52 protein-coding genes and 1 tRNA gene (1 of these 53 only partly in view) are annotated in these 49,034 nt (G+C 40.5%); 45 read left to right on the plus strand and 8 right to left on the minus strand.

The genetic code is table 11. From position 1 onward, the window contains the following. Positions 1 to 787, minus strand: partial view of a GH92 family glycosyl hydrolase gene (locus tag AC0N32_RS04255; protein WP_476392605.1) — the beginning only. Its footprint begins 1,511 nt before the window's first position; only the first 787 of its 2,298 coding nucleotides appear in the window; it begins with the start codon at positions 785 to 787; its stop codon lies off the left edge, out of view. Positions 788 to 938: 151 nt separating this feature from the next. On the opposite strand from AC0N32_RS04255, the gene AC0N32_RS04260 reads away from it, so the two are divergent. Further along, positions 939 to 1,820 carry an SDR family oxidoreductase gene (locus AC0N32_RS04260; RefSeq protein ID WP_476392606.1) on the plus strand — a complete coding sequence of 294 codons (882 nt, stop codon included), beginning with the start codon at positions 939 to 941 and terminating at the stop codon, positions 1,818 to 1,820. Here AC0N32_RS04260 and AC0N32_RS04265 read toward each other — a convergent pair. Beyond that, positions 1,798 to 2,079 carry a hypothetical protein gene (locus AC0N32_RS04265; protein ID WP_476392607.1) on the minus strand — a complete coding sequence of 94 codons (282 nt, stop codon included), beginning with the start codon at positions 2,077 to 2,079 and terminating at the stop codon, positions 1,798 to 1,800. The genes AC0N32_RS04260 and AC0N32_RS04265 overlap by 23 nt on opposite strands. A gap of 91 nt (positions 2,080 to 2,170) precedes the next feature. On the opposite strand from AC0N32_RS04265, the gene AC0N32_RS04270 reads away from it, so the two are divergent. Continuing rightward, positions 2,171 to 2,524, plus strand: coding sequence for a hypothetical protein (locus AC0N32_RS04270; protein ID WP_476392608.1), 354 nt, complete (start codon positions 2,171 to 2,173; stop codon positions 2,522 to 2,524). 416 nt (positions 2,525 to 2,940) lie between these two features. Here the strand turns inward: AC0N32_RS04270 and AC0N32_RS04275 are convergent, their stop codons facing one another. Next, on the minus strand, positions 2,941 to 4,191 hold the full coding sequence (locus AC0N32_RS04275; protein ID WP_476392609.1) for a hypothetical protein: 1,251 nt from the start codon (positions 4,189 to 4,191) through the stop codon (positions 2,941 to 2,943). Between the two features lie 709 nt (positions 4,192 to 4,900). Between AC0N32_RS04275 and AC0N32_RS04280 the strand changes: the two genes are divergently transcribed. Then, positions 4,901 to 6,850, plus strand: a complete 1,950-nt coding sequence (locus AC0N32_RS04280; RefSeq protein WP_476392610.1) for a M1 family metallopeptidase — start codon at positions 4,901 to 4,903, stop codon at positions 6,848 to 6,850. 128 nt (positions 6,851 to 6,978) lie between these two features. Continuing rightward, positions 6,979 to 7,809 carry an endonuclease/exonuclease/phosphatase family protein gene (locus AC0N32_RS04285; RefSeq protein WP_476392611.1) on the plus strand — a complete coding sequence of 277 codons (831 nt, stop codon included), beginning with the start codon at positions 6,979 to 6,981 and terminating at the stop codon, positions 7,807 to 7,809. 5 nt (positions 7,810 to 7,814) lie between these two features. On the opposite strand, the gene AC0N32_RS04290 is transcribed toward AC0N32_RS04285, so the two are convergent. Next, positions 7,815 to 8,396, minus strand: coding sequence for a TetR/AcrR family transcriptional regulator (locus AC0N32_RS04290; RefSeq protein WP_476392612.1), 582 nt, complete (start codon positions 8,394 to 8,396; stop codon positions 7,815 to 7,817). Between the two features lie 468 nt (positions 8,397 to 8,864). Between AC0N32_RS04290 and clpB the strand changes: the two genes are divergently transcribed. The 6 genes from clpB to AC0N32_RS04320 all read left to right on the plus strand — a co-directional run bounded on the left by clpB (position 8,865) and on the right by AC0N32_RS04320 (position 15,513). Continuing rightward, entirely contained in the window at positions 8,865 to 11,459 is a 2,595-nt protein-coding gene (gene clpB, locus AC0N32_RS04295; protein ID WP_476392613.1) for an ATP-dependent chaperone ClpB, read from the plus strand. Positions 11,460 to 11,707: 248 nt separating this feature from the next. Further along, entirely contained in the window at positions 11,708 to 12,256 is a 549-nt protein-coding gene (locus AC0N32_RS04300; protein ID WP_476392614.1) for a hypothetical protein, read from the plus strand. A gap of 25 nt (positions 12,257 to 12,281) precedes the next feature. Next, positions 12,282 to 12,929 (plus strand): hypothetical protein, encoded by a 648-nt coding sequence (locus AC0N32_RS04305; RefSeq protein WP_476392615.1) that lies wholly within the window; start codon positions 12,282 to 12,284, stop codon positions 12,927 to 12,929. Further along, the gene (locus AC0N32_RS04310) at positions 12,908 to 13,693 is read left to right on the plus strand and encodes a sensor histidine kinase (RefSeq protein ID WP_476392616.1); all 786 of its coding nucleotides are present in this window, start codon (positions 12,908 to 12,910) and stop codon (positions 13,691 to 13,693) included. The genes AC0N32_RS04305 and AC0N32_RS04310 overlap by 22 nt, the downstream gene beginning before the upstream one ends. Then, positions 13,690 to 14,328, plus strand: coding sequence for a response regulator transcription factor (locus AC0N32_RS04315; protein WP_476392617.1), 639 nt, complete (start codon positions 13,690 to 13,692; stop codon positions 14,326 to 14,328). Before AC0N32_RS04310 ends, AC0N32_RS04315 begins: the two co-directional genes overlap by 4 nt. A 189-nt stretch (positions 14,329 to 14,517) precedes the next feature. Beyond that, positions 14,518 to 15,513 (plus strand): zinc metalloprotease, encoded by a 996-nt coding sequence (locus tag AC0N32_RS04320; RefSeq protein WP_476392618.1) that lies wholly within the window; start codon positions 14,518 to 14,520, stop codon positions 15,511 to 15,513. Positions 15,514 to 15,577: 64 nt separating this feature from the next. On the opposite strand, the gene AC0N32_RS04325 is transcribed toward AC0N32_RS04320, so the two are convergent. Continuing rightward, positions 15,578 to 17,440 (minus strand): M1 family metallopeptidase, encoded by a 1,863-nt coding sequence (locus AC0N32_RS04325; RefSeq protein WP_476392619.1) that lies wholly within the window; start codon positions 17,438 to 17,440, stop codon positions 15,578 to 15,580. A gap of 365 nt (positions 17,441 to 17,805) precedes the next feature. Here AC0N32_RS04325 and AC0N32_RS04330 point away from each other — a divergent pair, with 365 nt between their 5' ends. The 28 genes from AC0N32_RS04330 to AC0N32_RS04465 all read left to right on the plus strand — a co-directional run bounded on the left by AC0N32_RS04330 (position 17,806) and on the right by AC0N32_RS04465 (position 41,113). Next, the gene (locus tag AC0N32_RS04330; protein ID WP_476392667.1) at positions 17,806 to 19,125 is read left to right on the plus strand and encodes a phenylacetate--CoA ligase family protein; all 1,320 of its coding nucleotides are present in this window, start codon (positions 17,806 to 17,808) and stop codon (positions 19,123 to 19,125) included. Continuing rightward, entirely contained in the window at positions 19,122 to 20,207 is a 1,086-nt protein-coding gene (locus tag AC0N32_RS04335) for a 2Fe-2S iron-sulfur cluster-binding protein (protein ID WP_476392620.1), read from the plus strand. Before AC0N32_RS04330 ends, AC0N32_RS04335 begins: the two co-directional genes overlap by 4 nt. 112 nt (positions 20,208 to 20,319) lie before the next feature. Continuing rightward, positions 20,320 to 21,258, plus strand: coding sequence for a 1,2-phenylacetyl-CoA epoxidase subunit PaaA (paaA, locus tag AC0N32_RS04340; RefSeq protein WP_476392621.1), 939 nt, complete (start codon positions 20,320 to 20,322; stop codon positions 21,256 to 21,258). Positions 21,259 to 21,380: 122 nt separating this feature from the next. Further along, complete coding sequence (paaB, locus tag AC0N32_RS04345; protein WP_002981782.1) at positions 21,381 to 21,662, plus strand: 1,2-phenylacetyl-CoA epoxidase subunit PaaB; 282 nt, start codon at positions 21,381 to 21,383, stop codon at positions 21,660 to 21,662. A 135-nt stretch (positions 21,663 to 21,797) separates the two neighbouring features. After that, on the plus strand, positions 21,798 to 22,547 hold the full coding sequence (gene paaC / locus AC0N32_RS04350) for a 1,2-phenylacetyl-CoA epoxidase subunit PaaC (protein ID WP_476392622.1): 750 nt from the start codon (positions 21,798 to 21,800) through the stop codon (positions 22,545 to 22,547). Between the two features lie 96 nt (positions 22,548 to 22,643). Beyond that, a complete protein-coding gene (gene paaD, locus AC0N32_RS04355; protein WP_476392623.1) occupies positions 22,644 to 23,108 on the plus strand; it encodes a 1,2-phenylacetyl-CoA epoxidase subunit PaaD in 465 nt (154 codons plus the stop codon). A 191-nt stretch (positions 23,109 to 23,299) separates the two neighbouring features. Next, a complete protein-coding gene (locus AC0N32_RS04360; RefSeq protein WP_476392624.1) occupies positions 23,300 to 24,100 on the plus strand; it encodes an enoyl-CoA hydratase/isomerase family protein in 801 nt (266 codons plus the stop codon). 36 nt (positions 24,101 to 24,136) lie between these two features. Beyond that, positions 24,137 to 24,490, plus strand: a complete 354-nt coding sequence (locus tag AC0N32_RS04365) for a four helix bundle protein (RefSeq protein WP_476392625.1) — start codon at positions 24,137 to 24,139, stop codon at positions 24,488 to 24,490. Positions 24,491 to 24,530: 40 nt separating this feature from the next. Continuing rightward, entirely contained in the window at positions 24,531 to 25,661 is a 1,131-nt protein-coding gene (locus tag AC0N32_RS04370) for a 3-hydroxyacyl-CoA dehydrogenase NAD-binding domain-containing protein (RefSeq protein WP_476392626.1), read from the plus strand. A 275-nt stretch (positions 25,662 to 25,936) separates the two neighbouring features. Next, positions 25,937 to 26,248 carry a hypothetical protein gene (locus AC0N32_RS04375; RefSeq protein WP_476392627.1) on the plus strand — a complete coding sequence of 104 codons (312 nt, stop codon included), beginning with the start codon at positions 25,937 to 25,939 and terminating at the stop codon, positions 26,246 to 26,248. Positions 26,249 to 26,273: 25 nt separating this feature from the next. Next, on the plus strand, positions 26,274 to 26,519 hold the full coding sequence (locus AC0N32_RS04380; RefSeq protein WP_476392628.1) for a hypothetical protein: 246 nt from the start codon (positions 26,274 to 26,276) through the stop codon (positions 26,517 to 26,519). Beyond that, entirely contained in the window at positions 26,520 to 26,933 is a 414-nt protein-coding gene (locus tag AC0N32_RS04385; protein WP_476392629.1) for a PaaI family thioesterase, read from the plus strand. Between the two features lie 89 nt (positions 26,934 to 27,022). Further along, on the plus strand, positions 27,023 to 28,231 hold the full coding sequence (gene pcaF, locus AC0N32_RS04390; protein WP_476392630.1) for a 3-oxoadipyl-CoA thiolase: 1,209 nt from the start codon (positions 27,023 to 27,025) through the stop codon (positions 28,229 to 28,231). 115 nt (positions 28,232 to 28,346) lie between these two features. Continuing rightward, complete coding sequence (locus tag AC0N32_RS04395) at positions 28,347 to 28,940, plus strand: acyltransferase (protein ID WP_476392631.1); 594 nt, start codon at positions 28,347 to 28,349, stop codon at positions 28,938 to 28,940. 53 nt (positions 28,941 to 28,993) lie between these two features. Beyond that, on the plus strand, positions 28,994 to 29,824 hold the full coding sequence (locus AC0N32_RS04400; protein ID WP_476392632.1) for an alpha/beta hydrolase: 831 nt from the start codon (positions 28,994 to 28,996) through the stop codon (positions 29,822 to 29,824). Between the two features lie 78 nt (positions 29,825 to 29,902). Then, positions 29,903 to 32,398 (plus strand): phenylacetic acid degradation bifunctional protein PaaZ, encoded by a 2,496-nt coding sequence (paaZ, locus tag AC0N32_RS04405; protein ID WP_476392633.1) that lies wholly within the window; start codon positions 29,903 to 29,905, stop codon positions 32,396 to 32,398. Between the two features lie 227 nt (positions 32,399 to 32,625). Then, positions 32,626 to 33,396, plus strand: a complete 771-nt coding sequence (locus AC0N32_RS04410) for a DUF4241 domain-containing protein (RefSeq protein ID WP_476392634.1) — start codon at positions 32,626 to 32,628, stop codon at positions 33,394 to 33,396. Then, entirely contained in the window at positions 33,396 to 34,082 is a 687-nt protein-coding gene (locus AC0N32_RS04415) for an SMUG2 DNA glycosylase family protein (protein WP_476392635.1), read from the plus strand. Before AC0N32_RS04410 ends, AC0N32_RS04415 begins: the two co-directional genes overlap by 1 nt. A gap of 433 nt (positions 34,083 to 34,515) precedes the next feature. Then, positions 34,516 to 35,280 carry an enoyl-CoA hydratase/isomerase family protein gene (locus AC0N32_RS04420; RefSeq protein ID WP_476392636.1) on the plus strand — a complete coding sequence of 255 codons (765 nt, stop codon included), beginning with the start codon at positions 34,516 to 34,518 and terminating at the stop codon, positions 35,278 to 35,280. Between the two features lie 176 nt (positions 35,281 to 35,456). Continuing rightward, complete coding sequence (locus tag AC0N32_RS04425; RefSeq protein ID WP_476392637.1) at positions 35,457 to 36,074, plus strand: hypothetical protein; 618 nt, start codon at positions 35,457 to 35,459, stop codon at positions 36,072 to 36,074. 2 nt (positions 36,075 to 36,076) lie between these two features. Further along, positions 36,077 to 36,691, plus strand: coding sequence for a hypothetical protein (locus tag AC0N32_RS04430; protein ID WP_476392638.1), 615 nt, complete (start codon positions 36,077 to 36,079; stop codon positions 36,689 to 36,691). A 1-nt stretch (position 36,692) separates the two neighbouring features. Next, positions 36,693 to 36,983 (plus strand): winged helix-turn-helix domain-containing protein, encoded by a 291-nt coding sequence (locus AC0N32_RS04435; protein WP_476392639.1) that lies wholly within the window; start codon positions 36,693 to 36,695, stop codon positions 36,981 to 36,983. Between the two features lie 66 nt (positions 36,984 to 37,049). Next, positions 37,050 to 37,340: a hypothetical protein gene (locus tag AC0N32_RS04440; protein ID WP_476392640.1), complete on the plus strand. Its 291-nt coding sequence runs from the start codon at positions 37,050 to 37,052 to the stop codon at positions 37,338 to 37,340. Between the two features lie 356 nt (positions 37,341 to 37,696). Further along, a complete protein-coding gene (locus AC0N32_RS04445) occupies positions 37,697 to 38,182 on the plus strand; it encodes a Coq4 family protein (RefSeq protein WP_476392641.1) in 486 nt (161 codons plus the stop codon). A 3-nt stretch (positions 38,183 to 38,185) separates the two neighbouring features. Continuing rightward, positions 38,186 to 38,359 carry a hypothetical protein gene (locus AC0N32_RS04450; RefSeq protein ID WP_476392642.1) on the plus strand — a complete coding sequence of 58 codons (174 nt, stop codon included), beginning with the start codon at positions 38,186 to 38,188 and terminating at the stop codon, positions 38,357 to 38,359. Positions 38,360 to 38,503: 144 nt separating this feature from the next. After that, positions 38,504 to 39,874 carry a DUF4153 domain-containing protein gene (locus AC0N32_RS04455; RefSeq protein WP_476392643.1) on the plus strand — a complete coding sequence of 457 codons (1,371 nt, stop codon included), beginning with the start codon at positions 38,504 to 38,506 and terminating at the stop codon, positions 39,872 to 39,874. A gap of 134 nt (positions 39,875 to 40,008) precedes the next feature. Continuing rightward, entirely contained in the window at positions 40,009 to 40,548 is a 540-nt protein-coding gene (locus AC0N32_RS04460; RefSeq protein WP_476392644.1) for a hypothetical protein, read from the plus strand. A gap of 52 nt (positions 40,549 to 40,600) precedes the next feature. Beyond that, positions 40,601 to 41,113, plus strand: coding sequence for a hypothetical protein (locus AC0N32_RS04465; protein ID WP_476392645.1), 513 nt, complete (start codon positions 40,601 to 40,603; stop codon positions 41,111 to 41,113). Positions 41,114 to 41,185: 72 nt separating this feature from the next. Here AC0N32_RS04465 and AC0N32_RS04470 read toward each other — a convergent pair whose 3' ends face one another. Genes AC0N32_RS04470 through AC0N32_RS04480 form a run of 3 tightly spaced genes read right to left on the minus strand, consistent with a single transcriptional unit; the run spans position 41,186 to position 42,801 of the window. After that, positions 41,186 to 41,869 (minus strand): FKBP-type peptidyl-prolyl cis-trans isomerase N-terminal domain-containing protein, encoded by a 684-nt coding sequence (locus AC0N32_RS04470; RefSeq protein ID WP_476392646.1) that lies wholly within the window; start codon positions 41,867 to 41,869, stop codon positions 41,186 to 41,188. A gap of 29 nt (positions 41,870 to 41,898) precedes the next feature. Continuing rightward, on the minus strand, positions 41,899 to 42,348 hold the full coding sequence (dtd, locus tag AC0N32_RS04475; protein WP_476392647.1) for a D-aminoacyl-tRNA deacylase: 450 nt from the start codon (positions 42,346 to 42,348) through the stop codon (positions 41,899 to 41,901). Beyond that, on the minus strand, positions 42,349 to 42,801 hold the full coding sequence (locus tag AC0N32_RS04480) for a hypothetical protein (protein ID WP_476392648.1): 453 nt from the start codon (positions 42,799 to 42,801) through the stop codon (positions 42,349 to 42,351). 109 nt (positions 42,802 to 42,910) lie between these two features. Here AC0N32_RS04480 and greA point away from each other — a divergent pair, with 109 nt between their 5' ends. The 7 genes from greA to AC0N32_RS04515 all read left to right on the plus strand — a co-directional run bounded on the left by greA (position 42,911) and on the right by AC0N32_RS04515 (position 48,806). After that, positions 42,911 to 43,381, plus strand: a complete 471-nt coding sequence (gene greA, locus AC0N32_RS04485; RefSeq protein ID WP_476392649.1) for a transcription elongation factor GreA — start codon at positions 42,911 to 42,913, stop codon at positions 43,379 to 43,381. 33 nt (positions 43,382 to 43,414) lie between these two features. Continuing rightward, positions 43,415 to 43,804 carry an HIT family protein gene (locus tag AC0N32_RS04490; RefSeq protein ID WP_476392650.1) on the plus strand — a complete coding sequence of 130 codons (390 nt, stop codon included), beginning with the start codon at positions 43,415 to 43,417 and terminating at the stop codon, positions 43,802 to 43,804. Positions 43,805 to 43,865: 61 nt separating this feature from the next. Next, positions 43,866 to 45,053 (plus strand): ATP-dependent Clp protease ATP-binding subunit ClpX, encoded by a 1,188-nt coding sequence (gene clpX / locus AC0N32_RS04495; protein WP_476392651.1) that lies wholly within the window; start codon positions 43,866 to 43,868, stop codon positions 45,051 to 45,053. A 75-nt stretch (positions 45,054 to 45,128) separates the two neighbouring features. After that, a complete protein-coding gene (locus tag AC0N32_RS04500; RefSeq protein WP_476392652.1) occupies positions 45,129 to 47,108 on the plus strand; it encodes a T9SS type A sorting domain-containing protein in 1,980 nt (659 codons plus the stop codon). Between the two features lie 5 nt (positions 47,109 to 47,113). Then, on the plus strand, positions 47,114 to 47,341 hold the full coding sequence (locus AC0N32_RS04505; protein ID WP_476392653.1) for a signal peptidase: 228 nt from the start codon (positions 47,114 to 47,116) through the stop codon (positions 47,339 to 47,341). Between the two features lie 60 nt (positions 47,342 to 47,401). Then, entirely contained in the window at positions 47,402 to 48,688 is a 1,287-nt protein-coding gene (locus AC0N32_RS04510; RefSeq protein ID WP_476392654.1) for a peroxiredoxin family protein, read from the plus strand. Between the two features lie 44 nt (positions 48,689 to 48,732). Next, positions 48,733 to 48,806: transfer RNA gene (locus AC0N32_RS04515), tRNA-Met, on the plus strand. Positions 48,807 to 49,034 lie beyond the last annotated feature (228 nt).

Here is a 49,034-nt window from a genome sequence, read left to right on the forward strand (position 1 = left end):
CGGGGAAGTTTTTCGTCTGGTCAAACTTTCTCCAGAATCCGTTGTACACCTGTTTACCGTCATAATTTTTCTGTCCGTATGATTTGAAGGGCTTTGAAAATGTCATGGCGAAATATACCGTTCTCGTTCTCGCCCAGCCGTTGGTCTGGCGGTAGCCTGTTATGGTATTGCTGTTTTCCACGCGAACGTAGGTCCATATATTTTTGCCGTCGTAGTTGTAGATTCCGGCCATGAGATCCAGGATAATATGCGCCTGGTCAGACTTTGGAAAAGTATAGCGGTGAACCCCCACTCTTGTTGTTGCCGTCAGCTCTGCCATGATGTTATCATCTTCCAGTTTTACTTTGTAGTATCCCGCTTCCGCTTTTTCATTCTCGTGGGAAAACCGGCTTCGGTAGCCCCTTTCGGGATTTGTTGCGGTCCCCGGGTTCAGCTGTAGCTTGCCTACGGTCGGCATCACCAGGAAGTCACCCAGGTCAGAATGTCCTGTTCCGCTGAAGTGGGTCGAGCTGAAGCCGACGATGGTCTTATCTTCGTAACGGTACCCTGCACAGTACTTATATACCTCACCGTTGTATTTCCCATTCAGGGCATAAGAAACCGTATCGGTTTCCGGGCTGAGCTGTACAGCCCCAAACGGTGCCGTCGCTCCGGGATAGGTATGTCCCATTTTCTCTGTGCCGATCAGGGGATTCACATACCGGATCAGCCTTTCAAACTTTTGGGCTTTACCATATACGCTGAAAAACAAAAGAAATAGAAAAATAAAAGCTTGCGGCTTTTTCATGGATAAATATTTTTTATGGAAACGTAAATTTAGTTAAATTTAAATAGTGGCAGCAGAACCTGGCGCAGGAAACAAAAGCTCCTATTGCTAGCATATGATTTATCACCTGCCGAATAACTTAAAATCTTAAATTTACGGAAACAATAAAATTATGAATCTATATACACAGCCGATGTTAAGGGAAGATGCCCTGAAAGACAAAGTAGCCATTGTAACCGGAGGAGGAAGCGGTCTCGGAAAAGCCATGACCCGGTATTTCCTTCAGCTGGGGGCTAAAGTGGTTATTACTTCCAGGAATCTTGAGAAATTACAGGGGACAGCTAAAGAACTTGAGGAAGAGACCGGAGGTAAAGTGCTTTGCGTGGCATGCGATGTGCGAAACTGGGATGAGGTGGAAGCCATGAAAGAAGCTACCTTAAAAGAATTCGGAAGAATAGATATCTTACTGAACAATGCAGCAGGGAATTTCATTTCGCCAACGGAAAGATTAACGCATTCCGCGTTCGATTCTATTCTGGATATTGTGTTGAAAGGCACTAAAAACTGTACCCTTTCCATCGGGAAACACTGGATCGATACCAAAACGCCGGGGACGGTTTTAAATATTGTTACCACTTATTCATGGACGGGCTCTGCCTACGTGGTACCGTCGGCCTGTGCCAAAGCAGGCGTGCTGGCCATGACCAGATCTCTGGCGGTAGAGTGGGCTAAATATGGAATCCGCTTCAATGCGATTGCGCCGGGACCATTTCCGACCAAGGGTGCCTGGGACCGATTGCTTCCTGGGGACCTGCAGGAGAAATTCGATATGAGAAAAAAAGTTCCGTTGAGAAGAGTAGGGGAACATCAGGAGCTGGCCAATCTTGCCGCTTATCTGGTATCGGATTATTCAGCCTATATGAACGGTGAAGTAGTCACGATAGACGGAGGCGAATGGCTTCAGGGCGCCGGAGAATTCAACATGCTGGAAGATATTCCGCAGGAGATGTGGGATGCTTTGGAAGCAATGATCAAAGCAAAGAAATCAAATTAATTTTAGATAAAAACTCTTTAAATGGCGGCCGGGGAAATCGAAGCCGCCATTTTTCTTTCTGCACTCCGCCAAACTCTACCTCAAGGTGGTCGTCATCTACACCGACCCCTTCCAATTCCACTCCTGTGGAGGGGTGGCGGAAATTCCAAAGGAATTTGCGACGGGGTGGTTTTACCCGAGCTGCTCGTAAGCCATACGATTTAACCAAGGTTTCTTTGGTTCTATAGGTTTTTATGGCGATGAAAATAAAGCCTTCCATTCAATGGTGGCTGGTGGAATCGAAGCTGCCAGTCCCGAAATCTTCTTGAACCACCCCACCAAAAATTCAGAGAATTTTTGTCGCCCCTCCAATGGAGGGGAATTTTTCCTACTCTGTTCTTACGGTGGACTTTGGGGTTACTGTTGCAGGGAAAATGGTGGATTCTTTTGAATGGTGGCTGAGGCGACTCGAAGCCACCAGTCCTGCCTGTGTATGTACCCCTTCGTTATCTTACACCGACCACTTCCAATTCCACTCCTGTGGAGGGGTGGCGGAAATTCCAACGGAATTTTTGACCGGGTGGTTCTATTACGATGCCACACTCAACCATCACTCCCCCCGAAAAAAACTCCGGCCGGGAAGGGTTTCCCAGGCCGGAGCTAACACAATGATGAAAATTTCCATCTCTCATGATGAAATGCTTCTGCGATTATATATACCTTAATTTCAGTATCGGATAGGTTTGTTTTAGAACAAGACGGTTGCTTGCTACCTTGCAAGCCTCTTGCAAGCCTCGAAGTAAGACCCTTGCTTGCTCCCTCACAATCACCTTGCTTGCACCGAAGCAATCCTCTTGTTCTTATGCTACCGTCAGTTGCTTTACGGAATACCCTTCACACAGCTGGTACGCCATTTCTTTCAGGAAAAGCTCTGTAGCATGCTCCATAGAGGAAGCAGAAATATCTGCCCCGCCACGGGATACTGCTGCCTAGCAGATCTTTTGAACAGTGAGGCTTCGCTCGCTGGTCGTGCGCGCTGTAAAATCGTTGGGATTGTCTTCCGTTAAAACGGTATGATATAGATATGCGTTAATTCGGTGGAAATTTTAGACATCGTTGTTGGTTTTTGATTAATTTGATCTTATTTATACCTTGTAATGGTAAATAATCCATACGTATTATTATGTCCCAGCCCGTCATTGGCAGACATTAAGGACCAGGTCCCAATATAGAATTGCACACTGCCATCAGTCGTATTATGAATTAGAATATTAGCATTAACATATTCACTGGCATCGTTGGTAGAGTAAGAAAAGCCATCATTACCGTCGATTTGTTTACATACTGCTCCTGCCTTTAACCACATACCTGTTCCCGAGTATATATTGGCGTCATATGTTGATAAACCGTTGATACTGTAAAAAATAGCAGAAGAGGATGTGTTTACCATTTTAGGAGCCGGATACTGTGATCCCGCATATCCCCCTGAAGCAAAATCCATTCTCAATGCTCCATCAGGACCAAAATTGACAAATCCACTGGTGCTTCCGGCGGCATCTGACAAAAGTTTATAATTAACACTTTGTGTATTATTAATAGCTCTTCCGTTCATCCAGGTACGGCTAGCTCCGGTAGATCCTGCTGTGAATGAAGAGGTAGGGACTGTAATCACTGCTGTTCTGGTCTCCCCAACATTGAGGTCGGTGGGGGAAGATGTTCCGCCATCACCTTTCAGGCTTGTCCATTGTGACCCGTCCCAATAATACATTCCGGTACTTTTAAGAAGTCCTGTACCTGTGTTATATACCATTAATCCGGCAGCTGGAGAAGTAATAGTACTAACATCGGTTTTACTGTTAAGGGCTACCCTTGGAGGAAGGAATCCTTTATTGGTAGAAGTGAGGTCCAGAGCCGCACTGGCATCCGGGCTGCTTGTTCCTATTCCCACTTGTCCATTATCTTTTGCCACGAAGTCAGTTCCTGCTGCTCTGGCTGTTCCATCTGCTTTGCTTCCCAGTTTTACCAGGCCGTTGGTGGCATCTTTCATCCAGGCGTCATTGGTAGTGTCTCCTGCAGAAGCCCCAGTCATTTTCTGCCAGACACTGCCATCAAAATAGTAATACCCTTCCTCGGTAACATTCAAGGTTTTAGTGTCGGTAGGGCTAGCCGCTGACTTCGCGTAGACAATCACTCCTTTTTGGGAGATACTGTATGCTGCAGTTTTGAGCGAATTACCATCCAATTGCGGGATAAGAAGTCCCTCCGGTTTACTGCCGTCGGTTGTTTTAGGAGTGATGTCGAGGGTAGCCTTCGGGGAAGTATTGTTAATCCCCACCTGAGCGAAAATGCTTAGGCTCATGAACAGGGCAGCCAGTGTAATAATGTTTTTCATTGCTTGTTGTATTTAAAAATTGTTTTAAAAGGTTTAACTTATATTTCGTGTTTGTGAACACGAAGAGCGCTAAGATTTCTTTTTTATGCATTGCGCTTTAAGTTTCACAAAGCCGTTCCACTTATAAGAGCTCACCGAGTGACAACCTTATTTTACTAAAATATTAGTGTCATTAGTGTATATCATTAGTGCCATTGGTGTTTAAATCCTAGGTGGCGGGCGGCTGAAGTGGCTTGCGTTAATCTTTAAAGGATAAGATTCATTATTTGGATACTGATGTTTTTGCTTTGAAAACGAAGTTTTTATGGACACTGCATCGTAAAACAGGATGAAGTACAATATCCTTAAGCATAAACGCAGTAACAGAGGCGGCTGTAGAAGATTCATCATTTGTTTTTTTTATCAAGTGTGTAAAAAAGTAGTCCTTCCCAGACTATATTTCGGCAGCAAATGTAAATATTTTATAGTTATATGAAGCAATAATATGTTGTTTTTTTTAATATATTAAATCGCAAATCTCGCTAAAGCCAACACTTTCTAAATATCCCATTATATTGAACTCAGGCCTTAAAAAGATCAGCCTTACCGATTTTTACTTCGGACAAAAGGGATAAAGCATTCGTACAGAGATCTTACCTGAGAATATTTATCATTCTTTTTCCTCTTTGTGGGGTGTTTATTTTTGTTATCTTACCGGCAAAAAAATAATATGAAAATGAAATTTCGAAATCTTGCTTCAGCCCTTGCTGTCATGTCGTTTTTGAATTTTGCCCATGCCCAGGAATCTCCTAAATATGATTACGTAGAAGCTTTCAAGCCATTCTTTTACACCCAGACCGGTACGGAAACAAGATCGGCCAGCGGGCAGCCCGGCCATGCCTACTGGCAGAATTCGGCAGATTATCACCTCCGGGTAAGTCTTGATGAAACCAAAAATGAAATAACTGGTACAGCTGATATTACCTATACCAACAACAGCCCGGATAAACTTGGCTTTCTTTGGCTTCAGCTCGATCAGAACCTGTTTGCAAAAGATTCCAGGGGAAATGCCGTCGTTCCGATGACCGGGAGCAGAAACGGAGCCCATGGTGAAGAGCTGGACGGAGGCTACAGGATAAAATCGGTAAAGCTTGCCGGAAAGGAGGTGCACTATACCATTACCGATACGAGAATGCAGATCGATCTTCCGTCTGAATTAAAGGCCCGTGGCGGTGTTGCCAGGATTACCATAGAGTATTCTTTCGTATCTCCCCAATACGGATCCGACCGGATGGGAATCCAGGATACCAAAAACGGGAAAGTCTTTACCGTGGCACAATGGTACCCGAGAATGTGCGTCTATGATGACGTTATGGGGTGGAATACCCTTCCTTATCTCGGGGCTTCAGAGTTTTACCTGGAATATGGAAATATAACAGCGGATATTACCGTTCCGGCCAGTCATTATGTCGTGGCCTCCGGAGAGCTTCTGAATGCGAAACAGGTATACTCCAGGGAAGAAAACAGCAGGTGGCAACAAGCCAGGAACAGTGATAAGACCGTCATGATCCGTCCCGAATCGGAGATCGGAAAAAATACAGCAGCCGGAACAAAAACCTGGAAGTTTAAAATGAGCCGGACAAGGGATTTTGCCTGGGCATCTTCTGCTGCCTTTATCCTGGATGCCGCAAGGATCAACCTTCCGGAAGGGAAAAAATCACTGGCCATATCTGCCTATCCCGCAGAAAGTGCCGGAGACAAAGCCTGGGGAAGATCTACGGAATACACCAAGGCGGCTATCGAACATTATTCTGCAAAATGGTACAGCTATACATATCCTGCAGCCACCAATGTAGCCGGAAACGAAGGCGGAATGGAATATCCCGGAATTGTTTTCTGTGACATGAATTCTAAAGGCGCGGAACTGTGGGGCGTCACCGATCATGAGTTCGGGCACAACTGGTTTCCGATGATTGTAGGCTCCAACGAAAGATTGTTTGCCTGGATGGATGAAGGCTTCGATTCCTTTATCAACGAGCTTTCCACAGAAGCATTCAACAAAGGGGAATATTACCAAAAGAAAAACGTTACGCAAATGGCCCCTTTCCTGATGAACGACCGTTTCGAGCCCATCATGACCGGAGCAGATAATATGAAGGAAGGAAGCATCGGTGTTTTGGCTTACTTTAAACCGGAACTGGGATTAGGGATCCTCCGTGAATCTATCCTGGGACCCGAAAAGTTTGATAAAGCTTTCAGGACCTATATCGACCGGTGGGCATTCAAACATCCTACACCATGGGATTTTTTCCACACCATGGAAAATGTTTCCGGAGAAGAGCTGAACTGGTTCTGGAGAGGGTGGTTTTTCAATAAATGGAAGATCGACCAGGCCGTAAAAGAGGTGAAGTATGTAAACGGTGACTTTAAAAACGGCGCCCTGATCACGGTGGAGAATATCGGCCAGCTGCCTATGCCGACGACTGTTCAGATCAGATTCAAAGATGGAACCGAACAGACCGCAACCCTCCCGATCGAAGTCTGGAAAAGAAATAAGGAATGGACCCTCAAAACCGATACGAATAAAGAAATCGACCAGGTGAAGCTTGACCCGAAATCGCAGATTCCGGATGTCAACATCACAAACAATACCTGGACTTCAGCCGACGCAAAGCCGTAAAATAATAGAATGACTTTATCATCAGACTCAGGAAGATACCGGAGTTTTTTATTTTAAATTATGTTTAAATTAAGTGCAGTCTTCATGATAAGCCTTACTTTTGCTTAAGCTAATTAAAATATATGATTATGAATTTAAGATTTTCAATCGTAAGTCTTATGATGTTTGCTTTGGGATTTTCTCAGGATCTTAAGGTGATGAGCTTCAACATCCGCCTGAATGTTGATTCTGATAAAGAGAATTCATGGACGAACAGAAAACAGGATGTTGCGGATCTGCTGACATATTATCACCCGGATTATTTCGGCGTTCAGGAAGCACTGCCTGAACAGATGAAAGATATTAAAACCGGATTGAAAAACTATGATTATGTAGGAGTAGGAAGAGACGACGGGAAAGAAAAAGGTGAATTCTCCGCTATATTTTATGATACGAAAAGGCTTCAGGTGATTAAATCGGGTACCTTCTGGCTTTCCGAAACACCCGAACAGCCATCCAAAGGCTGGGATGCGGCCCTGAACAGAATCTGTACCTACGCACTTTTCAAAGACAAGGCATCAAATAAGGAATTTATGGCTCTTAATCTGCATTTTGATCATGTAGGAAATGTAGCCAGAGTAAAATCTTCAGAACTGATCCTGAAGAAAATCAAAGAGCTGAATCCTAAAAACCTGCCGGTAACCGTGAGCGGCGATTTTAATTTGACGGAAGATTCGGAACCTATTAAGATCATGTCACAGAACATGGAAGACAGCTTCTATCATTCTGAAACGAAACATTACGGTCCAAAAGGTACTTTCACAGGTTTCAATGTGAATGAAGTTCCCAAAGAAAGAATTGATTATATTTTCGTGAAAGGATTTAAGATTAAATCTCACAGACATATCAACGACAGAAGGGAAAACCTACTGTATCCGTCGGATCATTTTCCGGTGCTTGCAGAACTTCAGTTCAAGTAGGGAACTTACAGCTGCGTATTATTCCCCAAAAGGCCATACAGAATCTTATCCCTGATTTCATCCGTAATATCCGAGGTAGATTCTGTATTTCTTTTAAACCAGAAATAAGAATTATTCAGGGTATGAAGAATGAATCTTGTCGTAAAGGCAGGTGATTTCAGTTCCCATTTTTCAGCCCGGAAGATCTTTGAAATCAATTCTTCCACTTCCTGCTGGTAGTTTTTTCTCAGGGCAATAAATTCTGGAAGCCGCTCCTCGAGGTGTTTCCATTCGTTGGAGTAAATGTGGGTGACATCACGGTTTTTAAGGACAACCGATAGATGCTTGTCCAGGAAAAGATTTAATTTTTCCTTCGGCGGAACATCCGTATTTTTTACTTCCTGAAGCTCATCGAAAAATTCCTGGGCGATCCCGAAACAGATCCATTCTAAAATCTCTTCCTTGGAACGGATGTGGGCATACAACGAAGCCGCCCTGATATTGAGCTTTGTGGCCAAATCCCGCACAGAACTGCCCATATACCCCTTTTCCTTGAAAAGTTCAACGGCAACATCCAATATTTTCTTTTGTTTTTCTTTAAGCTCCATCTGGTAAAAGGCAAAAGTAATTATTTTGATTTTAATATGCTGACTTTAGCATTATGATTTTTGATATCCTGATTGTCAATATCATTATCTAAAGCGAAGTTCGTCTTCATTTTATTAAATTTTTAATCAAAAAAATCTTAATGGTTTAATTCCTATCATTTCAAAATTCTAATCTATGACTGTTCTTCCGATTATTTTCATTTAATTTAAGCATAACCGGAAAATTTGTCTTTCATAATTTATTCTAAAATGTATATTTCGGAAATTTTGTCTCTGTTTTTTGAAAAATCAATAATTGAACACTTTTTGCGATATAGCTTTCGAATTAAATGATTGAATCAGATAAAGGACATCAGACTTTAGATATCAGTTTTAATTTGATTTTAATATAAAGTCTCATATAATGGTCTGGAATCTGATGTCTGAATCTGAAATAAAAGAAGTAACAAATCAAAAATAAATATATATATGAATCTTAATCAATATACCGTAAAATCACAGGAAGCCATCCAGGCCGCACAACAGGTAGCCATGGAGTTTGGCAACCAGAGTATTGAGCCTCAGCATCTTCTTGAAGGTATTTTTCAGGTGGATGAAAATATTTCGCCGTTCTTATTGAAAAAATCAGAGGCAGATGCTGCCCTGGTAAGAGAGCGCAACCGTGAAAATTTAGAAAAACTTCCGAAAGTGCAGGGTGGAAATATCTACCTTTCCCAGTCGGCCAATAAAGTATTACTTGATGCACCCAACATCGCTAAAAAAATGGGCGATGAATATGTAACGATCGAGCATTTGTGGCTTTCGTTACTGGAAACCAATTCAGAAGTTTCGAAAATGCTGAAAGATATGGGCATGACGAAAAATCTTCTGGAAGGCGGAATTAAAGAATTAAGGAAAGGAAGCAAAGCGACTTCTGCAAGCTCAGAAGAAACCTATCAGTCCTTAAATAAATATGCTAAGAACTTTAACGAATTAGCTGCGGAAGGAAAATTAGATCCTGTGATCGGACGTGATGAAGAGATCAGAAGGGTCTTGCAGATCCTTTCCAGAAGAACAAAAAACAACCCGATTTTGATTGGGGAGCCGGGTGTTGGTAAAACCGCCATCGCAGAAGGAATCGCGCACAGAATTATCAATGGCGACGTTCCGGAAAATTTGCAGGACAAAACATTGTACTCATTAGATATGGGAGCTCTGATTGCCGGGGCCAAATACAAAGGTGAGTTTGAAGAGCGTCTAAAATCCGTGGTGAATGAAGTCATCAAATCAGACGGGCAGATCATTCTTTTCATCGACGAAATCCATACCCTGGTAGGTGCCGGAGGTGGTGAAGGGGCGATGGATGCGGCGAATATTCTTAAACCGGCTTTAGCAAGAGGAGAGTTGAGAGCGATTGGTGCAACCACCCTGAACGAATATCAGAAATATTTTGAAAAGGATAAAGCCTTAGAAAGACGTTTTCAGAAAGTAATGGTGGAAGAACCTGATACCGAATCGGCTATTTCGATTCTTCGTGGAATTAAAGATAAATACGAAGCCCACCACAAAGTAAGAATCAAAGACGAGGCGATTATTGCCGCTGTGGAAATGTCTCAGCGATATATTTCTGACCGTTTCTTACCGGATAAAGCGATTGACCTGATCGATGAGGCTTCGGCTAAATTAAGAATGGAGATCAATTCAAAACCGGAAGAGCTGGATGTGCTCGACCGAAGATTGATGCAGCTGGAAATTGAGCTGGCCGCCATTTCAAGGGAAGGCAACCAGACCAAAATCGATCATCTGAAAGAAGATATTGCGAAAATTTCCGAGCAACGAAACGAGATCAATGCCAAATGGCTGAAAGAAAAACAAAAATCTGAAGATTTAACCCAGATTAAAAAAGATATAGAATCCCTGAAGCTGGAAGCCGAAAGAGCTTCAAGAGCCGGAGATTATGCCAAAGTAGCGGAAATCCAGTACGGAAAACTCCGCGAAAAAGAAGATGAGCTCTCCAAGCTTGAGCTGGAAATGCAGAATCATCAGAACGAACTGATTAAAGAAGAGGTGACTTCTGAAAATATTTCTGAAGTAATCGCCAAATGGACCGGAATTCCTGTGACCAAACTTCTTCAGTCTGAAAGGGAAAAATTACTCAACCTTGAAAATGAGCTTCACCATCGTGTGGTAGGTCAGAATGAAGCCATCACAGCGGTTGCCGATGCCATCCGAAGAAACAGGGCGGGGTTGAGCGACGACAAAAAACCGATCGGTTCGTTCTTGTTCCTGGGAACGACAGGGGTCGGAAAAACCGAGCTGGCAAAAGCTTTGGCTGAGTTTTTATTCGATGATGAAAACAATATGACCAGAATTGATATGAGTGAATATCAGGAACGTCACAGTGTGTCGAGACTGGTCGGAGCGCCTCCGGGATATGTAGGATATGATGAAGGCGGACAGCTGACGGAAGCAGTGAGAAGAAGACCTTATTCTGTGGTGCTTTTAGATGAAATTGAAAAAGCACATCCCGATGTTTTCAACACCTTGCTGCAGGTTCTGGATGACGGTCGTTTAACCGACAACAAAGGCCGGGTCGTGAATTTCAAAAACTCGATCATCATTATGACATCGAATTTGGGTTCACACCTGATCCAGGAGAATTTTGAAAATATCACCGATGAAAACCAGGATGAAATTGTTGATAAAACGAAAGATGAGGTTTTCGGCCTGCTGAAACAGACCTTACGTCCGGAGTTCCTGAACAGGATCGATGAAGTGGTCCTTTTCCAGCCTTTAAGAAAAAAAGAAATCGGAAAAATTGTTCAGTATCAGCTGAGAGGATTCAATGATATGCTGGCCAAACGGAATATCATTATGACGGCCACCCAGGATGCTGTAGATTATCTTATGAATAAAGGATATGATCCTGCTTTCGGTGCCCGACCGCTGAAAAGGGTAATCCAACAGGAAGTGCTGAATAAATTGTCGAAGGAAATCCTTGCCGGAACTGTAAATGACGGAGACCGCATCACCCTGGATTATTTCGAAGAAACCGGTCTAGTGTTCAGGCCAACCGACTTATAAGTAGTTTTTTTCATATATATTATTTTTGTAATAAGTGCCGCAGACGCCAATCTGCGGCACTTATTTTTTTATTTACTGAGAAGCTGGTTTAAAATATTTTTAGTTAAAACTATCTAAAGCCTGTACAATTTTAACCAAAAACCAACAATCCGTAAAATTCCCATAAATAAACAGTGAAAAACCTGTCCCGCCGATTTGTTTTTTTACGAAATTTGCGGAATCAACTAACATTCTAAAAAAACTAGCTTATGAAAACAAATCTAAACCCGGAAGCTGAAACCCCGGACCTTAAGCTGCTACCCGACACCATGACACACGATCTTATCCAGATCCTTGTGGATAATTACAGGAATAATCAGCTGAAATCCATAAAAGAGAAACTGGGAATAGAAGATGCCCATTCTATCCATTTTGATCTTGCGACCCTGAAGAAATTTATTTCCGAGATTGAAGCATTATCACTGGCAGGCAATCCGGATATCAGCACAGATGATCTCGGAATAAGATTTTATTATGCCGCCTATCCTAAAGCAGAAAACTGGAATATCATGGCTCAAACGCCTGTGAAGAAGGAATATGCCGGAAGACATACACTGATAATGGTTCCGACCATTAAAAAGGAAGACGAAAACGGAGAGCCGGGAAATTATGATTTTAATCCTTTAGCAAAGAGTGGTCATTTCGAAAAGAGAGCGATGGCATTGGGAAAAGGTGAGGACAACACTGAAGAGGGGGTGGTCTGCCAAAACCATGGTGCCCTGATTCCGCCGGACAGTAAAAAAACAGAATTTTTCTAATAAATACATTTAAGATTTAAACACAATGAGTGAGTTCCAAACAATAGCATTCGAATGTATGTACTGGGCAGAAGGCGTAGCCGCTGCTGTATCTCTTATCTTTTACAACCGTATAAAGGATAAATACTGGAAATACTTTGTGTTTTATCTTATTTTTATTTTTGTTTGCGAAAGCGTCGGAAGATGGGGAAGTCTTTTTTTTGATTACAATAAACAGGCTTTTTATAATTATTTTGTGATTCCGGTTCAGTTCATATTTTTTTATTGGCTGTACGCGGCTCAGTCTTTCAGGAGAATGAATCTTTTTATTATCCTCTCTTCCGTATATCTGCTTTCATTCTTGCCAAGCGAATTTCTGTATTCTGCAGATAAAGTGATGTTTTCCCTAAATTATACCTTAGGATGCCTCATTTTGATGATCCTTGTCGTAATGGAATATTACAAACAGATCAATGATTCTGATATTCTGAATTTCGACAAAAACCGAATGTTTTATATCAATCTCGGGGTTACGTTGTTCTATATAGGAACATTACCTTTCTGGACTTTTCTTGAACTCATTAAGCATTATCGTGAAATTTTCAACATATACTTTGCTTACTTTCTTGTTTCAGGAATTGTCATGTATGTATTATTTTCAATTTCATTTATATGGGGAAAACAGAACTCCTGATAACATTAATTCTTTTCAACATATTCTTTGTGTTGTTTGTAGCCGCCGTTATGGTCTACATCAGGAAATACAGGCAGCGGAAAAAAGAATATCTGAATGAAATTGAAGTGAAAAATGAAATTCACAAACGTGAACTTCTCGCTACCCAGCTGGAAATCCAGCAGGCGACCATGCAGCAGATCGGGCGTGAGCTTCATGATAATATCGGGCAGAAACTTACCCTGGTGAGCCTATACACGCAACAGCTTCTGTATGAAAATAAAGTCCCTGAAGTAAGCGAAAGGATAGACCAGGTTTCGCAAATCATCAACCAGTCGCTGCAGGATCTGAGGAGTCTCTCGAAAACACTGACGGATGACAATATCAGCCAAAAAGAAATCGTAACCCTCATCCAGGAGGAAGTAGACAACACCAATGCATTTAAAAAATGTCTTGTTGATTTTAAGCATAATTTTCAGCAGCTGGATCTGGGATTTGTTCATAAAAATGTCTTGTTGAGGATCACCCAGGAATTTATTCAGAACAGTATAAAGCACTCTAATTGTAAGAATATTTTCATCAGTCTTAATACTTCTGAGACCGTCCTCTGGGAGCTCACTTTGAAAGATGATGGCGTAGGATTCAACCAGTCAGTGGTTCAGTCAAACGGAATCGGTCTTACCAATATGAAGAACAGGGCACAGATCATTGGGGCTGATTTCAGTCTCGAGAGCAGTGAAAATTCAGGAACCACACTCAATATTATTTTAAAAAAACAGTCATGAAAAAGACCATAGTGATCGTAGACGACCACATTCTTATCGCAAAGGCATTAGAAGGCATTATCGGGAATTTCAAAGATTTTGAAGTGATCTACGTGGCGGAAAACGGCAGGGACCTTATTCAGAAATTTGAAAATAACAGCAGAATCCCTGATATTATTTTGATGGACATCAGCATGCCGATCATGGACGGATTTGAAGCTGTCCTTTGGCTGAAGGAAAATCATCCCGGCATTAAAGTAATGGCATTGAGCATGCAGGGCGATGATAAAAGTGTCATCAAAATGATAAAAAACGGGGCTAAAGGATATTTGCTCAAAAATACCCACCCGAAAGACCTTGAAAATGCCCTGATTAAATTGAATACCGATGGTTTTTTCTATCCGGACTGGGCCTCGAAGATCATTTTTTCGAATATGAACAATGAAGATCCGGCGGTCAACATCAGAATTTCGGAGCGTGAAAAAGAATTCCTGAAATACACTGTAACCGAGCTGAGCTATAAAGAAATTGCCGATAAAATGTGCTGCAGTCCACGGACGGTAGAAAGTTACCGCGATCAGCTTTGCGATAAACTCGATCTTAAAACCCGTGTCGGGCTGGCCGTTTTCGCCATTAAAAATGGCTTTGCTGGTTAGAATATGGCTTAAGGATTTTCTGATTTATTATGGTTAATCGTTAAACAAATGTTTATTTTGTTGATAAATAATTATATAAAATGGATAAGTATTATTGATTGGATAATAAAATTATATAACAATCTGGTGAAATACTTGCACGGGAATTCTAAATTTTATAATTTCATTTTTGTAACAAAATATACTTTTATGAAAAAACTACTATTCGGAGTTCTCGTGCTGAGCTTCATGTCCGCGTGTAACAGCGACAACCTTAATAATCAAACTGATGAATCGGTAAACAACCAGGAACCGTTAGCAGGATCTGCTTTAAAAAGGGGCTGCCCTTCTGAAGAAATCAGAAAAATTGCGCTCCAGAACAGTTCTGAACTCAGACAGAAGTATTCTGAACTGGAATTAAAGACAGAAAAATTTGAAAATGAACTTAAACTTGGAAAAGTATTATCCGACGGAACCGTTGAAATTCCGGTTGTGGTGAATGTGCTGTACAGAACATCAGCGGAAAATATTTCAGCATCCCGCATTGCGGAGCAGATTGCCGTTCTGAACGCCGACTATGGCGGAACAAATAGCGACGCTTCCAGTATTCCGACTGCTTTTCAGGGGGTAAAAGCAGGAGATGTGAAAGTAAGATTCAGGCTGGCGAATACCGTAAGAAAATCAACCACAAAAACAAGCTGGAGCACCAATGATGCGATGAAAAGATCTTCCAGTGGCGGAATTGATGCCACCAGCCCTGCCAATTATCTTAACATCTGGGTGGTCGGAAACATGGGACAGATCCTGGGGTATGCCACCTTCCCTGAATCTTCCGGGTTATGGAATGACGGTGTGGTTATCGCTGCGTCATATTTCGGGAAAACAGGTGCTTCAGCGCCATTCAACAAAGGAAGAACGGCTACTCACGAAGTGGGCCACTATCTGAACCTGAGACATATCTGGGGAGATGCCAATTGCGGAAACGACCTGGTATCTGATACGCCGACGCAGACAGGGCCAAATTACGGAACGCCAAGTTATCCTTTATATAATACCTGCGGTGGAGTACAGAGATCCGTTATGTTTATGAATTATATGGATTATGTAGATGATTCTGCGATGTTCATGTTCTCTTCCGGGCAAAAAACAAGAATGCAGTCGGTGGTTGCTTCATCAGGAGCAAGATCCGGTTTAAGGCTGTATTAAGAAGCTGATAACCTTTTCATAAATACGAGAACCGGCCCTTTTCATCGAAAAGGGCCGGTTTGTTTTACAGCGATTTTTTATTATCTTCCGGGGTATAGTCCATAAAGATCCCGCCGTCGGCAGTTACCGATTTTACTTTTTTGGTGATTGGGATGGTAAGCATTGTGTGCTTCTGATCTTTCTCCCAGACAGAAGGCGAAAAATGAAGCTTTTCAACCCTTCCGTCCTCATAGCTGATTTCCATATCGAAAGGAATGGCAAAACCACCGATGTTATCTATATTAATCGTAAGAAGGTCGTTAAGCTGGCCGGCTCTTGTGACTTTAAGGTCAATATAATTATTGGTGTAAAACCAGTTATTAAAGAACCAGTTGAGATTTTTCCCGGAACCTGTATTCATCGAGTAAAAGTAATCCCATGGAATAGGATGTTTTCCGTTCCAGTTATTCATGTAATGATGGAGTGCCTTTTTAAAAAGGTCGTCCCCGAGGTAATCTTTCAGTGCCAGATACGATAAAGATGCTTTCACATAAGAATTGTTGCCGTAGCCCGCGCCGCTTACCTGGGTACTCATCGTGATGATGGGCTGGTCCTGTTCGGCAGAAGGATCATTGATCCATCTTTTCACCCTGAAATTTTTATAAAAATCTTTAGCCTTCGCTTCACCGTTTTCGTCAATTCCGATCAGGTATTCCAGTGTTGTCGCCCAGCCTTCATCCATAAAAGCATATCTTGTTTCATTAATGCCCATGTAAAAAGGAAAGTAGGTGTGCGCTATTTCGTGATCGGCCGTCAGCCTTGCATCTTGAAAATCATCCGGAATACTGGTGTCGTTGATCATCATTGGATATTCCATATCGGCATACCCCTGAACAGCTGTCATGACATTATAAGGATATTCGACGCCCGGCCAGTTTTTTGAAAACCAATCCAGGTTGTACCGCATCCACTCTACATAATGCTCAAAATCTTTGGCATCGGATTTATAGGCAGCCTGTACGCTCGCTCTTTTTGTCTTCAGCTGAACACTCGAAGCATCCCATGTATAGTGGTTACTCAGTGCAAAACAGAAATCTGTAATATGGTTAGCTTTAAACTTCCAGACATTCCATTTGTTCTGTTTCGTTACTTTTCCGGCTTTCATTTCATGCTCAGTAGCTACATGAATTACCTTGTCACTTTTTAATGAAGATTTGTATCTTTTTAAATATTCAGGCTGAAGAACCGTTTCAGGATTCAGGAAATCGCCTGTTGCCCAGACCACATAATTTTTGGGAGCGGTGATGGCAAAGCTGTAATCATTAAAATCATTATAAAACTCCTGTCTGTCGGAATGAGGAAGCATATCCCATCCGTTGTAATCATCATACACTGAGATTCTTGGAAAAGAATAGGCAACGTAAAATGTTTCCGGATCAATCTGCCCTTCTCTTCCGCTCTGTACGGAGAGGGGATATTCCCATTCTATTTTAACCTCTGCCTTTCCTTTTGATTTTAAAGCGGAATGCAGTTTTACTTTCTCTACGGTGCCCCAGTTTTCACTGTTTACCGTATATTTTTCTCCATTTACGGAGAACGATTTAATATGCAGTCCGGTGGTCAGGAAATCTTTGGAAACCATTCCTGATCTTGGTGCCTGAGGCTTGTGCAAATTGTTTACGAATCTTATAGCAAGCTCATTAAGAGTATCCGGGCTATTGTTAGTGTACACGATTGTTTCTTTTCCTGAAACGATCTTTGTTCCGGCATCCACTTTTACCTCTACATTATAAATCCCTTTATTCTGCCAATAATTTTTTCCGGGTGCACCGGAAAGGTCGCGGGTTCCGTTTTCGTACGCTTTTCTAATATTTCTTGGCATATAAAGCTCCTGAGCAGAAAATTGCCACGACGTCAAAAGCAATAATCCCCAAACTAATCTTCTCATTAAAGTTTTTTTATAATCAATTAATTTAACATAAAAATAATAAAAACAGCAATTAAAATATTACTTCATCTTATTAATTATCAGCCAAAAAAAGCTATTTTCTGACATCCTTGTTTTTCTTAATCTTCAATGTCGTTAAGAATGTTCAGGATAGCTTTAATCGAACGTGCAAAGGTACGGCAAATTACAACTGAAGCCATAAAAAAACAATGGGAAAGATACGGTATCTGACACCGTAATTAAACGGTTTTTTTTAATAAAGCTGATTTATATCAAAAGCATTTACATGACGAAAATCATAAAAATTTGGCAGAAACAAAAAATCTTTTTACATTTACACCTAACAAGTGTTAGTTAGTTTAGTTATGGATTTTTCGGTGGAATATTTACAATGGGATCAGTTGCGGGCTTTACAGTCCGACCGGCTGATTCGTTTGGTACGGTATCTGGGTGAGAAATCGGAGTTTTATGCAGGGAAAATGATGGAGTCCGGACTTTCACCGGAAGATATTCGATCCATTGACGACATTGCTAAACTGCCGATCACCTACAAACAGGATTTAAGGGACAATTATCCGTTCGGATTATGCACGGTTCCGAAAAACGAACTGCAGCGGATTCACTGCTCCAGCGGGACAACCGGCAAACCGACGGTGGTAGGATATACCAAAGAGGATGTAGACGTGTTCAGCGAAGTGGTAGCCCGTTCACTGAATGCAGCAGGCGCCCGGCCGGGAATGCAGCTGCACAATGCCTATGGTTACGGGATTTTCACCGGAGGATTAGGACTTCATTACGGAGCCGAGAAATTAGGAATGAGTGTGCTGCCGATTTCAGGAGGAATGACGGCCAGACAGGTTGATTTAATTATCGATTTTAAGCCTGAAGTAATCTGCTGTTCACCATCGTATGCGCTTACGATCGCCGATGAATTTGCCCGCCGTGGAATTTCAGCAGAAGAGATCAGCCTGAAATATGCGGTGCTGGGTTCAGAGCCCTGGACAGAACTGATCAGGCATCATATTGAAGAACGATTAGGCGTTCATGCCACCAATATTTACGGGCTCAGCGAAATTATCGGTCCCGGGGTTTCGGTAGAAGATTTTGAAGAAAAAGGCGGTTCTTATATCTGGGAAGACCATTTTTATCCCGAAATTTTAGATCCGGTAACCAAGCAGCCGGTTCCTTTCGGGGAAGAAGGTGTTCTGGTGATTACCACCTTAACGAAAAAGGCCATGCCGCTGCTGCGCTATTGGACTAATGATATTACCAGCCTGTATTACGATGAAAAAGGCAAAAGGACCATGGTGAAAATGAAGCCGATCCTGGGAAGGGCAGACGATATGCTGATCGTAAGAGGCGTAAATGTTTACCCAAGCCAGATTGAAGAAGCATTCACCCATGTGAAAGGGGTTGTTCCCAATTATTATCTTACGCCTGTCGAGAAAGAGCAGATGTGTGTCGCCCTGGATGTTGATGTAGAAGTGGATGATGAATGGGTAAGAGCACAAAATTTAAGCTTAAATACCGATGATTATGCTATTTTTGTCGGAAATTTCGGAAAAACTATAGAAAACGAAATTAAAAAACGGGTAGGCATCACTACAAAAGTGAATATTCATGCCCAGGACAGCCTTCCGAAATGCGAAGGTGGAAAAATTAACAGAATACTAAAAAATAAATGAATTCATTTTACAAATTAAAGACGGTAAAAGTTCAGAAAGATACCAACGATGCAGTGAATGTAGCCGTGGAAATCCCTGAGGAGCTGAAGGATAAATTCAGGTTTAAGCAGGGACAGTATCTTAATTTCCGTATGATGATCGACGGAAATGAGGAAAGACGTTCTTATTCCATCTGCAATGCGCCGAGCGAAAAAAGCAACACGCTGGAAGTATTGGTAAAATTGCTGGAAGGCGGGAAAGTTTCCGGGTATTTCAACGAACACCTGCACATGGATGAGGTGCTGGAAGTGATGCCTCCAATGGGCGGTTTTAACACATCTTATCACCCGACGAATGTGAAAACCTATATCGGACTGGCTGCCGGAAGCGGAATCAGCCCGGTTTTATCCAATATCAAGGAAAGCCTTTACCAGGAGCCGAATTCCAATGCATATCTGTTTTACAGCAACCGGAGCATGAACCATGTGATGAAGAAAGCTGAAATTAAAGAACTGGTAAAAAAGTTCAACGGCAGGCTGAAGGTTATTTACCTGGTCAGCCGCGAAAAGCACGAGGATGAACTGTTTGAAGGAAGGATCTGTCCGGATAAGCTGGAGCAGCTGTTTGAAAGACATCCGGACATCGATGTGAAGGAATCTACCTATTTCATCTGTGGTCCTGCAGAAATGATCAAGAGCGTGGCGGATTATCTGAAAAAGGATAAAAAAGTACCGGCCATCCAGGTTTTGTTTGAATATTTTACCGCTCCGGATGAAGAAAACACGGAGGAAATGAGCGACGAATTCAAAGCCATTGCCAATATCGAAAGTATGGTGACGGTCATCATCGATGACGATGAATACTCATTCCATTTGAATTCAAAAAAAGAAAGTATTTTAGATAAAGCATTAAAGGACAATCTTCCTGTGCCGTTTGCCTGCAAAGGAGGAGTGTGCTGTACGTGTAAAGCCGAAGTTCTCGAAGGGGAAGTCTTCATGGAGAAAAACTACGCGCTTACCGAGGAAGAAGTAGCCAGAGGCTATGTACTGACCTGCCAGTGCCACCCGACGACCAACGTGGTGATGCTGAATTATGATGTGTAATTCAATTTGAAAATGTACTAATTTGGAAATTTGAAAATGGATAATACCTTATTTTCAGTTTCTCGAATAATTTTCAAATTAACTCATTCTCAAATTTTCAAATTAAAAGATTATGGACTTAGAAAAATTCGTACAATACGTACACGACGAAAATAAAGTGGAACCGAAAGACGTAATGCCTGATGATTACAGGAAGCTTTTGGTTCGCCAGATTTCCCAGCACGCTCATTCCGAAATCGTTGGGATGTTGCCGGAAGCCAACTGGATTTCCAGAGCACCTTCATTGAGAAGAAAAATGGCTTTGCTGGCTAAAGTTCAGGATGAGGCCGGACATGGACTGTACCTGTATTCCGCGACGGAAACATTAGGCGACGGAACCGTAAGAGCCGACCGTGATGCCACTTATGAAGATATGCTTTCCGGAAAAGCTAAATATTCAAGCATTTTTAACTACCCGACATTGAGCTGGGCGGATATCGGCGCGATCGGATGGCTGGTAGACGGTGCGGCGATCATGAACCAGGTGATGCTGATGGGGAATTCCTACGGTCCTTACTCAAGAGCGATGGTAAAAATATGTAAGGAAGAATCCTTCCACCAGAGACAGGGGTATGAAATCCTGATGGCCCTTTGCCGCGGAACCAAGCAACAGAAAGAAATGGCGCAGGCCTCGTTAAACCGTTTCTGGTGGCCGGCGCTGATGATGTTCGGACCGAATGACGACAGCTCACCAAACTCCAAAATCTCGATGAATTATCGGGTGAAAAGAGAGAGCAACGATAGCCTTCGTCAGCGTTTTGTTGATGTTACGGTTTCCCAGGCTGAGTTCTTAGGTTTGACCATTCCGGATAAAGACCTGAAATGGAATGAGGAAAGACAACATTACGATTTCGGGGAACTTCCGTGGGATGAATTCATGGAAATCCTGAAAGGAAACGGGCCGTGCAACAAAAAACGCATCGAGACCAAAAGAAAGGCGCAGAGAGAGAATTCTTGGGTAAAAGAAGCCGCCGCTGCTTTTGCAGAAAAACAACAAAAAGAAGTAATATAATTTGAAAATGTCCAAATTTGAAAATTTGAAAATGACCTTAACAAGTTATTTATACTCAAATTTTCCATGACGACGATTTATCAATTTTCAAATTAACCAATTTTCAAAATTTCAAATTAATTATGGCAAATTTAGATATGTGGGAAGTGTTTATCCAGACTAAACCGGGATTATCCCACAAACATGTAGGAATCGTACAGGCACCGACTGCCGAAATGGCGTTGCAGAATGCCAGGGATGTTTACACCAGAAGAAAAGAAGGGACTTCCGTTTGGGTAGTGCCGAGCAAGTATATCGTGACTTCGGAAGGGGTGGACAAAGAAGCATTCTTCGATCCGGCAGACGACAAACTCTACCGTCACCCGACGTTTTATGAGATCCCGAACGATGTAAAAAATATGTAAATTAATCAATTTGAAAATGTGGCTAATTTGAAAATTTGGAAATGACCTTACGTACGTTATTTTCTCAGGCTTTCAATTAAGGCGGACAATCAATTTTCAAATTAACTAATTCTCAAATTTTCAAATTAAAAAATAATGAATCCATTATACAATTATTTATTAAAACTGGCAGACGATAGCTTCATCATGGGGCAGCGTTTGTCGGCATGGTGTGGGGAAGGACCTTATCTGGAAGAAGATATTGCGTTAACGAATATCGCTTTGGATGAATTAGGCCAGGCCAACAACTTTTATGTGTATGCTTCGAGGGTAATCGATAACGGCAAAACGGAAGACGATCTTGCTTTTTTAAGATACGAGCACGAATATGTGAACGCCCACTGGACCGAACTTCCCAACGAAGATTATGCACAGACGATTCTGAAAGTCTATGTCTTTGCAATCTATCAAAAACTGATGTATGAAGCTTTGTCCCAATCTGCGGACGAAGAGCTGTCTGCCATTGCCCAGAAATCTTTAAAAGAAGTCCGTTACCATTATACCCACGCCGCTTCCTGGATGAAAATTTTCGCGCAGGGAACGGAAGAAAGCAGATCCCGCCTGGAAAAGGCTATTGAAAATATCTGGGAATATACCAAAGGTTTGTTTGCAAAAACCGAAGGCGAGGATAATCTGGTAGCTTTAAATATAGTTCCGGATACAGACGCGCTGTATGAAGAGTTTCTGGCGATCACGCAGAAAGATTTTGCCAATTTCGGTTTAATATATCCAACAAACCCTTTCATGCAGCCAAAATCCAGAACAGGATATCACACGGAATATTTCGGCTTTATGCTTTGCGAATTGCAATATATGCAGAGGGCGTATCCGGGATGCACCTGGTAAAAATCAATTAATTAATTTGAAAATGAGCTAATTTGAAAATGACAAACAACTTTAAATTTTCAAATTTCCCCAATTTTCAAATTTTCAAATTAATCAATGAAAGATCCTTTAGACATATTACAAATGGTTCCCGATCCGGAAATTCCGGTCATCAATATCGTGGAATTGGGCATTGTAAGAGCAGCGAAAGTTACCGGCGAGAATTCGTGTGAAGTAACGATTACGCCGACTTATTCAGCCTGTCCCGCTATGTTTACTATTGAGGAAGACATCATCAAGATCATGAAAGAAAACGGCTGGGAAGCAAAAGTGGTGACCAAAATGTTCCCAATCTGGACGACCGACTGGCTCACGGATGAAGCCCGGGAAAAGCTGAGCGCTTACGGAATCACGCCCCCGGAAAAAGGAGCGGATGAGCATCACATCGGGAAACCGAAAAAATGCCCGCGTTGCGGCTCGGAGCACACCAAACAGATCAGCCGGTTCGGGTCTACTTTATGTAAAGCCTCGTATCAGTGTCTAGATTGTTTGGAACCTTTTGATTATTTTAAATGCCATTAATACAATTTGAAAATGTGGTAGTTTGAAAATGTATCAATTTTAAAAAGTTGCTTAAATGAGTTTCAGATTGTCTGATTTCAGGTTAAAACATTGAATTAAAATATTAAACATTCATTATTTGGAAATGCGTAAATTTAAACAGTGATTCATCATTTTCAAATTGTCTAATTTTCAAATTAAAAAATAAAACTATGTACACCCAACTCGATATTGAAACGCACTTTGAAGGAAAGCTGAAAATCGCTTACCTCAACCAGCCGGAAACCATGAATGCGCTGACCAAGCCATCGCTTTCGGATCTGAAAGATTTCATCAAAGAATGCAGCAATGATCCTGCCGTTCGCTGTGTCGCTATTTCCGGAAGAGGAAGAGCGTTCTGTTCAGGCCAGAACCTGGATGATGCCTTTATAACCGGTAACGAACATCACGATCACGACATCATCCGGAAAATCGTAACTGATTATTACAATCCGCTGGTATTGGAACTAACGCGTTGCAAAAAACCGGTCGTAGCATTGGTCAATGGTCCTGCGGTAGGTGCCGGAGCGATGCTCGCACTGATCTGCGATTTTGTGCTGGCCAACAATAAAGCCTATTTCTCTCAGGCCTTCTCCAATATCGGGCTTATTCCGGATACGGGCGGAACATATTTCTTGCCAAGATTATTGGGCAGACAAATGGCAAACTACTTAGCATTTACCGGAAAGAAATTGTCGGCTGAAGAATCGAAAGCTTACGGATTGGTGGCTGAGGTATTTGCTGAAGAAGAGTTCAACTCCAAATCAATGGAAATTCTCGAAAGAATGTCCAACATGCCTACTGCAGCCTTTAAATTAACCAAAAAAGCATTCGCCAATTCGTATAACAACACTTTGAAAGAACAGCTGGAACTGGAAGCTGACCTTCAGCAGGAAGCCGCTGAAACAGAAGACTTCAAAGAGGGTGTAAGTGCTTTTTTACAGAAGAGAAAACCTGATTATAAAGGAAAATAGATCAATGTGAAAATGTATTAATTTGGAAATTTGAAAATGAGAAACGATAAAGAAAATATTATAGTTAATAAGACTTTTAATTTCGCATTAAACATTATTGAATTTACCGAAGAATTATATAAAGCAAAAAGATTTCCACTGGCCAATCAGATTTTTAAAGCAGGAACATCCATTGGTGCAAATGTAAGAGAAGCCCAGAATGCAGAAAGCAAAGCTGATTTTGTACATAAATTGAAAATTGCGGCTAAAGAAGCGGATGAGACGGAATACTGGCTCTTATTGTGTACGATGTCGCCTTATTTAAAATCTCCGGATGAAAAACTATTGTCGGATTTAAAAGAAATTGTTCTGATTCTTTCAAAAATTATCTCAACTTCAAAAATAAAATAATTATCAAATTAATACATTCTCAAATTTTCAAATTCAAAATATGAATATAGGAATTATCGGTGCCGGAACCATGGGAATAGGCATCGCTCAGGTAGCCGCTACAAACGGATGCAAAGTATGGGTATATGACGCCAATGCCCAACAGGTGGAAACCGCCACCCTCGGCCTGGAAAAAACACTCACCAAACTGGTAGACAAGCAAAAGATTTCAGGTGAAAAAATGACTGAAATTTTAGCCAATATCTCCATTGCAACCGAACTGAAGGACTTCAAAGAATGTGAACTCATCATTGAAGCTATCATCGAAAATAAAGAAATCAAGACCAAGGTTTTTACGGAACTGGAAAACCATGTTTCTGAAACCTGTATCATTGGTTCCAATACCTCATCCATTTCCATTACTTCTCTAAGTGCTGAACTGAAGCATCCTGAACGTTTTATCGGAATTCACTTCTTTAACCCGGCTCCACTGATGCCTCTGGTAGAAGTGATCCCGTCTTTGCTGACGGAAAAATCGTTGCCGGAAACAATCTACAGCCTGATGAAAGACTGGGGAAAAACGCCGGTGATCGCCAAAGATATTCCCGGATTTATCGTAAACAGGATTGCCCGTCCGTATTATGGGGAAGGATTGAGAATGGTGGAGGAAAACATCGCAACGGTAGAACAGGTAGATGATGCCATGAAAACGTTGGGGAACTTTAAAATGGGACCTTTTGAATTGATGGACCTTATCGGAGTGGATGTGAATTTTTCCGTTACCACAACAGTCTACAAAGAATATTTTTACGACCCGAAATACAAACCGTCCCTGCTTCAACAGAGAATGTCCGAAGCTAAATTGCACGGCCGGAAAACAGGTAAAGGTTTCTACGATTATGCGGAAGGGACAGAAAAACCGGTTGCCAAAAAAGACGATGCGCTTTACCGGCAAATTTTTTTAAGAATCATCTCCATGCTTATTAATGAAGCTGTAGAGGCGAAAAGATTAGGCATTGCCAATGATGAAGATTTGGAATTGGCCATGCAGAAAGGCGTCAATTACCCTAAAGGTCTTTTACAGTGGGGAAAAGAAATCGGATACGACTTAGTTTCTGAAGTCCTTGAAAATCTTTATGATGAATATCAGGAAGACAGATACAGGCAAAGTCCATTGCTACGTAGAATGTAATCTATTCATTTGTAGATTATTACTTTAGCAAATAATAAATTATGATTAAAAAAAAATTGATTTCGTCTTTCGCGGTAGCCTTTTTCTCAACAATTTTTGTAGGAGGTATATTTTACTTAACAGATGCTCGCTTTAAAACGACAGATGATAAAATGTTTAGTTGGGGATTCGTAATCATTTATTTTTCAGCTATGTTTCTGAGTCGTCTTTTTATGGATAAGCTGATGAATTTTTTAAAAAGACTTATCGAAAAAATTTGATAAAATAAATGATTGATGGATATAAATGCATTAAGAGCTGAACTGGAAACAAGACTAAACATTGAAAAAGAATACATCATTCAAGAACTTCCTTTGATACATGATTATCAGGAAAAGCTGGAATTATTAGGAAAGTTTAACGGAAAATATAAGGGGCTGATTAAAAGAATTGCTGATGAAGAAGGTATTGATCTAAATGCTCCTCACCAGAATGAAAGTGATCCAGGTTCAGAGAATCTTTCTAATGAGCAGATCATCTTTGGTATAACCATGAATATCTATGATAAAATGGCAGATGATTTATACGAAAAAATAACACATCAATAACAATTAATCTGAAACGTAAAAATGTATGCTTGAAAGAATCTTCACAAAGAAAAACTTTCTGCGTTCTCTCGCAAGTGCAATTGTTTTTTTGGTTAGCTTTTATCTCATTAAACTTCTTTTTTACTATTTAGGATGGGATGATGAAAAAAGCATGAGTATATATGGCTTTATATTTTATTTTGTCTTTGTGTTTTTAATGTTATTCATTTTAGACGGCAGAGAATACACCTGGAAAGATGTACTGAAATTTAAAAATTTAAATAAAAAATAAATGACCCCAAAACAGGTTGCAGAATATATGCTCGGTCAGGATCATTTTTCCCAATGGATGAATATCAGATTGATCGAAGTAAAAGAAAACTATTGTCTCATCGAAATGCCCGTAAAAAAGGAAATGATCAACGGGCTGAAAACGGTACATGGAGGTGTTACCTTCGCCTTTGCCGATTCCGCACTGGCGTTTTCCTCCAACAATTCCGGAGATGCCGCCGTTGCCCTCAACTGCGTCATCAATTTTACCAGAGCCGGAAAGGAAGGCGATATTTTCAGGGCAGAAAGCATCCTGGAAAATGAAACAAGGAAAACAGCCGTTTACGACATTAAGATCACCAATCAAAATGATGAACTGGTAGCCAAATTTGTCGGGACTGTGTATAAAATAGGGAAAAAAATAACAGAGTTATAAATAAGCAGTAAGCTTTAAGCAATAGGCCGTAAGCTTTTTCTAAGCTGGTAGAGCCTATTGCCTGTAGCTTTTAGCATAAAGCAAAAATTATGAACAACGTATACATCATAGACTATATCCGGACTCCCATTTCAAAATTAAGCGGAGGCCTTTCAGAAGTAAGAGCCGATGATCTGGCTGCTATTGTTATCAAAGAAATCATCTCCAGAAACCCGGAAGTGCCGGTAGAGGAAATTGAGGATGTGATCTTCGGATGCGCCAACCAGGCCGGGGAAGACAACCGGAACGTGGCGAGAATGGCTCTGCTGTTGGCCGGGCTTCCATATAAAATCGGCGGGGAAACAGTAAACAGATTGTGTGCTTCGGGAATGTCGGCGGTTGCCAATGCGTTCCGTGCCATTGCTGCGGGAGAAGGTGAAATTTATATCGCCGGCGGTGTGGAACACATGACGCGTTCGCCGTACGTGATGTCAAAACCGAGCACGGCTTTCGGAAGAGACAGCCAGATGTTCGACACCACTTTCGGATGGAGGTTTGTTAACCCGAAAATGAAAGAAATGTACGGTGTTGACGGGATGGGTGAAACAGCGGAAAACTTAGCCGATCTGCACCAGATCAGCCGTGAGGACCAGGACCAGTTTGCGCTGTGGTCTCAGCAGAAAGCTTCCAGAGCACAGGAAAGCGGAAGACTGGCTGAAGAGATCGTAAAAGTGGAAATCCCGCAGAAAAAAGGTGAGCCGAAAGTATTCGGTCAGGATGAATTTATTAAACCAACTTCTACTATGGAAGGTCTGGCAAAGCTTCGTCCCGCATTCCGAAAAGAAGGCGGAACGGTAACGGCCGGAAACGCTTCGGGAATGAACGACGGTGCCGCCGCCTTGATTTTAGCCAGCGAAGAAGCCGTGAAAAAATACGGACTTCAGCCCATCGCCAAGATCTTAGGATCAGCCGTTGCCGGAGTAGAACCCAGAATCATGGGAATCGGTCCGGTAGAAGCTGCTCAAAAGGTACTGAAAAGACTGGATTTGTCATTGGACGACATGGACATCATCGAACTGAACGAAGCATTTGCCGCCCAAGCTTTAGCCGTCACAAGATCTTTAGGCTTGAAAGACGACGATGCCAGAGTCAATCCGAATGGAGGAGCCATTGCCATCGGTCACCCACTGGGTGTTTCCGGAGCGAGAATCATCGGTTCGGCCGCCATGGAATTGCAGAAACAGAATAAAAAATACGCCTTGTGTACCCTTTGTATCGGTGTCGGACAGGGCTATGCGATGGTGATTGAACGGGTTTAATTTGAAAATGTGCTAATTTGAGAATTTGAAAATGATTATGACAATCTTAAGTTCTCAAATTGTAGTACTCAAGAATTTTCAAATTAACTCATTCTCAAATTTTCAAATTAAACTTATGAACATCTATTCATATCACGGGATCCGGCCGATCATTAAACCTTCCGCTTACGTTCATCCGCAGGCGGTGATTATCGGGAATGTGGAAATCGGTGAAGAAGTATACGTCGGTCCCAATGCGGTCATCCGCGGCGACTGGGGTAAAATTATCGTGAAAGACGGCGCCAATGTACAGGAAAACTGCACGCTGCATGTTTTCCCGGGCATTGAAACCATTCTGGAAGAATCGGCGCACGTCGGCCACGGAGCGATCATCCATTCCGGACATATTGGAAAAAATTGCCTGGTGGGAATGAATGCGGTGGTGATGGACAAAGCGGTCATCGGTGATGAATGTATCATTGGCGCGCTGGCTTTTGTTCCGGCGAACTTTAGATGCGAAGCCCGGAAGCTGATCGTCGGAAGCCCTGCGAAAATCATCCGGGATGTTTCTGATGAAATGATCAAATGGAAAACGGAAGGAACAAAACTATATCAGGAACTGGCCAGAGAAGGGAAAGACGCCATTCTGCCCTGCGAGCCGTTCACCGAATATGTGCAACAGATTCCGACTAAAATTATCGATTACAGTATTTGGGATGATGTGAAATAAGCTAAACCTAACGGGTTTTTCAAAACCCGTTAGGTTTAGAAAAAGTAAAGAAAATGATTAAAAAACTCTTTCTGATTTGCAGCATGCTGCTTGGATTTTCAAGCCTGGTTTCGGCCCAAAAGGGCAATGTGAAGCCATTGACGATTGGTGAAATCAGAACATTGAAGTCCAAGATTCTAAGCGAAGACAGAACATTAAACATCTATCTTCCACAGAATTTTGATAAGGCCAAATCCTATCCTGTCATCTATCTGCTGGACGGAAGTATGAATGAGGATTTTATTCATGTAACAGGCTTGATTCAGTTTTTCAATCAGATGTATTCGATGCTGGAGACGATTGTCGTGGGAATAGCCAATGTTGACCGGAAAAGAGATTTTACTTTTCATACGGATGTAAAAGATCTGCAAAAAGATTATCCTACAACGGGGCATTCCGATCAGTTCATCAGCTTTCTTGAAAAAGAATTGAAACCGTATATCGGCAATCAGTTTAAAGTCAACGATACATATTTATTCGGGCAATCGCTGGGCGGACTTTTGGCAACGGAGATTCTGTTGAAAAAGCCTGAATTGTTTAACAATTACTTTATCATCAGCCCGAGCTTATGGTGGGATGATGAAAGCCTTTTAAAACAGGCACCTCAGTTATCAGCCAAAATTAAAGACACAAAGAAATTTATCTATATTTCGGTCGGAAAAGGTGAACATCCGGTGATGGTAAAAGATGCGCAGGATTTATATGAGGTGCTGAAAAAATCCGGTAAAAAGAACTGGACGGTAGAATATAAAATGATGGAAACCGATAATCATGCAACCATTCTGCACAGAAGTTTGTATGAAGGCCTCTTGAAATTATTTCCCTATCAGGAACAAAAAAATTAAAATAACTGTAGAACCAATGTAAAAATGTAACAGCTAATTGGTAAACTGTTACATTGATCCATTGTTAAATTAAATTTTATGCAAAAATTAAAAAACTATATCCACGGCGAATGGATCGAAGGAACCGGAGACGGAATTCCTCTGTATAATGCCGTGACGGGAGAGCAGGTAGCCGTTTCTGATACGGAAGGGCTGAATTTTGAACAGGCTTTGGACTACGGAAGAACCGTAGGGTACAAAAATCTTTCTTCCATGACGTTCTATGACCGTGGAGAGATGCTGAAGAAAGTGGCCCTTTACCTTTTAGAAAGAAAGAAAAAATACTATGAATTGTCCTATAAAACCGGAGCCACGCATGTCGATTCCTGGGTAGATATTGAAGGCGGTTTCGGGACTTTTTTCACCTACTCCGGATTGGCGAAAAGAATGCTTCCCAATACCCCTTTTTGGGTAGATGGTGATACCCAGAAAATCTCTGCCAACGGAACGCACTTGGGAACGCATATCTTAACGCCGAGTGAAGGGGTTTCCGTTCAGATCAATGCGTACAACTTCCCGGTTTGGGGGATGCTGGAAAAACTGTCAACTTCATTATTGGCCGGCGTTCCTTCTATCGTAAAACCGTCACCGTTTGGTTCTTATCTTACCAATGCGGTATTCCAGGATATGATCGAAAGCGGGATTCTCCCGGAGGGAGCAGTACAGTTGGTATGTGGAGAACCGGGAAATATCCTGGATTATGTTCAGGACGGAGATTCCGTACTGTTTACCGGATCGGCGACAACGGGCAGAAAACTGAAATCTTTGCCGTCGGTGGCAGGCAATGCCGTTCGTTTTAATATGGAAGCGGATTCCCTGAATTGTTCCATCTTAGGATTGGAAGCGAAGCCGGGAACTCCGGAATTCGATTTGTTCATTAAGGAAGTCCGTAATGAAATGACCACCAAAGCCGGGCAGAAATGTACGGCCATCCGAAGAATTATCGTTCCGGAATATTTAATCGGAGACGTTCAGCATGCTTTATCGAAAGCTTTAGACCAAACTAAAATCGGAAACCCGTTAAGCAGGGAAACGAGAATGGGCTCTTTGGTCGGGAAACAGCAGTACGATGAGGTTTTAAGAAAAATAAATTTATTGAAAGCGGAAACGGAACTCATTTACGACGGACAGCACGAATTGGTAGATGCAGACTATGAAAACGGAGCCTTTATGAGCCCGAAGCTGTTCTTAAATGACAAACCTTTTGAAAAAAATATCTCTCACGACGTCGAAGCCTTCGGACCGGTTTCTACGCTGATGCCGTACAAAGATGCGGAAGAAGCCGCTGCTCTGGCGAAAAGAGGAAAAGGAAGTCTTGTAGGATCCATCGTTTCTTACGATGACCGGTTTGTGGCCGAAACTTCATGGAAAATGGCCTCCCAGCACGGAAGGATTTTCGTTTTGAACAGAGACAACGCGAAAGAAAGCACCGGCCACGGTTCTCCGCTGCCTACGCTGATGCACGGCGGTCCGGGAAGAGCCGGAGGAGGTGAGGAAATGGGCGGACTGAACGGTCTTCATTTTTTCCTCCAGAAAACAGCCATTCAGGGATCGCCGGATATTTTAACGGCGATTACCAAAGTATACCAGCAGGGTGCTGAAAAGAAGTATTCGGATAAACATCCGTTCCAGAAGTATTTTGAAGAAGTGGAAGTCGGTGATTCCCTGGAAACGGCGGGACGAACGGTAACCGATGCCGATATTGTGAATTTCTCCAATGTTTCATGGGATCATTTCTATGCCCACACCGATGCGACGAGCTTATCAGGAACGATTTTCGATAAAACCGTAGCACACGGATATTTCATCCTTTCCGCAGCGGCAGGACTGTTCGTTTCCGGTAAAAAAGGACCGGTGATCGCCAATTACGGGCTGGAAAACTGTTCGTTCTTTAAACCGGTATATGCCGGAGATACGATTACCGTTTATTTAACCGCCAAAGAAAAGATCAACCGTGGCGTAAAGGGAAGAAACATCCCTTCCGGAGTGGTAAAATGGCTCGTGGAAGTGGTAAACCAGAGAGAAGAAGTGGTGTGTGTAGCGACCATTTTAACGTTGGTGGCAAAGCAATCCCCGTTCATCGATTTGAATGTGAAAAATGTTCAGAAGATCCTGAGCGGCTTAACGGAAAATACCGCTTCACAATGGGGAAAAATGTCTGCCCAACAAATGATCGAACATTTGGAGCATGGCGTACTGGTAAGTCTCGGCGAGCCGGAAGCCGATCAGTGCTTCACTCCTGAAGAACAGCTGGAAAAATGGCAGGATTCCCTGTACAATCATCGCAAAATGCCAAAAGACTTCCAGGCCCCGTTCCTGAATGCCGACGGCTTTTTACCGGAACTGAAACATAAAAACCTGGAAGCCGCGAAACAATCGTTTCTGGATAACCTGAAAAGATTCTCCATTTACTACAGAGAAAATCCGCAGGCAGAGCACATGAATTATGTATTCGGAAAGCTGAATAAGGAAATGTGGGAACTGATGCATAAGAAGCATTTTACGCATCATTTCGAGCAGTTCGGATTGGTTTAATGTAACAATATAACAATTTAATAGTGTAGCAATGCAACAATCTCATAAGGTAATAATTTGAGAATGAATTATCATAACAGGACAGCAGTTTAGGAATAAGCTGCTGTTTTTTTATTGAGTTTTGCAGGTCTGAATAATTTTTATAAACTTTTGTTAAAACCTATGCTGTGTTTGATCTTCCTTTTTTTATTCCTTATTTTCATCATAACCAAACAAAAATAAAGATCATGAATGAAACATGGATGCAGCAGTGGGAAAAAGTAAAACATATTTTGGTCTGTCCTACAGATCTCGAAAGCTACTTTACTTCTGACGAGATTTTGGGTGAAAAAATGGAAGTTATGGAAATAGGAGAGGTATCGCTTCCTTCCGGGAAAGTGGTGGTCAGGGATCCTCTGGCTTATTTGAATTCCAAACAGCAGCCTTATTTCACAGAAACTCCGAAAGGAAATTTTCCGGTGACAATTGCTGTCGTAAAGTCCGAAGAATGGGGTGACCGATATGCAGCCGTGAAAGTTGAATTTACCGATGAGAAGCCTATTCGTTATCAGGAAGCTCTGATAGGAAACGAAAATCTTGATGGGATAAGAGAAGATGATTTTTTCGGATTTCATGTAGATGCAGGATTAGGATGTATAGCAGATGCTGAAGCGCTTCCGGAATTTGACAGATTTATATCCGGATTGAATGTCGGCAATATTTACGACGATTATTTTGCAGCATTGTTCGCGGAAAGTTATCGTCAAAATCCGGAGAATCAAAGAGAAGCAGGTGATTGGATCAACTGGAAAATTCCTGGTACAGATTACCGGATCCCAATGTTTGCCACCGGTTTCGGAGATGGCAGCTATCCTGTATATTTTGCTTATGATGCCCATGAAAACATCTGTGGTCTTTATATTCAGTTTATCGATATTGAACTCGCACTGAGCGACGATGATGAAGATGATAGTGAAGATAACGATGGACAGCCACAGAATTTTGTATTTCTTAATTAATGGACGACATTTTTGCCGATAAAGTAGTAGAATTTAACCGTAATCTGCATTATTCAGGAAAGCTACCGGATGATTTTCAGGTACTGAACCCGTATCTGGACAATCCTGAAACGATGGAGATCATGAAAAAATTTTATCTTAAATATTACAATGACTCAAACCTGAGAAAATTCCTGATAGGTATTAATCCCAGCAGACACGGTGCCGGCGTTACCGGAATTCCTTTTACAGATACGAAACGGTTGCAGAGCGTTTGCGGTATTACAATGAAATCTGCCTACACCCATGAAGTATCATCGGTATTCGTCTATGATATGATCGCTGAATATGGTGGGGCGGAAGCGTTTTACAAAGATGTTTATATCAATTCACCTTTTCCGTTGGCCATCGTCAGGAAATCAAAAGGCAGCTGGATCAACGCCAATTATTACGATGATAAAGCATTGTTCAACGATGTTAAGGATTTCATGATCGATTCTTTAAAAAAGCACCTCAGTCTGAATCTCGATGCTTCGGAAGTGTTTATCATGGGCAAAAAGAATGCGGATTTTCTGGCAAAGATCAATCAGGAAGCCCATTTATTCGAGAAAATGACGGTTCTTGAGCATCCAAGATATATCCAGCAATACAAATCAAAAGAAAAACAGCTGTATATCGATAAATATATTTTAGCCTTAAAAAAATGATCCCCCCGGAAATTCATCGGGGGGGGATCTCATCACACTTATGCATTAGAACCGTCACGGTATAATTACCTATTTCAAATTTTCCTGGTTATTAGTAAGTTTTAAATTCCGACTCTTTACGGCTTTTCAGATTTTGCATTTTTAAATAAATGCTTTACTTGATCAATGGTTCAAAATTACAACAATCATATTTTTTTTGGTAGCGTAGAAACTACTAAATCAACCATTACGTATTTCTACGGAGTGATAAATAGTTTGTTCTAATCTATTTATTTCTTAGGGTAAATCTGATCCCGTACTGATTTTTCAGTGTTATGTGAAGGCAGCTTTTAAGCGCTATAATGTGAAGTACAGTAATTATGACATTGTCAAAATAGAACTTTGCTTTTCGCCGAACTTTCCTATTTTTGTAGGAATCCAATTTAAATTAAAAATGAACGAATTTGTAGTATCAGAACTGAAAAACAGTATTGCCGAAATTACTTTCGGAACACCGAAAAGCAATTCTCTTCCGGGGGCCATCCTTGAAAAACTGGCGCAGACCATCCTTGATGAAGGTGCAAAAGATGAGGTAAAAGCAATACTTGTTAAGAGCGAAGGGGGAAAAGCGTTCTGTGCCGGGGCCAGTTTCGATGAATTGCTGGAAATTGAAGAACTGGAAAAATCGACAAAGTTTTTCGGCGGTTTTGCAAAAGTCCTGAATGCGATGAGGAACTGTGGTAAAATTGTAGTCGTAAGGGTACAGGGAAAAACTACAGGCGGTGGGGTAGGAATTGCCTGCGGTGCCGATTATTGTTTTGCGGTAAAAGATGCAGCCCTGGCTCTGACGGAAATTAATTTAGGAATCGGTCCTTTTGTAATCGGACCTTACGTTGAAAGGAAAATAGGGAAGTCACAATTCTCGGCCATGGCGATCGACGCGGATTTCAGATCGGCAGAGTGGGCGGAACAGCATAATATTTACCATTCGGTTTCCGAAAACATCGCAGAAATGGATGCAAAACTGGAGACGTTTCTGCAGACCCTGGCGTCAAGAAGCAGTGATGCCTTAGCTTTGATTAAAAAAGTATCTTGGGAAGGCACGGATCATTTCAACGAACTGATGCCGGCAAGAATCCACATGAGTGCGAGCCTGATCCTCGAAGATTCTGCGAAAAAAAGCATCGGAGCCATTAAAGAAAGGTTGAGATCGAAATAATCTTAATAATTCTATAAATGAAGACCGTCGGATTTTCCGGCGGTTTTTTATTTGATGCTATATAATTTTAAAATTGACAAGCAAAGCGAGTTGGCCATTCACCATTCACCATTTTTTCTGTAAAAAATTTTGCACATTCAAAAAAAATAATAACTTTGTAATTCAAAGTTCTTTTTATGGAATCAAAAAACTATCACGAAGACTTATCACACATCCGTTCTATGATGGAGCGTTCTTCCCGATTTATTTCTTTGAGCGGATTATCCGGAGTTGTTGCAGGACTGACCGCTATTATAGGCGCTGTGTATGTATATTTTGTATTTCAGAAGAATGGGATTGATTATTTTGACGGGAAAAGAAATATTTTCGGGCCTTCTCTGGTGAAAGAACTGGTGCTGATTGGGACCGTTATTTTGGTAGCAGCTGTACTTAGTGGTTATATTTTTACTGCCAACAAAAGTAAAAAGAAAGGACTGAAGATCTGGGATGCTACTACGAAGCGGCTTTTGATTACCTTTGCAGTCCCTTTGGTAACGGGAGGTTTCTTCTGTCTGGGATTGCTTTATCATCACCTTTTTGTATTTATAGCCCCGGCAACGTTGATTTTTTATGGCCTGGCGTTGGTCGGTGCGGAACGATATACCTTGACGGATGTAAAATATTTAGGATATTGTCAGATTATGTTGGGCCTGATGTCCTTATTCTTTTTGGGATGGGGATTGCTCTTCTGGACTATAGGTTTTGGAGCCCTGCATATTGTGTACGGATTGATTATGCATAAAAAGTATAAATAGGAATGGAAAGGGTGGCAAAATATTTCCTCATAGGAATAGCAATCATTGGAGGAGGTTTACTAACCGCTGCGATAATCTTTGCCGTTTCTTTTTCTAAAGCTTTCGGATTATTTGATAAAAATTATTCGGTTCAAGAGCTGCATGAAGAATATTTATACAAGGAAAAAGAAATTGATGATTTAATTAAATATTATTATAGCATCAAACCTAATAAAAGGGTAGAAATTGAATTTGAAAATGACGAAGTTCTGGAAAGATTAGTCGTGCAATCTGAAAGAGATTCTTTGAAATATTACCAGCAATGGGATGTTAAGATTAATGGGATACAAAAAACGGATGTTGGGAAAGAACTGGGATGGAACGAGGAGGATTTCAAGTCGTTAAAAGAAAAATTGGATGAAGCCAATTGTATTTCAATTGCGGATGGCGAACCAGTAAAGGTTGGCTTCAAAAGAAGTGGTTTGGGGATGTATTTCTTCAATATTTTTTATAAAAAAGAAACTGACAGAAGTTTATTTAATAATGGCTGCCAGTACATTCTTATAGATAATAAATTGGCCTTGGAATATGGTGGAGGTGCGATAGGACCGCAATGTTTTCCTAAACAAAAGAATTAAAATGATAAAAATAAATCAACTCAACAAAGAATTCGAAAGCCGTGTAAGATTGGGTATCATGTCCGTTCTTATGGTAAACGACTGGGTTGATTTTTCTGAAATGAAAGCCTTACTGGAAATTACGGACGGTAACCTGGCGAGCCACAGCAATGCATTGGAAAAATCCGGCTACATTGAAGTTAAAAAAGAATTCGTCGGCAAAAAACCGAAAACCTCTTACCGGGTGACCCAAAGCGGGAGAGAAGCTTTCACCGAGCATATCAATGTGCTTGAAAAATTGCTTGGAAAATAAGCTATATATTTTTTTATATTTATACTTTGAAATACAAAGTACTTTTAATGGATAAAAATTAAAATTATGATTTTAGACAAACAGAAAACAGCCATTATTTTTGCCATACCGGCATTGCTGACCGTTACTGCTTTTTTTGGAAACTTATTCGTGGAAGGGTGGAACTGGTCGCCGTTTGATTTCATCATTGCAGGAGTACTGCTCTTCGGGACCGCTTTTTTTATCAATCTGGTCATCAGATCAAAGAAGGCACTTCGTTCTAAATTCATTATCTGCTTTGTTATTCTTTTAATATTAGCGCTGATATGGATCGAATTGGCCGTAGGAATTTTCGGAACCCCTTTCGCGGGAAGCTAAAACATGAATTTTTATGGTGCGTCCGGAAATTACAGTATTCAAACTTAGACATGATGAAAGAGTTTAAATATAACAGAATTACATTAATATATTTCTGTGCAAGCTGGTTGATCGGTATTTTGATTATACTATTAATGGTACTGAAAACAGACGATGATACAGTAATGATATTAATCTTTTTATCTGGAATTAATCTGATTATCAATGTGTTTTTAGTACTGTTGCTTTTTGCATTTATCTTCATTTTTCCTGAAAACAGAACCGAATTCAGAAATTCCATGATATTGCTGCTATTCAATTTTCCGGTTCTCTTTTTCCTTTTTCTGATCCTATCCTTAACTTAAACTTTATAAACTATGAAAAAACTACGCGTCCGCTTTCTGCTTTTCGTTTACGATAAAACCCAGAAACTTTACCGGAAATATTTTAAGAAAAAGAAAAGGCAGTGGCAGTTTACGGAAAAACAGCTGCTGGAATTTCAGGAAGATTCCCTGGGCCGGAAACTCGGCGAATTTTATGAGAAACATGGCTTCAGCATGATCCCGAAAATGGAAAATCATGATGTCCATCATCTGATCACTGGCTGCGGAACCCATTTTGAGGATGAAATTGCTATGCAGTTTCTCCTGTTGGGGAACGGAAAGCTCAATGCCCACCTTCTGGCAGCCATCGTGTTGGGAAGCCTCATTCTGCCGGAATATTTCAGGATCTACATCAGGGCGTATCGGAAAGGAAAGAGCATGCGGACTTTTCACCACTGGGATTTTGAAGGGCTGCTCTGGCAAAATTTCGACCATTTAAAAGATTTTATCCAACAGAAAAATACCACTGTTTTACATTAAATTATGGGAAGTATCAGATTCAGTACTGAAGGAAAGACCGCGTTTTATCTTTCGTTCACTTTGGGAACGTTCCTCCTGATAAGCTATCTCCTCACCAGAAGTGAATGGCTGTTAACGATCGGATTCTATTATGTTCTGGCAGCTGCTGTCATTAATGTCATCGTATTCTTTTATTAGCTCACATTTTTCATCTCCAATATTGCCGACAATAAGCCGCACGGAAATGCTGCCGTCCTCATGCTGCTGCACATCCCGATCAGTATCATTTATTTCCTGGCGGTCATCAACTGCTGCAATTTTTAATTTTAAAAATAAACTATTATGAAAACACATCATTATATATTTCTTACGACTATCCTTTTTATTATTCTCTTTTACAATCAGAATATCGGGCTGAACCTCGGAATCATCGGATTGATCTACGCGGTTCTAACTTTTTTCAAAACTCCGGAGAGAAACAGGACCAAAACCTTTATTTTCCTTTTTATAACAAGTATTCTTTCCAGCGGTGCATTTGCCTGGTACGGGGATTTTCCTTCGTTTCTGGCTGTGGTCAGTTCGGTGATTTTGTTGGGCTACCGCTCAAGGAATAGGAGAATGAAAATCCTGCTGCTAATTCCCGTTATGGTTACTAACTTTTCTACTTTTTTGTGCAGGTTTTTCAGTTTTGACCAATGGCTTCCCAAGAAAAAAATAACAGGATTTTGGCAAAAAGCATTTGCATTGATCTTCGTCCCGTTGCTGTTGATCTCTGTTTTCTTTGGGGTTTACTCTGTCGGAAGTGACCATTTTGCCGGTCTTTTTAAAGATATTGAATTTGACATTAACTTCTGGCAGTTTATTGCCATTGCCACCTTAGGTATTTTTATTGCTTTTACGTACTGGAATCATGTTGTCGAAAGGTTAATTTATAAAACCAACTCTAGTTTAGATAATGACTTCAATGAAAAGGATAAAGTACTGAAACCTACCTATTCTTTTTTTGATCTCGATACAGAAAGAATGAGCGGCATGATTTCCCTTCTGGCCCTGAATATTTTGCTGGTATTTTTTATCATCACTTACAATTACGAACAGTTTTATGAATCGGTAAAAACCCCTGTGCAGCTTTCTGAAGAAACTCATGAAAGGGTAAATGCCGTAATCATTTCAATAGTCATGTCGATTCTGGTCATTATGTTTTATTTTAAATCAAGCTTTAATTTTGATCCTAAAGCAGGCCTTATGAAAAATTTAGCAAAAATCTGGATTTTCCTGAATGCGGTGTTGGTAATTTCGGCCATGTTGAAAAATTCGGAATACATAACCAGCTACGGATTTACCTACAAAAGACTGGGCGTTTATGCATTTTTGATTTTAGCACTGGTCGGATTGTCCATGACTTTCATTAAAATTCAAAAGCAGAAAAGGAATATTTTTTTATTCAATTCAATGGTGTGGTGCATATACGGAATAGTCCTTATCTGCAGCTACATCAACTGGGGTGGCATGATTACTTCCCAAAATATGAAACGCAAAGATTTTGTCCTGAATTATTATGAAACAACCATCAATTTTAATGACAGGCAGTTGTTGGACTATGCTGCAAAAACTCATGATGAAAGTCTCAGAAAATCGATCCTGAATAAAGCAGTAATGTACAGAAATGAGAAAATATTGTCCAGAGCCCTGTATTATCAGACCATAAAGTAGCAAAGGAAAATTTAATGAGTAAAAATTAATCTATTTAAAATCTAATTTTATTTTAAGGTTATAATGGACTTAATGGAATAATTTTGGCATCATTAACCGCCTATAGTTTAGAACATACAATTAAAGTCATTATTATGAAAAAAATCTTATTGCTCATTCCTTTGGTTATTATATCATGTAAAAAAGAATCGAAAACCTCTGATACACAACATACAGATTCGCTGGCTTCCGTAGAGCAGCCTGTACAAAAGGAAAATGATGATTCGGCAGCATTAAGAATGAAAGATTCCATCATCAATAACGCTCCGAAAACCAAAGAAGTTCTTCGGACAGGGGTGATGAGGGAAGTAAAGGACGGGCAGATTGTCAGAACGGTAGATGGTGAACATCTTCCAATAACATTAGGCGAGGAATTTACCAAAGATAACCAGGAGCTTGTTCTCAAAATCACCGATTTTGCGAATCCGGAAATAAAGGCAAAAATATCTACAAAAGAAAAGGATTTCAATATCCGCTTTAACCAGATCAAATTGCCCAACGGCGATTACGACGGGCCTTTTGGGAGAGACCTTACCTATACGCTCAAAGATAAAGGGGAGGTTTGGCTGATCATCGGGAAAAGCAACATGGCCTCAGGAAATACGAAGGGCAGCTTTACGGTAAGTATAGAATAATTTTTAACAATTTGGTATAGTTTCTGCTTCCAAAATTTTAAAATTTATCATTATGAAAAATATATTTTTGACAGCGGCAGTGGCCTCAGTGGCTTTGGTAAGTTGCGGCACCGTGCAGTCGTTGGTTCAGAATACATTTCCTTATACCGCTAATGTTTTGATTTCAACCGGCGTTCCTGCAGATAAAGAGGTTTCTTCTACTGCAACAGCATCAAATGTGCAGACCTGGTTTGGAGGTAATAATAATGCAAAGATAAAAGATGTGAGAATCTCGGAAGCTAAAGTTTCCGTGGTGTCGCCGTCAGGAGGGAATTTAAGTGCTTTTAAATCCATAAAAGTATATATTTCATCCAGCGGAACAGGAGAAAGGCTGGTGGCTTCCAGATCCAATCTCTCTACCGATGCCTCAAGTCTGACCCTTGATCTTGAAAATTCAGGTTTTCTGGATGAAGTTGTTAAAAGTACGGGCGTTACGGTAAGAACGGTTTATGAACTGAAAAATCAGACCAGTTCGGACATGAACCTTAGAGTTTCACTTAATTTCAGCAGTATTCCTGCGAATTAGTTTTTTTATAAAAGTTTATTTGAAAAAACGTCTTTCAGCGATGAAAGACGTTTTTATTTTTATCGGTAATATTTACTTGAAATCGACCAGCTCAACATCAAAAATCAACGTGGACCCCGGAGGGATTACATTTCCGGCTCCATTATCTCCGTAAGCTAGGTCAGCAGGCAGATAAAATCTGTATTTTGCCCCTTTGCTCATCAGCTGTATTCCTTCTGTCCAGCCTTTGATAACGCCTGAAAGACTGAGCTCAGCAGGTTTTCCACCATTCTTTTCTGTGGAATCGAAAACAGTTCCGTCCATCAGTTTTCCGGCGTAGATGACGGTTACGATGCTTGTTGCAGTTGGTTTTGCTTTTCCGTCGCCTTCTTTCAGTACTTCATACTGCAGGCCGCTTGCTGTTGTTTTTATATTTTTGTTAAGCTTGTTTTTCGCAAGAAATTCGTTGCCTTTCTTTTTGTTTTCTTCCGCTTTGGCTTTTTCGACAGCCATTCTTTTTTCGTTCTGCTTCTGCATGAATCCCTGCATGAAATTGCTCATTTCTTCTTTGGGGAATAATTTCGGCTTGTCACCGAATTCGTCTTTCATGGCCTGGGCAAGCAAATCGGGATCTACGGCAAAGCCCTGTCTTTTCATATTCTGTGCGATGTCAAGACCGATGTAATAGGAAGCTTTCTGATCTTCCGTATAGGTTTTCTGAGCATAAGTAGCGCTGATTCCCGAAAGAATAAGCAAAGTAATGAATGTTTTTTTCATTTTTTGTTAATTAAAAATTCGGTGCAAATTTAATATTTTATTACAGAATCCATCACGATTGTTACGGGTCCGTCATTTATTAATGAAACTTTCATGTCGGCTCCGAAAATTCCGCTTTCGGTTTTTAATCCGGATTTTGAGATTTCTTGTTTAAAATAATCAAAAAGCGGAACCGCTTTCTCCGGTTTTGCGGCTTTGATGAAAGACGGCCTGTTTCCTTTTTTGTAATCCGCAATCAGGGTAAACTGGCTGATGCAAAGGATTTCTCCTTTAATGTCCTTTACGGAAAGATTGAGTTTTCCGTTTTCATCCCCGAAAATTCTTAAATTTAAAATTTTCTGCACAAGCCAATCGGCATCGGTCTCAGTATCATTTTCATCAATTCCAATCAGAAGCATAAGGCCTTTTCCGATTTCTCCGACAGTTTTTCCGTTTACTTTTACGTGGGATTCCGAAACTCTTTGGATGACGACTTTCATTTAGTAATAAATATTTAAAATTTTCCCTGCCGGGTCATAATTGTAAAGATATGTTTTAGGAGGAACATTGGCTACGGCAGTAGGCTGTCCTGTCAATAAAATCCATTGGGCATTATCCTTCGGACAAACCACCCTTATATTATCCTTTACTTCTAATGTTGTATTGTTATCGGGGCAGATATGCGGTGCATTACGATCATATACTTTAAAAGTCGTATCGGAAGCCCTCACTACGATAAGCCCTCTTGTTCCGGACTGTTGTTCATTAATATAAACCCATCCTCCCACCTGATTCAGAGCATAATATGCGGGAAGATTAAGGTTAAGAGTCACATTGATAGGGTTACTGGGGAAACAACTCACCGTGTCTTCTCTGCTTCCACAGGATTTTATGGCTAAAACACTGACAATCAATAATGTTATTATAGATAATATTGAAAAAGTTTTTTTCATTTCAATTTAAATTTTTATATATTTGTAGAAATTAAACGATTACAACTCGAAAACATTGTCCGGCAAATGTCGGATTATTTTTTTATACTAAAACTAAATTTTGAAAATTATGGCAAGCTATGTTACAAAGGAGGGATTAGACAAAATGAAAGCTGAGCTGGAACAGTTGGAAACAATAGAGCGACCAAAAATTACCCAGCAGATTGCAGAGGCAAGAGACAAGGGAGATTTGTCTGAAAATGCAGAGTATGATGCCGCCAAAGAAGCGCAGGGAATGCTGGAAATGAGGATTTCGAAGCTGAAGGATATCATTGCGACGTCAAAAATCATTGATGAAAGCCAGCTTGATACCTCAAAAGTTTCCATTCTTACGACCGTAAAGCTGAAAAATAATGCAACAAAGCAGGAGCAGGTTTTTACCCTGGTTCCTGATAATGAGAGCGACCTTAAGGCAGGGAAAATTTCAGTAAATACTCCTATCGCAAAAGGTCTTCTCGGGAAGGTCGTAGGCGAAACGGCTGATATCACGCTGCCTAACGGAAATAAACTTTCCTTCGAAGTACTGGATATTAGTTTGTAGTACCGGATTTCTAACTTTAAATATTTAGAAAAAATGAGCACCATATTTACAAAGATCATCAATGGCGAAATTCCCTCATATATCATCGCCGAAAATGAAAATTTTATCGCTTTTCTGGATGCCATGCCTCTGGTAAAAGGCCATACGCTGGTCGTTCCCAAAAAAGAGGTAGATCTTATTTTTGATCTGGAAAGTGAGGAATATAAAAACCTTTGGGGATTTGCTCAGGAAGTGTCCAAAAAAATTAAAAAGGCCATCCCTTGTGTACGGGTCGGAGTAGCCGTGGTAGGGCTGGAGGTGCCTCATGCCCATATCCATTTAATTCCTTTAAACAAAGTAGAAGATATGAATTTCAAAAATGAAAGATTAAAGCTTTCAAATGAAGAATATACTGAAATTCAAAATTCAATCATTAATGCTTAAAATATGATAAACTCGTAAATTTTACGAGTTTATTTAATCTATACTTATATCTGATATAAAAATGAATTCAAACCAGTGTTCTTTCTGCGGAAGAAAGAGAAATGAAGTGCAGATGCTGATTTCCGGTCAGAATGGTTTTATTTGTGAAAACTGTATTGAGCAGGCTCACGCTATCGTAAAAGACAGCTCGGCAAAGCCGGGATTTTCACCTGCAGAAAATATGGAAGAACTGAAGAAACCAAAAGAGATCAAAGAATTTCTGGATCAGTATGTCATCGGACAGGACCAGGCGAAAAAACAATTGTCCATCGCTGTTTATAACCATTACAAAAGATTACTCCATGCCCAGAACGAAAACCGTGAAGTAGAGCTTGAGAAATCGAATATCATCATGATCGGCGAGACCGGAACCGGGAAAACCTTACTGGCAAAGACTATTGCTCGCGAGCTTAATGTTCCTTTCTGCATTGTAGATGCTACTATTTTAACGGAAGCCGGATATGTGGGAGAAGACGTTGAAAGTATCCTGTCAAGACTTCTGATGGTTGCAGATTACGATGTGGAAAAAGCTGAAAGAGGAATTGTCTTTATTGATGAAATTGATAAAATCGCCAGAAAATCGGATAACCCAAGCATTACCAGGGATGTTTCCGGAGAAGGTGTGCAGCAGGGTTTATTAAAGCTTCTTGAAGGAAGTATCGTGAATGTACCACCACAGGGAGGAAGAAAGCATCCGGATCAGAAATACATCCAGGTAAATACGCAGAACATTCTTTTCATCGCAGGTGGGGCTTTCGATGGGATTAAAGAAATCATTGAAAGAAGAATGAACAAGCAGGCTATTGGTTTCAGTGCCGAAAAGATTAACAAAACAGGTGAGGAGGAATATGTTTTAACAAATATCAACGCTATTGACCTTCGTTCCTTTGGATTGATCCCCGAGCTTTTGGGAAGATTCCCGATTATCACTTATCTTGATAAACTTACCAAAGAAACAATGATCAGGATTATGAAAGAGCCTAAAAATTCTATTGTAAACCAATTCATCGAGCTGTTTAAAATGGACGGAACAAACCTGGTTTTTACAGACGAAGCCATCGAAAAGATCGTGGAAGAAACTATCGAGAAAGGATTAGGAGCCAGAGGACTGAGAGGGACAACTGAAAAAGTTCTCGAAGATTACATGTTTTCTATCGGTGAAGAAAAGGAAATCGTATTAACGGAGGATAACATTTTTGTTAATAAATAAAATATTTTTGTTTTTTAATGAAAAAAATATAACTTTGCAATTGAAATATTGTATAACACACAAATAATACATACAATGAGAAAAAATTTATTTGCTATTGGCTTAATAGCAGCTGGTTATTCTGTTCAGGCGCAGAATATATTAGTACACGTAGATAATACGGCCGTTACATATGTAAGTAAAGGAACTCTGTTTTATACCGGCGGAGGCTTACAGATGAAAGGCAACGGTACGATTGAAAATCATGGTAATTTTATGATTGAAGGAACTTCCAGCGATTATTTTAAAACTATTGATATGTCGACACCTCCGGCTGACAAAACAGAAGCGAACGGAGGCGGAAATTTCGTTAATAAATTGAATGAACCCGATTATTACGCAACCTACAACGTTAATGATTCCCAGGTAGCGCCCAGCTATACTTATGGACAGCTTTATATTAACGGGATTCCTCAGGAACAAATTTTAGGTATTGTCGATCAGGAGTTTAGGGCCATTAAACATGGTACTTATCAACAAATAGGGTTGCCTTTCTATTATAAAAGAGTAGGTAGCTTAAGTGCGGAACTCGGTAAGACATTCGACAATAACAGACATTCTCAGAATGATATTCTCATGGTTAACAATACCACTGTTGTTCCCATGAGTGTCAGTCCATCTTCTTATATAGGAAGCCCTCAATATCCCAGTATAGCTTACTATATGTTGGGAGGTGCCAATCTCGATTTGAGTGTTACCAGAACAATAAAAGGGCGGCCTTTAAGCGAGGGCGATGTGATTACGCTTCAAGGTGCAGGTGCCACAGTAAATTTTGGAACCAATGGTAATGCTGAAAATCAATATCATGAAAAGTACTATACTTATCTTCAGGATGATTTTGTGACAACACCTTGGTCCGGAACCTACGGACGATATATGTATCAATACGCAAATCCGTTCTTAACAAACCTCGACTTATCACAAATTGCTATAGACGATACAAATGGTGATGGAGTAAACTTGAAAACAATTCAAGGGGTAAGGCTTGAAGTTTCCGCTGGTGCTGTACAAAGTACATCCGGAGGAACATTTGCAAGTGGATCTGGCGCGTATAAATATATTACATTTACATCTGGCGTGCCAACGGGTGATGTCAATTATGTAATGGTAAGACCGCTAGGAACTTTTGTTATTAAACTTACCAGCAATACTGTTGTTAATCCAAATGATAATAAGATTAATTTTGCAAATCTTAGAAGATTCAATTATTATAGCAGAAGTGCAGGAACGACTTACAATGTTACTGCCAGTAGAAATACATTAAATAATACAGTAAAACAATTAGGAGTAATTGGTCTTGATGCCGATGGTAATGAAGTAGCAAGGACATATTATGTAGTGTATCCTAACGGTACCACAGGGCATTCTGTTTCTCAAGCATTAACACAGGTAAAAGCCAGCAGCACCGATCTTTTAGGTACATTCGAAGAAGCTCCTGCAGGAGGTTATGATACCAATTACTCTGGCCAGTACTGGCTATATATTAATGAGGCAAATGAGAATAATTTCACAGGAAAAAATATTAAGATGGTTAATTATGACCTCAATAAGATAAAATCTTATAAATTCGAGATCAGAGAAAATGCCAACCCAGTAAGCAACGGAACGCATGCCTTATCTTCAGGAATAGGGTTTTATTATAAGCCTCAGAATGGAACTGTTCAGCAGGCTGTTCAGGGGGCTGTTATTCCTGCGAATACCGCTGAATTTGATCTTTATTATGGAGAACCTAGCAATATTGTATTGTCAACAGCTGATACATCTGTATCTACTCCTTCTCGAACTATGGTCGTTTATAACCCAGCGATCACGAATTACATCGTAAGATTTGATCCTAACTGGAAAAAAGCAGATATTGATGTTTATGATATGAGCGGTAAGCTGGTTATCACTAAAAAAGCTGTGGATGCTTCAACAGATTTTGTCATTGAACTGGATAATAAAATTAAAAATGCTTATTTAGTAAAGGTTGTTTCCGAAAAAGGAGAAGTCGTTACTGCCAAAATCTTAAAATAATAAATATGAAAGCGATAAATAAATTTATTCCTGTTTTTTTTCTACTCGGATTTCAACTCATAATTAATGCTCAGGATAAAGTCCCGCCGCCTAATTCCAATTCAAGTGCTAAAGGGATTGTGGGACCAGGGGTACAGTCCTCACCTGTTGATATGTATGTGTATATGCTTGCTGTTATTGCAGGTCTGTTAATAATTTTTTTCAGTAAAAAGTATGCACCTAAAAAAATATAATTTTTATTAAAATAATATTAAACTCTCTGATTACTCGGAGAGTTTTTTTATTTTTACCTTATGAAAAAGATTTTTACTTTAACGGCTGCAATCGCCGCATTTTCATTACACGCACAGTTTACCGTTACCATTCAGGCGCCTGCTGATTTTAAAGATCAGGATGCCATTCTATATATTTTAAATGGTTCCAAAGATATAATCTTTTCCAAGGAACAGAGTAAGAACAATACCTGGACTTTTAAATATCCGAAAAACTATATGGGAATGATGAAAGTTTATTTCCCTGCGTCAAACAATACTTTTAATTTTATTTCCGAAAATAAAAATGTCAGTGTAAAACTTGATACTCAGACTAATAAAATTAAGGACATTATCTACCTTGACGAAGCCAATGATCTTATGAGTAAATTTCAGGAAGGCTCTCAGAAAAAAGAGCTTATACTCCCGGCACTTGCTCAGATCAAAGAATATTATAAAGACAATACGGATTTTGGCAAAGCACTTAGAACCGAAATCAACAGGCTAAGCGGAAGTTCTGAAGGTATTGATCAGGCAAAGCATCCTTTCATCTATTATTACAATACAAATTACAGTAAATTTCTTTCTAATGACACTTCGAAAAAAGTGAGCCAGGAAGATATTATTAATTTTATTGATAAATCTAATGATATGCTTGAGACATCATCATTATTGAGACCGGTTCTTGTGTCTTACCTCAACTCCGGAGGAAATACCAATGTCAGCACATCGGTAGACAAGCTTCTCGACCGGCTTAAGGTTGAAACGCCAAGAGGACAGACCGTTCTTTCTGAGCTGATCGATATTTTTGACGTGTACGACATGCAGGATTTTAAAGATAAATACCTGAGTCTGGCTAAAAACCTTAAGTGTACAATCACCGACCGATTGGCCTCTACTCTGAAATCGAATGCTAATGTTGAAACGGGCGCCGTTTTCCCTAATTACAAATTCCAGTCTCCGGTCAATACCACCGCTAAAACCCTTCACGATATAAAAGCAGATAAGAAAATAATTGTATTCTGGTCGTCTACATGTTCACACTGTGAGAGTGAGCTTCCACAGCTTCTGGCAAAATATAATGATTTGAAAGCACAAAATATTCAGGTTGTCGGTTTGTCATTGGATGTAGATAAAGATTCTTATACCAAAAAGATCAGTGCGTTTCCATGGGTGAATGATACTGAATTAAGAGGATGGAACAGCAGCTATGCCGATATGTATAATGTTCATGCAACACCAACTTATTTTATTTTGGATGCTAACAATAAGATTATCAGTAAGCCAGAACATGTAGGAGATGTTTTGGAATATTTTAAGCTAAAATAATTTTGGTTACTTGTAAATATTTTCTATATTTGCACCACCAAAACGGCGAGGTAGCTCAGTTGGTTAGAGCGCAGGATTCATAACCCTGAGGTCACGGGTTCAATTCCCGTCTTCGCTACAAAAAAGTCTGTAAGAAATTTCTTACAGACTTTTATTTTATAGGATATAGAATGCAAAAAGTATATTTTCATTTTTGTGAATTATTATCTTTACTAACACAAAAATGCCAAAGCAAAAAACGCTACTTTTCGTATGATCAACTTTGGTACCCCAGCAGTTTTCTCATTTGATAGAAGAATCTTTCAATAAGTCTGAGGTCCTGGGTTACGATTTCTGCGTTTCCTTT

Source organism: Chryseobacterium endophyticum, from assembly GCF_056333165.1.

Bases quoted from the DNA above. Each gene is read 5' to 3' on its own strand.
- greA (WP_476392649.1), top strand. From the start codon at position 42,911: ATGGCAAGCTATGTTACAAAGGAGGGATTAGACAAAATGAAAGCTGAG.
- AC0N32_RS04305 (WP_476392615.1), top strand. From the start codon at position 12,282: ATGAGTGAGTTCCAAACAATAGCATTCGAATGTATGTACTGGGCAGAA.
- paaD (WP_476392623.1), top strand. From the start codon at position 22,644: ATGAAAGATCCTTTAGACATATTACAAATGGTTCCCGATCCGGAAATT.
- AC0N32_RS04425 (WP_476392637.1), top strand. From the start codon at position 35,457: ATGGAATCAAAAAACTATCACGAAGACTTATCACACATCCGTTCTATG.
- AC0N32_RS04310 (WP_476392616.1), top strand. From the start codon at position 12,908: ATGGGGAAAACAGAACTCCTGATAACATTAATTCTTTTCAACATATTC.
- AC0N32_RS04325 (WP_476392619.1), bottom strand. From the start codon at position 17,440: ATGAGAAGATTAGTTTGGGGATTATTGCTTTTGACGTCGTGGCAATTT.
- AC0N32_RS04470 (WP_476392646.1), bottom strand. From the start codon at position 41,869: ATGAAAAAAACATTCATTACTTTGCTTATTCTTTCGGGAATCAGCGCT.
- AC0N32_RS04505 (WP_476392653.1), top strand. From the start codon at position 47,114: ATGAAAGCGATAAATAAATTTATTCCTGTTTTTTTTCTACTCGGATTT.
- AC0N32_RS04280 (WP_476392610.1), top strand. From the start codon at position 4,901: ATGAAAATGAAATTTCGAAATCTTGCTTCAGCCCTTGCTGTCATGTCG.
- AC0N32_RS04410 (WP_476392634.1), top strand. From the start codon at position 32,626: ATGAATGAAACATGGATGCAGCAGTGGGAAAAAGTAAAACATATTTTG.
- AC0N32_RS04490 (WP_476392650.1), top strand. From the start codon at position 43,415: ATGAGCACCATATTTACAAAGATCATCAATGGCGAAATTCCCTCATAT.
- paaZ (WP_476392633.1), top strand. From the start codon at position 29,903: ATGCAAAAATTAAAAAACTATATCCACGGCGAATGGATCGAAGGAACC.
- AC0N32_RS04460 (WP_476392644.1), top strand. From the start codon at position 40,009: ATGAAAAAAATCTTATTGCTCATTCCTTTGGTTATTATATCATGTAAA.
- AC0N32_RS04320 (WP_476392618.1), top strand. From the start codon at position 14,518: ATGAAAAAACTACTATTCGGAGTTCTCGTGCTGAGCTTCATGTCCGCG.
- AC0N32_RS04365 (WP_476392625.1), top strand. From the start codon at position 24,137: ATGAGAAACGATAAAGAAAATATTATAGTTAATAAGACTTTTAATTTC.
- AC0N32_RS04400 (WP_476392632.1), top strand. From the start codon at position 28,994: ATGATTAAAAAACTCTTTCTGATTTGCAGCATGCTGCTTGGATTTTCA.
- AC0N32_RS04285 (WP_476392611.1), top strand. From the start codon at position 6,979: ATGAATTTAAGATTTTCAATCGTAAGTCTTATGATGTTTGCTTTGGGA.
- AC0N32_RS04315 (WP_476392617.1), top strand. From the start codon at position 13,690: ATGAAAAAGACCATAGTGATCGTAGACGACCACATTCTTATCGCAAAG.
- AC0N32_RS04300 (WP_476392614.1), top strand. From the start codon at position 11,708: ATGAAAACAAATCTAAACCCGGAAGCTGAAACCCCGGACCTTAAGCTG.
- AC0N32_RS04370 (WP_476392626.1), top strand. From the start codon at position 24,531: ATGAATATAGGAATTATCGGTGCCGGAACCATGGGAATAGGCATCGCT.
- AC0N32_RS04480 (WP_476392648.1), bottom strand. From the start codon at position 42,801: ATGAAAAAAACTTTTTCAATATTATCTATAATAACATTATTGATTGTC.
- AC0N32_RS04385 (WP_476392629.1), top strand. From the start codon at position 26,520: ATGACCCCAAAACAGGTTGCAGAATATATGCTCGGTCAGGATCATTTT.
- clpX (WP_476392651.1), top strand. From the start codon at position 43,866: ATGAATTCAAACCAGTGTTCTTTCTGCGGAAGAAAGAGAAATGAAGTG.
- AC0N32_RS04510 (WP_476392654.1), top strand. From the start codon at position 47,402: ATGAAAAAGATTTTTACTTTAACGGCTGCAATCGCCGCATTTTCATTA.
- AC0N32_RS04375 (WP_476392627.1), top strand. From the start codon at position 25,937: ATGGATATAAATGCATTAAGAGCTGAACTGGAAACAAGACTAAACATT.
- AC0N32_RS04380 (WP_476392628.1), top strand. From the start codon at position 26,274: ATGCTTGAAAGAATCTTCACAAAGAAAAACTTTCTGCGTTCTCTCGCA.
- AC0N32_RS04260 (WP_476392606.1), top strand. From the start codon at position 939: ATGAATCTATATACACAGCCGATGTTAAGGGAAGATGCCCTGAAAGAC.
- AC0N32_RS04420 (WP_476392636.1), top strand. From the start codon at position 34,516: ATGAACGAATTTGTAGTATCAGAACTGAAAAACAGTATTGCCGAAATT.
- AC0N32_RS04465 (WP_476392645.1), top strand. From the start codon at position 40,601: ATGAAAAATATATTTTTGACAGCGGCAGTGGCCTCAGTGGCTTTGGTA.
- AC0N32_RS04360 (WP_476392624.1), top strand. From the start codon at position 23,300: ATGTACACCCAACTCGATATTGAAACGCACTTTGAAGGAAAGCTGAAA.
- AC0N32_RS04335 (WP_476392620.1), top strand. From the start codon at position 19,122: ATGAATTCATTTTACAAATTAAAGACGGTAAAAGTTCAGAAAGATACC.
- AC0N32_RS04450 (WP_476392642.1), top strand. From the start codon at position 38,186: ATGGGAAGTATCAGATTCAGTACTGAAGGAAAGACCGCGTTTTATCTT.
- AC0N32_RS04455 (WP_476392643.1), top strand. From the start codon at position 38,504: ATGAAAACACATCATTATATATTTCTTACGACTATCCTTTTTATTATT.
- AC0N32_RS04330 (WP_476392667.1), top strand. From the start codon at position 17,806: ATGGATTTTTCGGTGGAATATTTACAATGGGATCAGTTGCGGGCTTTA.
- AC0N32_RS04415 (WP_476392635.1), top strand. From the start codon at position 33,396: ATGGACGACATTTTTGCCGATAAAGTAGTAGAATTTAACCGTAATCTG.
- AC0N32_RS04265 (WP_476392607.1), bottom strand. From the start codon at position 2,079: ATGGAAGGCTTTATTTTCATCGCCATAAAAACCTATAGAACCAAAGAA.
- AC0N32_RS04435 (WP_476392639.1), top strand. From the start codon at position 36,693: ATGATAAAAATAAATCAACTCAACAAAGAATTCGAAAGCCGTGTAAGA.
- paaB (WP_002981782.1), top strand. From the start codon at position 21,381: ATGGCAAATTTAGATATGTGGGAAGTGTTTATCCAGACTAAACCGGGA.
- paaA (WP_476392621.1), top strand. From the start codon at position 20,320: ATGGACTTAGAAAAATTCGTACAATACGTACACGACGAAAATAAAGTG.
- dtd (WP_476392647.1), bottom strand. From the start codon at position 42,348: ATGAAAGTCGTCATCCAAAGAGTTTCGGAATCCCACGTAAAAGTAAAC.
- AC0N32_RS04275 (WP_476392609.1), bottom strand. From the start codon at position 4,191: ATGAAAAACATTATTACACTGGCTGCCCTGTTCATGAGCCTAAGCATT.
- AC0N32_RS04445 (WP_476392641.1), top strand. From the start codon at position 37,697: ATGAAAAAACTACGCGTCCGCTTTCTGCTTTTCGTTTACGATAAAACC.
- AC0N32_RS04440 (WP_476392640.1), top strand. From the start codon at position 37,050: ATGATTTTAGACAAACAGAAAACAGCCATTATTTTTGCCATACCGGCA.
- clpB (WP_476392613.1), top strand. From the start codon at position 8,865: ATGAATCTTAATCAATATACCGTAAAATCACAGGAAGCCATCCAGGCC.
- AC0N32_RS04290 (WP_476392612.1), bottom strand. From the start codon at position 8,396: ATGGAGCTTAAAGAAAAACAAAAGAAAATATTGGATGTTGCCGTTGAA.
- AC0N32_RS04430 (WP_476392638.1), top strand. From the start codon at position 36,077: ATGGAAAGGGTGGCAAAATATTTCCTCATAGGAATAGCAATCATTGGA.
- AC0N32_RS04270 (WP_476392608.1), top strand. From the start codon at position 2,171: ATGGAGGGGAATTTTTCCTACTCTGTTCTTACGGTGGACTTTGGGGTT.
- AC0N32_RS04395 (WP_476392631.1), top strand. From the start codon at position 28,347: ATGAACATCTATTCATATCACGGGATCCGGCCGATCATTAAACCTTCC.
- pcaF (WP_476392630.1), top strand. From the start codon at position 27,023: ATGAACAACGTATACATCATAGACTATATCCGGACTCCCATTTCAAAA.
- AC0N32_RS04500 (WP_476392652.1), top strand. From the start codon at position 45,129: ATGAGAAAAAATTTATTTGCTATTGGCTTAATAGCAGCTGGTTATTCT.
- paaC (WP_476392622.1), top strand. From the start codon at position 21,798: ATGAATCCATTATACAATTATTTATTAAAACTGGCAGACGATAGCTTC.